This is a genomic window from Methylobacter marinus A45 (genome assembly GCF_000383855.1).
In the GTDB taxonomy this organism is placed as follows: domain Bacteria; phylum Pseudomonadota; class Gammaproteobacteria; order Methylococcales; family Methylomonadaceae; genus Methylobacter; species Methylobacter marinus.
In genome coordinates this window covers 2,383,966-2,429,478 of sequence record NZ_KB912877.1, presented here as the reverse complement: position 1 = coordinate 2,429,478, position 45,513 = coordinate 2,383,966, and the positions used below count along the sequence as shown (strand labels likewise).

42 protein-coding genes and 5 tRNA genes (1 of these 47 only partly in view) are annotated in these 45,513 nt (G+C 45.9%); 18 read left to right on the top strand and 29 right to left on the bottom strand.

Annotation, left to right across the window (positions count from 1 at the left end; translation table 11 throughout):
• Positions 1-13 precede the first annotated feature (13 nt).
• The 25 genes from rpsJ to METMA_RS0111190 form a co-directional block, all read right to left on the bottom strand.
• Entirely contained in the window at positions 14-325 is a 312-nt protein-coding gene (rpsJ, locus tag METMA_RS0111310) for a 30S ribosomal protein S10 (protein WP_020159205.1), read from the bottom strand.
• 6 nt (positions 326-331) lie between these two features.
• Positions 332-1,522, bottom strand: coding sequence for an elongation factor Tu (tuf, locus tag METMA_RS0111305; protein WP_020159204.1), 1,191 nt, complete (start codon positions 1,520-1,522; stop codon positions 332-334).
• A gap of 30 nt (positions 1,523-1,552) precedes the next feature.
• Entirely contained in the window at positions 1,553-3,649 is a 2,097-nt protein-coding gene (gene fusA / locus METMA_RS0111300; protein WP_027147247.1) for an elongation factor G, read from the bottom strand.
• Between the two features lie 30 nt (positions 3,650-3,679).
• Complete coding sequence (gene rpsG, locus METMA_RS0111295) at positions 3,680-4,150, bottom strand: 30S ribosomal protein S7 (RefSeq protein WP_020159202.1); 471 nt, start codon at positions 4,148-4,150, stop codon at positions 3,680-3,682.
• Positions 4,151-4,169: 19 nt separating this feature from the next.
• The gene (gene rpsL, locus METMA_RS0111290) at positions 4,170-4,544 is read right to left on the bottom strand and encodes a 30S ribosomal protein S12 (protein WP_020159201.1); all 375 of its coding nucleotides are present in this window, start codon (positions 4,542-4,544) and stop codon (positions 4,170-4,172) included.
• A 186-nt stretch (positions 4,545-4,730) separates the two neighbouring features.
• A complete protein-coding gene (gene rpoC / locus METMA_RS0111285; protein ID WP_020159200.1) occupies positions 4,731-8,924 on the bottom strand; it encodes a DNA-directed RNA polymerase subunit beta' in 4,194 nt (1,397 codons plus the stop codon).
• A gap of 89 nt (positions 8,925-9,013) precedes the next feature.
• Entirely contained in the window at positions 9,014-13,090 is a 4,077-nt protein-coding gene (gene rpoB / locus METMA_RS0111280; protein ID WP_027147246.1) for a DNA-directed RNA polymerase subunit beta, read from the bottom strand.
• Positions 13,091-13,221: 131 nt separating this feature from the next.
• A complete protein-coding gene (gene rplL, locus METMA_RS0111275) occupies positions 13,222-13,593 on the bottom strand; it encodes a 50S ribosomal protein L7/L12 (RefSeq protein WP_020159198.1) in 372 nt (123 codons plus the stop codon).
• Positions 13,594-13,638: 45 nt separating this feature from the next.
• Positions 13,639-14,133 (bottom strand): 50S ribosomal protein L10, encoded by a 495-nt coding sequence (rplJ, locus tag METMA_RS0111270; protein ID WP_020159197.1) that lies wholly within the window; start codon positions 14,131-14,133, stop codon positions 13,639-13,641.
• Positions 14,134-14,311: 178 nt separating this feature from the next.
• On the bottom strand, positions 14,312-15,007 hold the full coding sequence (gene rplA / locus METMA_RS0111265) for a 50S ribosomal protein L1 (protein WP_020159196.1): 696 nt from the start codon (positions 15,005-15,007) through the stop codon (positions 14,312-14,314).
• Positions 15,007-15,438, bottom strand: coding sequence for a 50S ribosomal protein L11 (gene rplK, locus METMA_RS0111260; protein WP_020159195.1), 432 nt, complete (start codon positions 15,436-15,438; stop codon positions 15,007-15,009). Before rplK ends, rplA begins: the two co-directional genes overlap by 1 nt.
• 104 nt (positions 15,439-15,542) lie before the next feature.
• Positions 15,543-16,076, bottom strand: a complete 534-nt coding sequence (gene nusG / locus METMA_RS0111255) for a transcription termination/antitermination protein NusG (protein ID WP_020159194.1) — start codon at positions 16,074-16,076, stop codon at positions 15,543-15,545.
• 1 nt (position 16,077) lies between these two features.
• On the bottom strand, positions 16,078-16,455 hold the full coding sequence (secE, locus tag METMA_RS0111250; protein ID WP_020159193.1) for a preprotein translocase subunit SecE: 378 nt from the start codon (positions 16,453-16,455) through the stop codon (positions 16,078-16,080).
• Positions 16,456-16,503: 48 nt separating this feature from the next.
• Positions 16,504-16,579 (bottom strand) — tRNA-Trp (locus tag METMA_RS0111245).
• A gap of 49 nt (positions 16,580-16,628) precedes the next feature.
• Entirely contained in the window at positions 16,629-17,819 is a 1,191-nt protein-coding gene (gene tuf, locus METMA_RS0111240; protein WP_020159192.1) for an elongation factor Tu, read from the bottom strand.
• Between the two features lie 31 nt (positions 17,820-17,850).
• A tRNA-Thr gene (locus METMA_RS0111235) sits at positions 17,851-17,926 on the bottom strand.
• A 15-nt stretch (positions 17,927-17,941) separates the two neighbouring features.
• Positions 17,942-18,015 (bottom strand) — tRNA-Gly (locus METMA_RS0111230).
• 18 nt (positions 18,016-18,033) lie between these two features.
• A tRNA-Tyr gene (locus tag METMA_RS0111225) sits at positions 18,034-18,118 on the bottom strand.
• Positions 18,119-18,187: 69 nt separating this feature from the next.
• Positions 18,188-18,754: an aminoacyl-tRNA hydrolase gene (gene pth / locus METMA_RS0111220; protein ID WP_020159191.1), complete on the bottom strand. Its 567-nt coding sequence runs from the start codon at positions 18,752-18,754 to the stop codon at positions 18,188-18,190.
• A 4-nt stretch (positions 18,755-18,758) separates the two neighbouring features.
• A complete protein-coding gene (locus tag METMA_RS0111215; protein ID WP_020159190.1) occupies positions 18,759-19,376 on the bottom strand; it encodes a 50S ribosomal protein L25/general stress protein Ctc in 618 nt (205 codons plus the stop codon).
• A gap of 44 nt (positions 19,377-19,420) precedes the next feature.
• Positions 19,421-20,374, bottom strand: a complete 954-nt coding sequence (locus METMA_RS0111210) for a ribose-phosphate diphosphokinase (protein WP_020159189.1) — start codon at positions 20,372-20,374, stop codon at positions 19,421-19,423.
• A 41-nt stretch (positions 20,375-20,415) separates the two neighbouring features.
• A tRNA-Gln gene (locus METMA_RS0111205) sits at positions 20,416-20,490 on the bottom strand.
• Positions 20,491-20,494: 4 nt separating this feature from the next.
• On the bottom strand, positions 20,495-21,376 hold the full coding sequence (gene ispE, locus METMA_RS0111200; protein WP_020159188.1) for a 4-(cytidine 5'-diphospho)-2-C-methyl-D-erythritol kinase: 882 nt from the start codon (positions 21,374-21,376) through the stop codon (positions 20,495-20,497).
• Positions 21,357-21,950 (bottom strand): lipoprotein insertase outer membrane protein LolB, encoded by a 594-nt coding sequence (gene lolB, locus METMA_RS0111195; RefSeq protein ID WP_020159187.1) that lies wholly within the window; start codon positions 21,948-21,950, stop codon positions 21,357-21,359. The genes ispE and lolB overlap by 20 nt, the downstream gene beginning before the upstream one ends.
• A 2-nt stretch (positions 21,951-21,952) precedes the next feature.
• Entirely contained in the window at positions 21,953-23,695 is a 1,743-nt protein-coding gene (locus METMA_RS0111190; protein ID WP_020159186.1) for a tetratricopeptide repeat protein, read from the bottom strand.
• A 298-nt stretch (positions 23,696-23,993) separates the two neighbouring features.
• On the opposite strand from METMA_RS0111190, the gene hemA reads away from it, so the two are divergent.
• From hemA to METMA_RS0111170, 4 genes are all read left to right on the top strand, one after another.
• Positions 23,994-25,253, top strand: coding sequence for a glutamyl-tRNA reductase (hemA, locus tag METMA_RS0111185; protein WP_027147245.1), 1,260 nt, complete (start codon positions 23,994-23,996; stop codon positions 25,251-25,253).
• Complete coding sequence (prfA, locus tag METMA_RS0111180; RefSeq protein ID WP_020159184.1) at positions 25,250-26,335, top strand: peptide chain release factor 1; 1,086 nt, start codon at positions 25,250-25,252, stop codon at positions 26,333-26,335. The genes hemA and prfA overlap by 4 nt, the downstream gene beginning before the upstream one ends.
• A gap of 163 nt (positions 26,336-26,498) precedes the next feature.
• Positions 26,499-27,341 carry a peptide chain release factor N(5)-glutamine methyltransferase gene (gene prmC, locus METMA_RS0111175; RefSeq protein ID WP_020159183.1) on the top strand — a complete coding sequence of 281 codons (843 nt, stop codon included), beginning with the start codon at positions 26,499-26,501 and terminating at the stop codon, positions 27,339-27,341.
• Positions 27,342-27,381: 40 nt separating this feature from the next.
• Positions 27,382-27,801 (top strand): Mov34/MPN/PAD-1 family protein, encoded by a 420-nt coding sequence (locus METMA_RS0111170; RefSeq protein WP_020159182.1) that lies wholly within the window; start codon positions 27,382-27,384, stop codon positions 27,799-27,801.
• A 60-nt stretch (positions 27,802-27,861) separates the two neighbouring features.
• On the opposite strand, the gene METMA_RS26980 is transcribed toward METMA_RS0111170, so the two are convergent.
• The 4 genes from METMA_RS26980 to gatC all read right to left on the bottom strand — a co-directional run bounded on the left by METMA_RS26980 (position 27,862) and on the right by gatC (position 31,711).
• On the bottom strand, positions 27,862-28,155 hold the full coding sequence (locus tag METMA_RS26980; protein ID WP_156830487.1) for a hypothetical protein: 294 nt from the start codon (positions 28,153-28,155) through the stop codon (positions 27,862-27,864).
• 360 nt (positions 28,156-28,515) lie between these two features.
• Entirely contained in the window at positions 28,516-29,946 is a 1,431-nt protein-coding gene (gatB, locus tag METMA_RS0111155; protein WP_020159179.1) for an Asp-tRNA(Asn)/Glu-tRNA(Gln) amidotransferase subunit GatB, read from the bottom strand.
• A gap of 11 nt (positions 29,947-29,957) precedes the next feature.
• The gene (gatA, locus tag METMA_RS0111150; RefSeq protein WP_027147244.1) at positions 29,958-31,409 is read right to left on the bottom strand and encodes an Asp-tRNA(Asn)/Glu-tRNA(Gln) amidotransferase subunit GatA; all 1,452 of its coding nucleotides are present in this window, start codon (positions 31,407-31,409) and stop codon (positions 29,958-29,960) included.
• 14 nt (positions 31,410-31,423) lie between these two features.
• Positions 31,424-31,711, bottom strand: coding sequence for an Asp-tRNA(Asn)/Glu-tRNA(Gln) amidotransferase subunit GatC (gatC, locus tag METMA_RS0111145; RefSeq protein WP_020159177.1), 288 nt, complete (start codon positions 31,709-31,711; stop codon positions 31,424-31,426).
• Between the two features lie 126 nt (positions 31,712-31,837).
• Here gatC and METMA_RS0111140 point away from each other — a divergent pair, with 126 nt between their 5' ends.
• From METMA_RS0111140 to METMA_RS24455, 14 genes are all read left to right on the top strand, one after another.
• Positions 31,838-32,884: a rod shape-determining protein gene (locus tag METMA_RS0111140; protein WP_020159176.1), complete on the top strand. Its 1,047-nt coding sequence runs from the start codon at positions 31,838-31,840 to the stop codon at positions 32,882-32,884.
• 91 nt (positions 32,885-32,975) lie between these two features.
• Complete coding sequence (mreC, locus tag METMA_RS0111135) at positions 32,976-33,911, top strand: rod shape-determining protein MreC (protein WP_020159175.1); 936 nt, start codon at positions 32,976-32,978, stop codon at positions 33,909-33,911.
• Positions 33,904-34,386: a rod shape-determining protein MreD gene (gene mreD, locus METMA_RS0111130; protein WP_020159174.1), complete on the top strand. Its 483-nt coding sequence runs from the start codon at positions 33,904-33,906 to the stop codon at positions 34,384-34,386. Before mreC ends, mreD begins: the two co-directional genes overlap by 8 nt.
• Before the next feature lie 16 nt (positions 34,387-34,402).
• The gene (gene mrdA / locus METMA_RS0111125) at positions 34,403-36,247 is read left to right on the top strand and encodes a penicillin-binding protein 2 (RefSeq protein ID WP_027147242.1); all 1,845 of its coding nucleotides are present in this window, start codon (positions 34,403-34,405) and stop codon (positions 36,245-36,247) included.
• Positions 36,237-37,367, top strand: coding sequence for a rod shape-determining protein RodA (gene rodA, locus METMA_RS0111120; RefSeq protein WP_020159172.1), 1,131 nt, complete (start codon positions 36,237-36,239; stop codon positions 37,365-37,367). Before mrdA ends, rodA begins: the two co-directional genes overlap by 11 nt.
• Positions 37,367-38,362 carry a lytic murein transglycosylase B gene (gene mltB, locus METMA_RS0111115; protein ID WP_020159171.1) on the top strand — a complete coding sequence of 332 codons (996 nt, stop codon included), beginning with the start codon at positions 37,367-37,369 and terminating at the stop codon, positions 38,360-38,362. The genes rodA and mltB overlap by 1 nt, the downstream gene beginning before the upstream one ends.
• Positions 38,355-39,149 (top strand): septal ring lytic transglycosylase RlpA family protein, encoded by a 795-nt coding sequence (locus METMA_RS0111110; protein ID WP_020159170.1) that lies wholly within the window; start codon positions 38,355-38,357, stop codon positions 39,147-39,149. Before mltB ends, METMA_RS0111110 begins: the two co-directional genes overlap by 8 nt.
• Before the next feature lie 58 nt (positions 39,150-39,207).
• On the top strand, positions 39,208-40,374 hold the full coding sequence (locus tag METMA_RS0111105) for a D-alanyl-D-alanine carboxypeptidase family protein (RefSeq protein ID WP_020159169.1): 1,167 nt from the start codon (positions 39,208-39,210) through the stop codon (positions 40,372-40,374).
• On the top strand, positions 40,374-41,216 hold the full coding sequence (locus METMA_RS0111100; protein WP_020159168.1) for a D-amino acid aminotransferase: 843 nt from the start codon (positions 40,374-40,376) through the stop codon (positions 41,214-41,216). The genes METMA_RS0111105 and METMA_RS0111100 overlap by 1 nt, the downstream gene beginning before the upstream one ends.
• Positions 41,213-41,479 carry a YbeD family protein gene (locus METMA_RS0111095; RefSeq protein ID WP_020159167.1) on the top strand — a complete coding sequence of 89 codons (267 nt, stop codon included), beginning with the start codon at positions 41,213-41,215 and terminating at the stop codon, positions 41,477-41,479. Before METMA_RS0111100 ends, METMA_RS0111095 begins: the two co-directional genes overlap by 4 nt.
• A 106-nt stretch (positions 41,480-41,585) precedes the next feature.
• Positions 41,586-42,194, top strand: coding sequence for a lipoyl(octanoyl) transferase LipB (lipB, locus tag METMA_RS0111090; protein WP_020159166.1), 609 nt, complete (start codon positions 41,586-41,588; stop codon positions 42,192-42,194).
• Complete coding sequence (lipA, locus tag METMA_RS0111085) at positions 42,191-43,162, top strand: lipoyl synthase (RefSeq protein WP_020159165.1); 972 nt, start codon at positions 42,191-42,193, stop codon at positions 43,160-43,162. The genes lipB and lipA overlap by 4 nt, the downstream gene beginning before the upstream one ends.
• Positions 43,163-43,267: 105 nt before the next feature.
• Positions 43,268-43,750, top strand: a complete 483-nt coding sequence (locus tag METMA_RS0111080; protein ID WP_027147240.1) for a DUF3015 domain-containing protein — start codon at positions 43,268-43,270, stop codon at positions 43,748-43,750.
• A 50-nt stretch (positions 43,751-43,800) separates the two neighbouring features.
• Positions 43,801-45,513 carry the 5' portion of an Lnb N-terminal periplasmic domain-containing protein gene (locus tag METMA_RS24455; protein ID WP_020159163.1) on the top strand. Its footprint extends 195 nt past the window's final position, so 1,713 of the gene's 1,908 nt are visible here — the first part of the coding sequence; its start codon is at positions 43,801-43,803; the stop codon falls past the right edge of the window.

The window sequence follows — 45,513 nt, the reverse complement described above, 5'->3', positions numbered from 1 at the left end:
AATTCCTCTACTTTTAATTCAACTTTATCTGAACATCAACGCCAGCTGCAAGATCCAATTTCATCAACGCATCTACGGTTTTTTCAGTTGGCTCAACGATATCAAGTAATCGTTTATATGTTCTTAATTCATACTGATCCCTTGCATCTTTATTTACATGCGGAGAGATCAAAATGGTAAAACGCTCTTTTTTAGTAGGCAAAGGAATAGGACCTTTAATCTGGGCTCCAGTTCTCTTTGCAGTTTCTACTATCTCGCCAGCCGATTGATCAATCAATTTATGATCAAATGATTTCAAACGGATTCTGATAGTTTGATTAGACATATATATTTACTCGATAATTGATGAAACGACGCCCGCACCTACGGTACGCCCGCCTTCACGAATAGCGAAACGCAAACCTTCCTCCATCGCAATTGGTGAAATCAGTTTCACTTCAACAGCGATGTTATCGCCAGGCATGACCATTTCCACACCTTCTGGCAACGTAACCGCCCCAGTCACATCCGTGGTTCTGAAATAGAACTGTGGACGGTATCCATTAAAAAATGGCGTATGGCGACCGCCCTCATCTTTGGACAGAACGTAAATTTCTGCATTGAAGTGCGAATGTGGCTTGATGGTGCCTTTATGCGCCAACACCTGCCCCCGCTCCACTTCATCTCTTTTTGTGCCTCTTAACAACACACCGACGTTATCACCCGCCTGCCCTTGATCCAGCAATTTACGGAACATCTCAACACCGGTACAGGTCGTGGTAACGGTCGGTCTGATACCGACAATTTCAACTTCCTGCCCTACTTTGATAATGCCACGCTCAACACGACCGGTTACTACCGTACCCCGACCTGAAATTGAGAATACATCTTCGATCGGCATCAGAAACGCACCATCTACCGCTCTTTCCGGCTCAGGAATATAGCTATCCAGCGCTTCCACCAATTTAATAACCGAGGGCACACCAATTTCACTGGCATCACCTTCCAAGGCTTTTAATGCAGAACCTACGATAATCGGTGTATCATCGCCAGGGAACTCATACATATCCAGCAATTCCCTGATTTCCATTTCAACCAGTTCAATCAACTCCGCATCATCAACCATGTCCGCCTTGTTCAGGAAGACCACGATGTAAGGCACGCCAACCTGTCTGGACAACAGAATGTGCTCTCTGGTTTGCGGCATGGGACCGTCTGCAGCCGAACAAACCAGAATAGCGCCATCCATTTGCGCTGCACCGGTAATCATATTCTTCACATAGTCAGCATGGCCCGGACAATCCACATGCGCATAGTGTCGCGTAGCTGATTCATATTCTACGTGCGAAGTGGCAATAGTAATACCACGCGCTCTTTCTTCAGGTGCATTATCAATCTGATCAAAGGCTTTGACTTCTCCACCTTGCAATTCAGCCATTACTTTAGTCAAGGCTGCTGTCAGTGTGGTTTTGCCATGATCAACGTGACCGATGGTGCCTACGTTTACATGTGGCTTGCTACGTGAAAATTTTTCTTTGGCCATGAGTTAATACCTTTAATGTTATATTCAATTTTATGAAGATTTTTTAATAATCGCTTCCGCAATATTTGCAGGCGCCTCATTGTATTTTTCAAACTGCATACTGTATGTAGCTCGCCCCTGTGTTGCCGAACGCAAATCAGTTGCATAACCAAACATTTCCGCTAACGGCACTTCGCAGCTAATTGTTTTACCTGATGGCGCATCATCCATACCCTGGATCAAACCACGACGCCTGTTAATATCACCGACGACGTCACCCATATACTCTTCTGGCGTAACCACCTCAACTTTCATTATTGGCTCAAGCAACACAGGGTTTGCTTTTCGCGCCCCTTCTCTAAAACACATGGAGCCGGCAATTTTGAAAGCCATTTCGTTCGAATCCACATCATGATACGAACCATCAAATAAAGACACCTTTACATCAACAACAGGGAACCCAGCAAGAATACCACTCTTCAACTGTTCTTGAACCCCTTTATCCACTGCAGGAATGTATTCCTTAGGAACAACTCCTCCAACTATTTCGTTAACGAATTCATAGCCCGAACCGGTTTCTTTTGGCTCAATCCGCAGCCAGACGTGCCCATATTGACCCCTGCCGCCTGATTGTCTGACAAACTTACCTTCCTGCTCTACAGAACCACGTATGGTTTCTCTATATGCAACTTGAGGAGCACCTACATTAGCATCGACACTGAATTCCCTTTTCATTCGATCAACAATAATTTCCAGATGAAGCTCTCCCATCCCCGAAATGATTGTTTGACCTGATTCCTCATCTGTATGCACCCGAAACGATGGATCCTCTTGTGCTAATTTAGCCAATGCGATCGCCATTTTTTCTTGATCGGCTTTTGTTTTTGGCTCTACAGCAACCGCGATTACAGGCTCCGGAAAATCCATTCGCTCAAGAATAATTTTTTCCTTAAGATCACACAGCGTATCACCAGTGGTAACATCTTTCAGGCCGATTGCCGCCGCTATATCACCCGCAAATATTTCTTTTACTTCTTCACGGCTATTGGCATGCATTTGCACAATGCGACCAATCCTTTCTTTTTTCTTTTTAACAGAGTTATATACACTATCACCGGAGTTTAATACACCAGAATAAACCCTAAAAAAAGTCAGCGCTCCCACAAACGGATCTGCCGCAATTTTAAATGCCAAAGCTGCAAAAGGCGCTTCATCGTTAGCCGGACGCTCGGCTTCCGTCACTTCATCTTCAAGCAATCCTTTGATCGCCTGTATATCTGTTGGTGCCGGCATATATTCAATAACCGCATCCAACATGGCTTGTACACCCTTATTTTTAAAAGCAGAGCCACAAAATGCCGGCACCACCTGATTAGCGATGGTCTGAGCACGTATACCTTGTTTAATTTCTTCGCTTGTTAGAATACCCTCTTCCAGGTATTTTTCCATCAATTCTTCGTTAGCTTCCGCCGCCGCCTCAACCAAATGCTCCCGCCACTCCTCGCAGACTTTCCGCATGCCAGCAGGAATATCCTTTTCCTGAAAAGTCATACCCATATTGGAGTCATCCCAATATATCGCCTTCATTTTGACGAGATCGACAACCCCTTCAAAAGCATCCTCTGCTCCAATCGGCAACTGCATAGGCACGGGATTACTCCCTAGACGCCTTCTGATCTGCTCAATCACCCTCAAAAAATCAGCACCTGATCGATCCATTTTGTTAACAAAAACCAACCGGGGTACATTATATTTGTCAGCCTGACGCCAAACTGTTTCAGACTGCGGCTCAACACCACCCACAGCACAAAAAACAGCACAGGCCCCATCTAAAACACGCAAAGATCGCTCTACTTCTATAGTAAAGTCAACATGCCCAGGCGTATCAATAATATTAATTCGATGTTGTGAAAACTGGCCTTCCATTCCACTCCAGAAGCAGGTTGTGGCAGCAGAGGTAATAGTTATTCCTCGCTCCTGCTCCTGCTCCATCCAGTCCATAGTCGCCGCACCATCATGCACCTCACCTATCTTGTGAGACACCCCCGTATAGTAAAGCACGCGCTCAGTCGTCGTCGTCTTACCGGCGTCTATGTGCGCCATAATACCGATGTTACGATAACGATCTATAGGTGTTTTGCGTGCCACAACCTTGCAACCTTTAGTACAATTAGTCGGCTACCAACGGTAATGCGAGAACGCCTTATTAGCCTCAGCCATTCTATGCGTATCTTCTCGTTTTTTAGCTGCCGAACCTCTACTTTCAAAAGCGTCCAACAACTCACCCGCCAATTTAGAAGCCATGCTTCTTTCATTTCTCTTACGAGAAGCATCGATCAACCAGCGCATTGCCAAAGCCATACGCCTTGAAGGACGAACCTCAACCGGAACCTGGTACGTGGCCCCGCCAACACGACGAGATTTAACCTCAACTCTTGGCTGCACATTTTCCAAGGCCTTTGACAATACTTCCAACGGCTCAGAATGCCCTTTACTTTCGATTACATCCAAAGCGCCATAGACAATTCCTTCCGCAATCGATTTCTTGCCACTTTCCATGATCATATTCATAAATTTTGTCAGCATTACACTGCCAAATCTTGGATCAGGAATAATCTCTCTTTTCGTAGCGACTCTTCTTCTAGACATTTATCTCACCAACCAATATTTACTTTTTAGGCCGTTTAGTGCCATATTTTGAGCGACCACATTTTCTGTTGGTCACACCAGAAGTATCTAAACTACCACGCACAACATGATATCTGACACCTGGCAAGTCTTTTACACGACCACCCCTTATCAAAACCACAGAGTGCTCCTGAAGATTATGACCCTCACCACCAATGTAGCTACTAACTTCAGCGCCGTTAGTTAATCTAACCCTGGCCACCTTGCGCAAGGCCGAATTTGGTTTTTTAGGGGTTGTCGTATAAACACGCGTACACACCCCTCTACGTTGAGGACATGCTTCCAATGCTGGCACATTGCTTTTTTCTACTTTTTTAGCGCGCGGCTTACGAACCAATTGGTTGATCGTGGCCATATCTTTGTTTACTCCGATATACAATTAACTGTCAGACAATAAAAATAACCGCCGAACATAAAAAATGTCGACGGTTAATTAGCATTTCAACCTGACTCAAGCACTTAGCTCATGTGAGCAGAATATAATACTTGCTAATACAGACCAGGTCAAGCTCATTTTTATTTACGAAATATTTACTACACTTTAAATATTCAAAGCTTGTTTAAGAGCTTCTTCCACATCTCCAGCATCTACCACTGAAGGTGCTTCGCTTTCGACTATCTCATGTTGAGCAAATCTATTTTTCCTGCTCTCATGATAGGCAAGCCCTGTTCCGGCTGGAATCAATCTTCCAACAATAACATTTTCCTTTAATCCCTGGAGATTATCGCTCAATCCTCGAACAGCAGCATCAGTCAAAACTCGAGTCGTTTCCTGGAAAGAGGCAGCCGAGATAAAGGACTCTGTAGCCAAAGATGCTTTGGTAATGCCTAAAAGTACGGACTCATAGCTAGCTGGAATCTTCCCTTCCACTTCCATTCTATCATTTACTTCTCTTAGTACTGAGCGCTCAACTTGATCTCCTTTCAAGAATTCGGTATCACCCGATGCCGTTATCTCAACCTTTCTGAGCATTTGTCTAATAATAGCCTCTATATGCTTGTCGTTTATCTTCACGCCTTGCAAACGATAAACATCTTGAATTTCCTTTACTAGGTAATTAGCTAATTCTTCAATACCTCTTAATCTTAAAATATCATGAGGTGTTAATTCGCCTTCTGCAATTGTTTCGCCTTTTTCAACATATTCCCCTTCGAAAACAGTGATATGCCGCCATTTCGGTATCAAGGTTTCATACTGCTCTCCAGCAGCATCTGTAATAACAACGCGCTGTTTTCCTTTTGTTTCCTTTCCAAACGAGATAGTTCCACTCGTCTCAGCAAGTATTGCCGGATCTTTCGTTTTACGCGCCTCAAACAAGTCGGCAACACGTGGCAAACCACCAGTGATATCTCTGGTTTTACTTGATTCCTGCGGTATTCTAGCTAATACGTCACCTACCTTAACTTCACCACCATCTTTGATGCCGACAATCGCGCCTGCAGGCAAGAAATATTGTGCTGGAATTTCAGTCCCCGGCAAAAATATCGCATTTCCATTTTCATCCAGCAGCTTAACCATTGGGCGTAATTCTTTACCAGCCCCACCTCTTTGTTTTGGATCGGTTACCACAAGCGAACTTAAACCGGTTACTTCATCAGATTGTTTTTGCACTGTCACGCCATCAACAAAATCGATCAAGCCGACAACACCATCAACTTCAGTGATAACTGGATGCGTGTGAGGATCCCAAGTAACAATTATATCACCCGCATTAATTTTTCCGCCTTCCTGTATTGAAAGCACCGCACCATAAGGGATCTTATAGCGCTCTCTCTCACGACCGTAATCATCAACAACGCCTACCTCACCCGATCTCGATACGGCAACTAGATTACCTTCACGATTTACCACGGATTTCAAGTTACTAAGCCGAACCGTTCCTGCAGATTTGACCTGAACATTGCTGATAGCGGCGGATCTTGATGCCGCACCTCCAATATGGAAAGTACGCATGGTCAACTGAGTTCCCGGCTCACCAATCGATTGTGCAGCAATCACACCTACCGCTTCTCCAATATTGACTAAATGACCACGGCCTAAGTCACGTCCATAACAGGCAGCACAAACACCGTACCTGTTTTCACAAGTAATAATTGATCTGACCAAAACCTGATCAATACTGTGCTCTTCCAAAACGGAAACCCAATGTTCATCTAATAACGTACCTTTAGGTGCCACGACTTTTTCGCCGCTGGCATCCATAACGTCATTGACTACTACTCGACCCAATACACGCTCTGACAATGGCTCGACCACATCTCCTCCCTCAATAATTGGAGTCATAATCAATCCATCGGAAGTGCCGCAATCATCACTGGTGATTACCAAATCTTGAGCCACATCCACCAGTCTGCGTGTTAAATACCCGGAGTTTGCAGTTTTTAGCGCCGTATCAGCCAAGCCTTTACGAGCACCGTGAGTAGAAATGAAGTACTGCAATACGTCCAAACCCTCTCTAAAGTTAGCCGTAATAGGGGTTTCGATAATAGAACCGTCAGGCTTAGCCATCAACCCACGCATTCCCGCTAACTGCCTGATCTGGGCCGCGGAACCTCGAGCACCAGATTCTGCCATCATAAAGATAGAGTTAAATGATTTTTGCTTTACCGTCTTACCTTCAGCATCAATAACAGACTCTTCACCCAATCCATCCATCATAACTTTAGCAACTTGATCATTGGCGCGCGACCAAATATCAACAACTTTGTTGTAGCGTTCACCATCGGTTACTAAACCCGAAGAATATTGGCTTTGAATTTCATTTACTTCAGCATCTGCAATTTTAATAATATCGACTTTTTTTGCTGGTATCGCCATATCTTCAATACCAAAAGATACGCCAGAGATCGTTGCGTACCTAAAACCCAGATACATGAGCTGGTCAGCGAGCACAACCGTATCTTTATTTCCTAAAAAGCGATAACTGTAATTGATTAACCGTGATATGTTCTTTTTTGTCATATCGCAATTAACCAATTCATATGGCATGCGATCCGGGACTATCTCCCAAATTAACGCACGACCCACAGTTGTTTCAACCCGATGCGTTTTATCTTCGAGCTCGCCTTTCTCATTTGCAACTTTCTCTGTGACACGCAATTGAATTTTAGATTGCAATTCAACTGTTTTAGCGAGCAGGGCTTTATGAATTTCACTAACACTACCAAATATGCTACCGTCACCTTTCGCATTAATTTTTTCACGACTGATATAGTACAGCCCTAATACCACGTCTTGGGATGGATTGATGACAGGTTCACCGTTAGCGGGCGACAATATATTATTAGTTGCCATCATTAATGTTCGAGCTTCCAGTTGCGCTTCTACCGACAAAGGAATATGCACAGCCATTTGGTCGCCATCAAAGTCAGCATTAAACGCGCTACAGACTAGTGGATGTAACTGAATTGCCTTACCTTCAATCAAAGTAGGCTCAAATGCCTGTATTCCAAGCCTATGCAACGTAGGAGCACGGTTCAGCAAAATTGGATGTTCCCGAATAACTTCCTCGAGAATATCCCAAACTTCCGTACCCTCGCGCTCAACCATCTTCTTGGCCGCTTTAATAGTTGTAGCAAGACCTCTGAACTGTAATTTACTGAAAATAAACGGCTTAAATAATTCCAGTGCCATTTTTTTCGGCAGCCCACATTGATGCAGCCTTAGTGTTGGCCCCACGACTATGACTGAACGACCCGAATAATCGACACGCTTACCCAGCAGGTTTTGCCTGAAACGCCCCTGCTTGCCTTTAATCATATCAGCCAATGATTTGAGAGGCCTTCTGTTTGTACCTGTAATGGCCCGACCGCGCCGACCGTTATCCAACAACGCATCAACAGATTCTTGTAGCATCCGTTTTTCATTACGGACGATAATATCTGGCGCATTTAAATCCAACAATCGATTTAAACGATTGTTTCTATTAATTACGCGTCGATATAAATCATTTAAATCCGAAGTAGCGAAGCGGCCGCCGTCTAGTGGCACCAATGGACGCAATTCCGGTGGCAATACTGGCAACACCTGCATAATCATCCATTCCGGGCGATTACTTGAACTCAATAAAGCATCTATCACTTTCAAGCGCTTAGAGTACTTTTTAATTTTCGTCTCTGAATTTGTCGAATTAATCTCTTCGCGAAGAATATTAACTTCTTCTTTTAAATCAATCGCTTTTAATAAATCATAAATCGCTTCAGCACCCATTTTTGCGACAAAATCATCCCCATGCAATTCAACCGCATCCAGATACTCATCATCGGTAAGCAACTGCCCTTTATCTAAAGGCGTCATACCAGGGTCTAAAACAACAAATGACTCAAAATATAACACACGCTCTATCTCACGTAGCGTCATATCCAATAGCAACGCTATTCTGGAAGGCAATGATTTTAAAAACCAGATATGCGCGACAGGACTGGCCAAATCGATGTGCCCCATTCTTTCACGGCGTACTTTTGACAGCGTTACCTCAACGCCACATTTTTCACAAATAACACCGCGATGCTTCAGTCTTTTATATTTGCCACATAAACACTCATAGTCACTGACGGGACCAAAAATTTTTGCACAAAATAAACCATCGCGCTCAGGCTTAAACGTGCGATAGTTAATTGTTTCCGGCTTTTTTACTTCGCCATAAGACCAGGAACGAATCATGTCCGGTGACGCTAGACCAATTCGGATTGCATCAAAATCATCGGCGCGGCCTTGACGCTTTAAGAAATTCATTAAATCTTTCAAGAGTATGTCCTCTTTAAATACTTTCTGGTTTACCCCAGAACAGGCTATCAGATATTTTCAATTAAGAGTCGGGGCTATTAATCTCGCTCTAATTCTATATTGACAGCCAATGAGCGGATTTCTTTAATTAAAACATTAAATGATTCCGGCATACCGGCTTCCATTTTATGATCACCGTCGACAATATTTTTATACATTCGAGTCCGACCTGTTACATCGTCAGATTTAACCGTGAGCATTTCTTGCAATGTATAAGCTGCACCATAAGCTTCCAGTGCCCAGACCTCCATCTCACCGAAACGTTGACCACCAAATTGTGCCTTTCCTCCTAATGGTTGCTGGGTAACGAGACTATAAGGCCCTGTTGATCGGGCATGCATTTTGTCATCAACCAAATGATTCAGTTTTAACATATACATATAGCCAACCGTTACTTTCCGCTCAAACGGTTCGCCAGTCAGGCCATCATAAAGCACGGTCTGTCCGTCTTCCGGCAAGTCCGCGAGTCTCAACATCGTACGAATCTCTTCCTCAGTCGCACCATCGAATACAGGAGTCGCCATAGGCACGCCGTCAACCAGATTAGCCGCCATTTCCAGGATTTCTCGATCGGTAAACGAATCCAGATCCTCTCTACGACCACTACTATTATAAATTTTATCCAAATATCCTCTGATTTCAGCAACTTTTGCCTTTGCTTCGAGCATTTTACCTATTTTGATGCCTAAGCCTTTCGCAGCCCAACCTAAATGCGTTTCAAGCACCTGCCCGACATTCATCCGCGATGGCACACCCAACGGGTTCAACACGATGTCGACCGGATTGCCATCAGCTGTATAAGGCATATCTTCAATTGGTCTGATCATGGAAATAACCCCTTTATTTCCATGTCGTCCTGCCATTTTGTCCCCAGGCTGAATACGTCTTTTAACCGCCAAGTAGACCTTAACCATTTTTAGAACGCCAGGCGCCAAATCATCACCCATTGTGATTTTTTTACGCTTGATTTCAAATTTTTCATCAAAGGCTTTCCTTTGCTGCTCAATTTGCTCGGCCACGGCTTCTAGTTGAAGATTGATATCTTCATCTTTCATTCGGATTTTTAACCAATCTGAATGTTTTAGACCATTCAAATAAGACTGGGTTATTTCTGTACCTGCTTTCAATTGAGCTGGTCCAGATTGAGCAGTCTTACCGATCAATAACTTAGCCACACGAGCAAAAATATCCCCTTCTAGAATCTTGAGCTGATCGTCAAGATCTTTTCTGTAACGCTTGATTTCTGCGTCTTCAATATCGAGAGCTCGCTTGTCTTTTTTCACTCCATCACGCGTAAACACCTGTACATCAATTACCGTCCCTTCAATACTGCCCGGAACACGCAATGATGTATCCTTTACATCCGCCGCTTTCTCACCGAAAATTGCGCGCAATAGTTTTTCTTCCGGTGTCAATTGGGTTTCTCCTTTTGGAGTTACCTTTCCCACCAGAATATCACCACCCTTTACTTCAGCTCCTACGTAAACAATGCCGGACTCATCAAGTTTTGACAGAGCCTCTTCGCTGACATTTGGAATATCTGCAGTGATCTCTTCCGGACTATGCTTGGTATCACGCGCGACGCAGGTTTTCTCTTCGATATGAATTGTGGTAAAGCGATCTTCTCTCACCACTCGTTCAGAAACCAGAATCGAATCTTCGAAGTTGTACCCATTCCATGGCATAAAGGCAACTAACATATTCTGTCCTAAAGCCAGCTCCCCGATATCGGTAGATGGCCCATCCGCCAGAATATCTCCAGCATTAACAACATCACCTGGTTTTACTAATGGTTTTTGATTAATACAGGTATTCTGATTTGACCGGGTGTATTTAGTCAGATTATAAATATCCACACCTGAGGCGCCCGTTTCTGTTTCCGTATCATTTACACGTACCACGATTCGAGCGGCATCAACCGCTTCAATACTACCTCCACGTGCGGCAACAACAGTTACACCAGAATCCTTTGCAACTGTTCTCTCCATGCCCGTTCCCACTAATGGTTTCTCCGCTCTTAGTGTAGGAACAGCTTGACGTTGCATATTAGATCCCATTAACGCACGGTTAGCATCATCATGCTCAAGGAAAGGAATAATGGAAGCTGCAACCGATACGATCTGTTTTGACGAGACATCCATATATTGCACAGTATCAGACATTGCCAAAGTAAATTCGTCTTTATATCGGCATGACACCAAACCTTCTACCAGTTTGCCTGTTTCATCGACAGCAACACTGGCCTGAGCAATAACGAACTCACCTTCCTCAATTGCTGATAGATAATCGACTTGATCGGTCACTCTGCCGTCGATTACTTTTCTATATGGCGTCTCCAGAAAACCATAATCGTTAGTTCGAGCATAGACGGATAATGAGTTGATCAAACCAATATTTGGACCTTCCGGAGTCTCAATAGGACAAACACGACCATAATGAGTAGTGTGTACGTCACGAACCTCAAATCCGGCACGCTCTCTTGCTAAACCACCTGGCCCTAATGCAGACACCCGGCGTTTATGAGTCACTTGTGATAATGGATTGTTCTGATCCATGAACTGTGACAACTGGCTGGATCCAAAGAATTCTTTTACTGCCGCCGAAACAGGTTTGGCATTAATAATTTCCTGCGGCATCAATCCTTCAGAGTCGGCCAAGGTCAAGCGTTCTTTTACCGCTCTTTCAACTCTGACTAAACCGACACGGAACTGGTTTTCGATCATTTCGCCAACAGAGCGGACACGTCTGTTACCTAAGTGATCAATATCGTCGACGTTACCGTTACCATTACGAATATCAATTAATTCTTTGAGAACATCAATAATATCTTCTTTCGTTAAAGTGCCCGGTCCTGTAGTTTCTTCCCGTCCTAAACGTCGATTAAACTTCATGCGGCCGACAGTAGATAAATCATATCTTTCATCGGTAAAAAACAGGTTTTGGAACAGGTTTTCTGCGGCTTCTTTTGTCGGCGGCTCACCAGGTCGCATCATCCGGTATATTTCAACCAGTGCTTCCAGTGTATTGGTAGTCACATCCAGTCTCATGGCATTAGAGATGTACGGACCTTTATCCAAATCATTAACAAACAGAGTATTAATTTCAGTGATACTACTGTCAATGATTCGTTCTATTAAATCTATTGTAAGCTCGTCATTAACGTTAGCTATTAACTCACCAGTCGCTTGATCAATCAGATTATTAGCAAGTATCTTACCTACCAGATAATCCTTAGGCACTTCAACTTCCGACAAGCCGACTTTATTCATTTCGCGAATATGTTTTGCTGTGATGCGGCGGCCTTCTTCTACTAATACCTGCCCATTGTGCTTAATATCAAACGAAGCGATTTCACCACGCATCCTTTCAGGTATAATGTGGAATAAGCATTTTCCGCTACCAAAGGTAAATTTATTGGTTTCATAGAAGATGTTGATCATTTCTTCATTATTGAAACCTAATCCTCTAAGCAAAATAGTGGCGGGGATTTTTCTGCGTCTGTCAATCCGTACATAAACGCAGTCTTTATGATCAAACTCGAAATCCAACCAAGAGCCGCGATAAGGGATAACGCGAGCATTAAATAATAATTTTCCAGACGAATGCGTCTTTCCTTTGTCATGATCAAAGAAAACACCCGGCGAACGATGTAATTGGGAAACAATAACCCGTTCCGTTCCATTAATTACAAATGTTCCATTATCTGTCATCAAAGGCAATTCGCCCATGTAGACTTCCTGCTCTCTGATATCTTTCACAACCTTAGCATTAGCAGGAGCATCTTTATCGTAAATAACTAGACGCACTAATACTCTTAAAGGAGCGGCATAAGTCGCTCCCCGTTGTTGACACTCTCTTACATCAAAAGTGGGCTCTCCCAATCTATATCTTACATATTCCAGCACCGCATATCCGGAATGGCTTTCAATAGGAAACACGCTGGAAAATGCCGCATGCAACCCAATATTGGCACGCTTTTCAGGTGCTACACCCGATTGCAAAAAGCCTGCATAGGAATTGATTTGAGTTGCCAAAAGATAGGGAACTTCAAGTACCTCAGTACCTTTCCCAAAGTTATTTCGAATACGCTTTTTTTCGGTAAAAGAGTAGGACATATCGCTTCCAAACCTTTTCGTCATGAATAATTTTCTACTGTGCATTTATTGCAAACAGTAAAAGGCCGGCGACAAAATTGTCACCAGCCATACTTAAAAGGCATGAGCCTTGTATTTTTTGAGTCAAAATCTTATTTGATTTCGACAGTAGCGCCCGCTTCTTCAAGCTGTTTTTTGAAATCATCAGCTTCGGCTTTAGAAACGCCTTCTTTCAGAGTGGTTGGAGCGCCTTCCACAGCGTCCTTAGCTTCTTTTAGTCCTAAACCGGTGATGCCTCGTACTGCTTTAATAACAGCAACTTTGTTATCACCGAAACCGGTCATGATCACATCAAATTCAGTTTGCTCTTCAGCTACAGCTCCGCCAGCAGCAGCTGGCGCTGCAGCAACTGCAACTGCTGCTGTTACGCCGAATTTGTCTTCCATCGCTGAAATTAAATCAACGATTTCCATAATAGTCATGTTGGAAACTGCGTCCAAGATGTCTTCGTGTGAAACTGCCATTTAGTATTCCTCTAATACAATAATTTTTAACTGGTTTAAATAAGCTTATGCTGCTTCTTTCTGGTCTCTGACCGCAGCCAAAGTACGAACAAGTTTTCCGACCGGTGCTTTCATTACAGACATAAGCATTGCAATAGCCTGATCTCGTGTCGGCATACTTGCCAACCGTGCCAACTCGGATGCACCATAAGACTGGCCATTAATAGCCACAACCTTAGTGATCAACTTATCGTGAGTTTTGGCAAAATCACTGATCAGACGCGCAGCACAACCTGGATCTTCCATTGAAAATGCAAGCAATAAAGGACCTACCATGCCATCTTGCATACATTCAAAATCAGTTCCGGCTACGGCTCGTTTTGCCAGTGTATTTTTTACCACACGCAGATAAACACCTGTTTCTCTCGCAGTTTTACGCAGTTCGGTCAACTCCGTAACTGTTAAACCACGATATTCTGTTGCTACTGCGGAATGCGCTTTAGCAGCGATCTCAGCAACTTCTTCTACGACAGCTTTTTTGCTATCTAAATTTAGTGCCACAGCTTACCTCCGGTAAGTTCTGGAATAATTCCAGAAATAATAAAACACATCCAGGCGGATGCCCCTTACGGTCCCTTTCCCCAGTTTTAGGTTCCAGCTTCCGTCTACGCAGGAAAATTAAGTTTTACAACACCTGCGGTCTTTGACGGTCACCGATAAAACGGCAACCCAAAGTCTTTTACATATTAATGCTGCTTTGGTCCAGCCACAAACCAGGCCCCATGGTTGAAGATAAAGTTATTTTCTTAATGTAAACACCTTTAGCCGCTGTTGGTTTAGCTTTTTTCAAATCAGAGATTAGCGCTTCCAAGTTACCTTGAATCGCATCAGCATTGAAAGACACTTTCCCCAAAGTACAGTGAATAATACCGGATTTATCAGTACGGTAACGCACTTGACCTGATTTTGCATTTTTTACCGCAGTCGCAACATCAGGAGTAACAGTTCCAACCTTAGGATTAGGCATTAAGCCTCTTGGGCCTAGAATTTGACCTAATTGACCAACCACACGCATCGCATCAGGAGATGCAATAACTACGTCAAAATTCATTTCGCCTTTTTTAACCAAGTCACCTAGATCATCCATACCGACGATATCAGCACCTGCTTCTCTTGCCGCATCAGCATTAGGACCTTGAGTAAATACCGCAACTCTTACGGTTTTTCCCGTACCATTAGGCAAAACAGTTGCTCCACGAACATTTTGGTCTGACTTGCGTGGATCCACACCTAAATTAACACTCACATCAACAGCTTCATTAAATTTGGCTGTACCTAATTCTTTCAGCAACTGAACAGCTTCAACGATGGAATACTGTTTTGTCCTATCAACTTTTGATTTAATCAGTTTCGCTTTTTTCGACAACTTAGCCATTACAGTCCCTCCACTGTCAGACCCATGCTACGCGCGCTGCCAGCAATTATTTTTACTGCTGCTTCCAGGTTTGCAGCATTCAAGTCTTCCATTTTCGTTTTAGCAATTTCTTCCAATTGCGCACGAGTTACTGTTCCAACCTTTTTGGTGTTTGGATTGCTACTTCCACTTTTTATACCCGTTAATTTTTTCAACAGAATTGATGCTGGAGGAGTTTTTGTGATGAATGTAAAACTGCGATCGCTATAAACCGTGATAACAACAGGCAAAGGCAAACCTTTCTCTGTATCCTGAGTCTTAGCATTAAACGCTTTACAAAACTCCATAATATTGACACCACGTTGACCTAAAGCAGGACCTACTGGTGGACTCGGATTTGCTTCACCTGCTTTTACCTGTAACTTAATATAAGCCGTAATCTTTTTTGCCATTTTTTACTCCAATATGGGTTCAGACGCTTTCCAGCTCCCCTAGACACAAAAATCCCTGCCTTATTCAGACAGGGATTTTGTAGATACTAACCGCCGACTAGCAATTAGGTTTTTTCAACTTGCCCAAAATCAAGTTCAACAGACGTTGAGCGACCAAAAATGAGCACCGATATCTTTAATTTGCTTTTTTCGTAATTAACTTCTTCAACCACACCATTAAAATCCTTAAATGGCCCGTCGATTACCCTAATCACTTCACCAACCTCAAACAGAATCTTAGGTCGTGGTTTATTTACGCCTTCTTCAACTCTGTTGAGTATAGACATAGCTTCTCTCTCTGAGATAGGAGCCGGTCGATCTGAGGTCCCCCCAATAAATCCCAGCACTCTCGGAACGTCTCTCACCAAATGCCAAGTTTCATCAGTCAACTCCATCTGAACAAGAACGTATCCAGGGAAAAATTTTCTTTCACTTTTACGCTGCTGACCCATCCGCATTTCCACCACCTCTTCGGTGGGCACTAGAATCTTTCCAAAATACTGCTCCAAGCCTTCCCTTTTTATTCGCTCTTCTAATGCTTGCTTAACTTTATTTTCAAAGTTTGAGTATGCATGCACAACATACCAGCGAAGTGCCATCCTATCCCCCTTGACCAGTTAAAAGACGCACACCCCAAAACAGGAACATGTCCAGCAACCACAAAATCAAGCCCACAATAAATACCATCGCAAATACCAACAAGGTAGTGCGCATTGTTTCTTCGCGAGTAGGCCACACAACCTTTCTGACTTCTTGCTTGGATTCCAGCACGAATGCCCAAACGTTTCGCCCAGCATCAGTAGTAAGCATGATGCCCAACACTATTACCACTACGGCTAGCAGACCCAACACTCTATACAAGAGCTGAATCTCCGAGAAATAATAGAATGCAGCCACCCCAGCAGCCACAAAGACGACGGATAAGACCTGCTTAACAACATCAAGGACTGACGTCGTTGCTTCTGCCTGAGTATTCATGTATTACTTAATTATGGAAATGAATATATTGATATGTTTTAACCTGAATGGCAGGCCAGGAGGGTCTCGAACCCCCAACCCGCGGTTTTGGAGACCGCTACTCTACCAATTGAGCTACTGACCTAATTCAGAGAAAATTTACACAAGCCGCAATATTATACTAATTTGAAATATTATTCAACTATTGATGAAACGACGCCCGCACCTACGGTACGCCCGCCTTCACGAATAGCGAAACGCAAACCTTCCTCCATCGCAATTGGTGAAATCAGTTTCACTTCAACAGCGATGTTATCGCCAGGCATGACCATTTCCACACCTTCTGGCAACGTAACCGCCCCAGTCACATCCGTGGTTCTGAAATAGAACTGTGGACGGTATCCATTAAAAAATGGCGTATGGCGACCGCCCTCATCTTTGGACAGAACGTAAATTTCTGCATTGAAGTGCGAATGTGGCTTGATGGTGCCTTTATGCGCCAACACCTGCCCCCGCTCCACTTCATCTCTTTTTGTGCCTCTTAACAACACACCGACGTTATCACCCGCCTGCCCTTGATCCAGCAATTTACGGAACATCTCAACACCGGTACAGGTCGTGGTAACGGTCGGTCTGATACCGACAATTTCAACTTCCTGCCCTACTTTGATAATGCCACGCTCAACACGACCGGTTACTACCGTACCCCGACCTGAAATTGAGAATACATCTTCGATCGGCATCAGAAACGCACCATCTACCGCTCTTTCCGGCTCAGGAATATAGCTATCCAGCGCTTCCACCAATTTAATAACCGAGGGCACACCAATTTCACTGGCATCACCTTCCAAGGCTTTTAATGCAGAACCTACGATAATCGGTGTATCATCGCCAGGGAACTCATACATATCCAGCAATTCCCTGATTTCCATTTCAACCAGTTCAATCAACTCCGCATCATCAACCATGTCCGCCTTGTTCAGGAAGACCACGATGTAAGGCACGCCAACCTGTCTGGACAACAGAATGTGCTCTCTGGTTTGCGGCATGGGACCGTCTGCAGCCGAACAAACCAGAATAGCGCCATCCATTTGCGCTGCACCGGTAATCATATTCTTCACATAGTCAGCATGGCCCGGACAATCCACATGCGCATAGTGTCGCGTAGCTGATTCATATTCTACGTGCGAAGTGGCAATAGTAATACCACGCGCTCTTTCTTCAGGTGCATTATCAATCTGATCAAAGGCTTTGACTTCTCCACCTTGCAATTCAGCCATTACTTTAGTCAAGGCTGCTGTCAGTGTGGTTTTGCCATGATCAACGTGACCGATGGTGCCTACGTTTACATGTGGCTTGCTACGTGAAAATTTTTCTTTAGCCATTAAATACACCTTTAACAATCAACACTACAACTGGAGCCCATAACCGGATTTGAACCGGTGACCTCTTCCTTACCAAGAAAGTGCTCTACCTACTGAGCTATATGGGCCTGTCACAGAAAATTTGGAGCGGGTGATGGGAATCGAACCCACGTGATCAGCTTGGAAGGCTGGAGTTCTACCATTGAACTACACCCGCAGATTTCTTATAAATAGATGGTGGAGGGGGGAGGATTCGAACCTCCGAAGGTAGAACCGGCAGATTTACAGTCTGATCCCTTTGGCCGCTCGGGAACCCCTCCGATATCGGATAAGCTGACTATTATCTTGCAAGAAAGATAATCTGTCAACTATTTATTTAAGTTTATTACTTATGAATGCAAACCATTCATTACTGTCGCCATATCACCAACGACCAGTTTATCTACATAATTAATGCTTAAATCAATTGCAGATTTAATTAATCCCCATTCATTTTTTGAGGGGACTGACAACACATAGTCAACAACAGCGCATCCAACTACAGGACGACCAATGCCTATTCTCAATCGATAAAAATCTTTCGAGCCCAGATGAGCCATAATATCTTTTAACCCATTATGACCACCATGACCACCACCAGCCTTAAGCCTTACAATACCAGCGTTCAAGTCTAACTCATCATGAACAACCAGAATCTCTTCTGCAGCCAACTTATAATACCGCGCAACCTTACCTACAGATTGTCCGCTAAGATTCATAAAGACACCCGGCTTTAAAAGCATTACCTTTTCAGCAGCAATAAGAGCCTCTGAAAACATCCCCTGAAACCTAGGTTCATTTAACCAAACACACCCCAACTCAGAAGCCAGAACATCTAAAAACAAAAACCCAGCATTATGCCGGGTTTTTTCGTATTGCCGCCCCGGATTTCCCAGGCCAACTATAAGCTTAATCACTTTCTTATTCTGAAGCCTCTTCAGAAACTTCTTCTTCCTTACTGGTTTTTGAAGCCATCATCGATACAACAGGAAGATCGTGCTCCGGACCTTGCGCCAACGCAATAATTTCCACACCTGCCGGCAAAACCAGATCAGAAAGATGAACCGACTCGCCAATATCTAAATTTGCCAGATTCACCTCAATATACTCTGGCAGAGCCGCAGGTAAGCATGACACTTCCACGTCAACCATTGAATGAGTAGCAACCCCGCCCTTCTTTCCACCAACGGAAGTATCTTCGTTGATAAAATGCAAAGGAACATGCACCTTTAGAGATTCCGACATGCTGACACGCATAAAATCCAAGTGCAAAACCTGAACTTTAGCAGGATGACGCTGAACACCTTTTAAAATAGCCTTCTCTTTCTTTCCATCGATTGTAACATCAAGAACATGTGAATAAACCGCCTCATGAGCAAGATGCTTGACAACCTCATTATGACTCAACACCAACATTTGAGGCTCACCATGCCCACCGTATATTACCGCAGGCACATTACCTTGACGACGCACGCTTCTAGCTGCGTTTTTACCTGACTGCTTACGACTTTCGGCAACAAACTCAAATACGTTAGACATTTTTCCTCTCAACTCCGCGCCTTCTCAAGCACAAAAAAATTATATCAATCTACATAAAGCGAACTGACTGACTCACCCACCGCTATGCGCCTAATAGTTTCAGCCAACATCTCAGCAACACTCAACTGCCTTATCTTTCCCAGGCTAATAGCCTCTTCACTCAATGGTATAGTATCAGTAACCACCAACTCATCAAGCTCTGAACCATAGAGATTTTTCATAGCCTTCCCAGAAAGAACCGCATGCGTACAGTAAGCAACCACTTTTATTGCCCCATGCTTTTTCAGTGCATCCGCCGCATGACACAGAGTCCCTGCAGTATCAACCAAATCATCAATCAAGACACAAGTGCGCCCATTAACATCACCGATAATATGCATAACCTCCGCAACATTAGCTTTTGGTCTGCGTTTATCAATAATTGCTAAATCCGCATCATCCAGTCGCTTAGCCAGCGCACGCGCCCTAACCACGCCACCCACATCCGGCGAGACCACAATCAAGTCCTTATACTTCTGCCGCCAAACATCACCAAGGAGAATAGGCGATGAATATACGTTATCAACTGGTATATCAAAAAAACCCTGAATCTGGTCAGCGTGCAAATCAACAGTCAATACCCTACTTGCACCCGCCTGCTCAATCATTTTAGCAACCAGCTTAGCACTAATAGGCACTCGCGCTGACCGAGACCTCCTATCCTGCCGTGCATAGCCATAATAAGGCATGACAGCGGTAATCCGTGATGCGGACGCTCTCTTGAGCGCATCAATCATCACTAGCAATTCCATTAAGTTTTCATTGGTAGGAGAACAGGTGGGCTGAATGACGAAAACATCTTTACCACGGACATTTTCCTCTATCTCTACCGCAACCTCACCGTCGCTAAATCTACCGACGGTAGCCATGCCGAGGCGCATATTGAGCTTTCTAACTATCCCTTCAGACAAAGCCAGGTTAGCATTTCCAGAAAACACCATCATAGAGGTGTCACTCATTCAAGCACTCCCAAACTGAAATTTAACTTAGCGGAGGTAAATGGCTGGGCCGCAAGGATTCGAACCTTGGTATGCGGAGATCAAAACCCCGTGCCTTACCGCTTGGCGACGGCCCAATAATCAAGATATATACTTACCAAACTTCAGCTTTGAAAACAAAGGCGACTCATTGACCCCTTTAGCCAGATAGACCTGCCACTTATCTCGAAGAGAATCACAGGCACTGATCGCAGCAATTTCCGAATCAAACAGTGCAAAAACACAAGCCCCCGTCCCGGTTAGCCTTGCCTCAGAATATCTAGACAAATCAACCAAAGCATCTTTAACAGACTGGTAACGCTTACGGACAGCATCAAGACAATCATTTTGGTGCTGACCTGCTATAAAGTCGTTTATTGTGATCGATTTGCTATTCCGTGTCAAATCTTTTGCCAAAAATATTTCTTTTGTATTCACATGACAATCAGGTTTAATAATAACAACCCATTGTTCTGGGATATTTATTTTTTCAAGCCTTTCACCAACCCCTTCCGCCCATGAAGAATATCCATACAAAAACGCTGGCACGTCCGCACCCAAGGACAACCCTAATTTCATTAATTTGTCAGCTGGTAACCTTAGCCCCCACAACTCATTCAGTACAATTAAAGTAGTAGCCGCATCAGAACTGCCACCACCCAACCCCCCTCCCATAGGCAAATTTTTTTCTACTTGAATGCATACTCCACGAGCATACCCGGTTTCTGCTTTTAGCAGATTGGCCGCTCTAATCGTTAAATCATCTTCTTCTGGAACACCGGGGATCGCTTTATACAAACTCACTCGTTCGTTATCAACTGAATGAAATGTTATCCAATCGCATAAATCCACAAACTGAAACACGGTCTGCAATAAATGATATCCATCATCTCTTTGACCAATAATTCTCAACATTAAATTGATTTTTGCCGGCGCAGGCCATCTCTCCGCCCATGCGGACTGACTACTTTGCTTTTGCGTCATTTAAATTCCATTGATCTACGATTAACTTTAACTTGACCTGATTATTCGTTATTGTAATTTTGCGCGGCATAATTTCATCGCTGGCACGCTGCATTTCTTTATATTCACTTTGCCAACCTGCCTGCTTAAAACCATTACCGGTCTCCTCAAATTTTCTGGAAGGCTCGGGCAAACCAACCACCCAATAACGCAATGAATGCACAGGCACAAACATGCCCAACTGTTGATTAATAAACTCTTCCGAATGCGCCGAAGATTCCACCTTACCATCACCACGATCTAAAATAACGAAGTCATCTAGTAACCGAATATACATGGCGCCCTGCCCTAAAGGCCCAGATAACCTTATCTTATCCTCGCCCGGAGCGTGCACCCAACTTATATTTGCCGACCAAGAATCATTCACCCCGGATACCGCCAACCGCCCATCAAATGCCCATTGCTTTAGCTCATAAAGATGTGCTTTTGCAGCTCTTGAATAATATGCACCAGGCTCGACAGGCACAACCGTACAAGACGGCATCAGAAAAACCAGGCAACTGAAAACAAGCAGTTTTCCCTTAAAATATGACACGATTATTCCGCAGCATTTAATATTCTTTTTTGAAAATCCAATAGACTTTCATCTTTGGGTGCATCTTTAATTGCTTTAGTAAATATTTTCCTGGCCTCAACCTTTCTGTTCATAAACCATAAAACTTCAGCAAGATGCGCAGCTATCTCGCCCTCCTGCCGCTTGTCGTATGCCTGCTGAAGATAAAGCAAAGCTTGCTTGACATCTCCCTGCTTGAACTTCAACCACCCATAGCTATCCATGATCACTGCCTCATCAGGCTTCAGCCTGAGCGCTTGCTCCAGATATTTCTCCGCTTCTGCATAACGATCAGTTTTCTCCACCAGGGTATATCCCAAAGCATTTAGCGCTTCTGCATTATCAGGATCTTCGCTTAATATTTTCTTTAGATCGGCCTCTAATATTTCTAATTGATTGAGCCGCTCAGCCATCAATGCCCGGCTATATAACAATTCTTTCTGATCAGGCATAATCGCCAACGCATCAGTTAACAAATCAAATGCTTGCTCATAACGCTTTTGCTGACTGTACAGCTCTGCCTGTATAAGAATGAGGCGTAGCTTTTGCTTTGGAAATTGACTCTGCAACACATCTAATCGAGAGCTCGCTTCATTAAATTGATTATCTTTTGCTAGCAATGAAATTGCAGAAATTGCCGCCTCAAAGACAAACGGCCCATCCTTTACTTTATCAAACCAAGCCAGCGCCTTTTCGGTATTCCCGCGCTTTTCTTCCATTTTTCCCAAATAGAAACTAGCTTGAGAGTGCCACTCAGGCTGGTCCACTAGTTTTTTGAAAATCTCCTCAGCCTTACTCTCTCTGTCCAATTGCAAATTTATCAATGCCAAGGCAAACTGGCTTTCAGCATCTTTTGGATTTGCCGCGATCACAGCTTGATAAACATCTCCCGCCTCTTCGTATTTTGCCTCTTTAATCAGAACCTGAGCCAACAGCTTTTTAATTTTGTTGTTTTCCGGATATTTAGCGGAAGCCTTCTCCAAAAGCGCAACCGCTTTATTTAATTCACCTGAAAACACGGCTATCTGGGCCTGAAATATCTGTGCCTTATCCCAGTCTGGCTGTACATCTAAGGCCTGCTGTATCTTCATTTCAGCCAGATCACTATTTTTCATTTGCATAGCTAATAATGATTGTACAAAATAAATTACAGCTTGGTCCTGATGCCGCAAAACCAATGAATCCAACACATCGTACTGAAAGGCAACCTTATTCTCTTTTTCCAGCACAGACCCCAATTCCAGCATGGAACTCTCAAAACCGGCAGGGTCAATAATCAGCAATTTATCCAAATGCTCAATAGCAGCTTGTTTATCACCTGACCTTAAAGCTGATAATGCAGCAATTTTTCTGGCAGTCATATTGTCAGGATCCTGAGCCAGCCATAAGGAAATGGCCTCCTTCGTTTTATCACTATCTTTCATGTACATAGCAATCTTTGCAGCTCTTTCAGCAAACCGCGGATCCTGGACCCGCTTGGCGGCCTCCATATAGCCTTCCAGCGCAATCTCGTACTGCCCTCTTTGCCCCGCAAGCTCTGCCGTCAACAACATATACAGCACGTCAGGATCGATATCCGTTTTTGTATCGCTAGACTGACCCTCTCCCTTTACCTGGGATATTCTGACCGGCTTAACGAATTCTTCCTGCGCATTTTGTTTAGCGGGTGCGGCGCAACCATTAAGCAAGACCAGAGTTAGCACTGAAAACAATCTAAAAATTACCACGCAATCGTCCTATTTATCACTCAATACATATAAGCTATAGATTATCAGAAAAACCAGTTGATTCGGACAGCTGATTTATTCCATTTGGATAAAGCTATTATATTTCTTAGAATACATCCACATAATATACTTTGAATTTTCCTAAACGCCATCGGCTCTCAGTAAACTTGTAAAGCTGTGGACGCGCTGGCTAAAGCAAAGTTCCTGTCCGCCCAAGTCAGCGTCAGGATAAAAAGATCACTGTATAAAAATATTATTATAATGTTATAAAATATACTAACTCTTAACCATCAACACCATGACACTTCTTGCAGTAGGGATTAATTACAATACCGCGCCGGTTTCCATCCGGGAGCGCCTGGCATTCCCTGCCGAAATCCTGGGATCATCACTATTGGAGCTATGGAAGCTGAAAGACATCAGTGAAGCCGCGATTCTTTCAACCTGTAACCGAACCGAGTTTTACTGCAAATCAACCACGGCAAACAAACAGACCCTGATTGATTGGGTTGCCAAAAGCAGAAACATTAATCCTGCTGAATTTACACCCTACCTTTACTGCCATACTGATAGTCAGTTAATTCGACACATGTTTCGGGTAGCATGCGGCCTGGATTCAATGATACTAGGCGAACCACAAATTCTCGGTCAAATGAAAACGGCCTACCAGACCGCTTATGAAGCTGGAACTTTAGGTAAACAGTTAGGCAAATTATTTCAGCACACGTTTTCAGCCGCCAAAAAAGTCCGCACCGATACCGCCATCGGTTCCAGCCCGGTCTCGGTCGCTTTTGCAGCAGTCCAATTGGCACAGCAAATTTTTGACAAGCTCAGCGAGCAGACCGCCTTGCTGATCGGAGCTGGAGAAACCATCGAATTGGCGGCTCGCCACCTGTCACAACAGGGCATAGGCCGCATTATTGTTGCCAATCGCACATATGATAAAGCTCACACCTTAGCTTCGCAGTTTAACGGTTATGCCATTGCCTTATCCGAATTGCCCACACACTTGGCCGAAGCGGACATTGTTATCTCATCGACAGCCAGTCAATTGCCCATTCTTGGCAAGGGTCGCGTTGAAAGCGCGATTAAAAAACGCAAGCACAAGCCTATATTCATGGTGGATCTGGCTGTTCCGCGCGACATTGAAGCTGAAGTCGAACAACTCAGTGATGTGTATCTTTACACGATTGACGACCTGCAAAATACCATCGACCAGAACATGAACTCGCGCCGCCAGGCGGCCGAACAGGCAGAAGAAATCATCGACACGCAGGTTGGCTACTTTTTAGCCTGGTTACGGTCACAAGGCGCTCAGTCGACAATCCGAGACTATCGCAGCCAAGCGGAACGAACACGTGATGAAGCCCTGCAAAAAGCGTTAGCGCTACTGAAAAATGGCATTCCACCCGAAGAAGTACTGAATCGGCTTGCTCACAGCTTGACCAATAAGCTGATTCACACACCCAGCATACAAATCAGAGAAGCCGGCGAGAACGAAAGACACGACTTGGTTGCCGCAGCGCGTGAAATTTTTAAATTGAAAAAAACTCAATGAAATCATCCATACAACATAAACTCGAAAACTTGTGCGAACGCTACGACGAGATTGCAGCATTGCTTTCCGAACCTGAAGTTCAAAACAATCAAAATAAATTTCGCTCGCTAAGCCAGGAGTACGCCCAGATCAACCCGCTCGTGGATTGTTACAAACGTTATCAGAATGCGCAGGAAATGCGAGCATCCGCCAAAGAAATGGCCAATGATAGCGATCCGGAACTCCGAGAAATGGCCAAGGAAGAAGTTATCGACGCTGAAAACCTGATAGAAACTCTGGAACATGAACTGCAAATTCTATTGCTGCCCAAAGATCCCAACGATAACCGCAATATTTTCCTGGAAATCCGAGCGGGAACCGGCGGCGATGAAGCTGCCATATTCTCAGGCGACTTGGCTCGCATGTATCAACGTTACGCCGAAAGACAAGGCTGGAAAACCGAAATTATCAGCGAAAGCCCCGGCGATCACGGTGGCTACAAAGAAATCATCCTCCGTGTTTCCGGACAGGACGTGTACTCTCAGCTAAAATTCGAATCCGGAGCGCACCGCGTGCAACGCGTGCCTGAAACCGAATCGCAAGGGAGAATCCACACCTCCGCCTGCACGATTGCCGTCATGCCCGAAGCCGAGGAAATCGATGCCATCGATATCAACCCGGCCGACCTGCGCATCGACACCTTCCGCTCCTCCGGCGCTGGCGGACAGCACATTAATAAGACCGAATCAGCTATACGCATTACACATATTCCGTCCGGGGTCGTGGTCGAATGCCAGGACGAACGCTCTCAACACAAAAACCGCGCCAGAGCGATGTCCTTGCTGCAATCACGTCTATTGTCCGCCGAACAGGAAAAACACCATGCCGAACAGGCAGCGACGCGAAAACTGCAAGTCGGCAGCGGCGATCGCTCCGAGCGTATTCGCACTTATAACTATCCGCAAGGCAGGATAACCGATCACAGAATCAATTTGACTCTTTATAAACTTGACGACATTATGCAGGGTGGCCTGGAACAGGTCATTCAGCCACTGATCAGCGAGCACCAGTCCGAACTGTTGACTCAACTGGGCGAAGACTAAAGAGACTGTGGAAGAATGAGTGAAAACGTCATAAAAAGCCTCATTCACCACTAAGATCACGAAGAGCACTAAGAAGAAAATTAAATTAATCAATACCGTAAGACTTCGTGCTCTTCTTGATTAAATCCTTATAAATTAAATATTTTCACACTCTCTAAACTGAATGCACAGCATTAAATCCGCGCTGGCAGAATCCGCCAGTACATTAGCCTCCATCTCCGAATCCGCTTTACTGGATGCCGAAATATTACTATGCCAAGTGCTTCAAAAAGACCGCTCCCATCTGCGCGCCTGGCCCGACAAACAATTGGAAGCGACACAACTGAAACAGTTTAAGGCACTGATTGAAGAGCGACGAAAGGGCATGCCTGTTGCTTACCTCACTGGTCACCGGGAGTTCTGGTCACGCGACTTTCAGGTCACGCCTGATGTCCTGATTCCGCGTCCGGATACCGAATTGCTAATTGAACTCAGCCTGCAACTGATACCACCCAACCAACCCGCCAAACTCATGGACCTGGGCACCGGCTCCGGCATTATCGCTATCACACTGGCCGCCGAACGCCCTCATGCTCAGGTCATAGCGACCGACTTCAGTCCGGCCGCACTGGAAATAGCGAAGCGTAATGCCAAACTCCATCACATCACCAACATCCGATTTCAGCAGAGCGACTGGCTTGACAATGTGCCCGATGCACAGTTCGACCTGATAGTCAGTAATCCGCCCTATATTGCTGAAGATGACAGCCATCTGCAGGAAGGCGATGTCCGATTTGAACCACAAACAGCCCTGATCGCCGCCCAGCATGGCCTTCAAGCCATCCAGACCATAGTCAACAGCGCTTGCAGCCGTTTGAAAACACACGGGCATCTACTCATAGAGCACGGCTATAATCAGCAACGGCTAGTGCAAACTATTTTTCAAGACCTGCATTATGATAAGGTACACACCTATCAGGACTTATCCGGACAGCCGCGTGTGACATACGGTCAATGGAATTCGTAGGATTCAGCCGACTTTAACTTTTACCTTATGACCATCAATTATGCTTCAAGAAGAAATCCACATCCCGCGCAAAATTACCAATCAATTATTGCATCTTGCACAACAATCTCCCGATCAGGAAGTCTGCGGGCTTATCAGCAGTAAAAATGGCCTGCCAGCTCGTTGCTATCCAATAAACAATGTCGCAGAACAGCCTGGGCAGCGCTTTCAACTCGATGCATCGCAGCAAATTGCCGCCATGGCCAGCATGCGCAATCAGGGCGAAGAGCTTTTCGCCATTTATCATTCGCACCCGACCGCACCGGCTCAGCCTTCTTCCGCCGACCTGGAACTAGCCGCTTATCCAGATGCGGTGTATTTGATCATTTCATTGAACACAAAAGGTATTTTAGAACTGCGCGGCTTTAGGATAGAACATAAAATCGCGCGGGAAGTTGCGATGGCATTGAGCGAAGACTAAAATTTGCTCAACGCCCGTGCGCATTCTGATTTTACTGCTGCTATTGGCGACATTAGCTTTTTATGCCAAAACTAAAAAGCTGAAATCCAGATTTTGATCCGCGCGTTGGACAGCGCATTTGCGCCGATAGATCAGTTTATTGAGAAACAAAGTCAAAAATGCAACCTGATTACAGCCATCCGACACAACCATACCTCGGCCGGTGATTTCGGTCAGTCGCCTGAATCGCCCTCGCCCGCCCCAAACTATGCAGCGACCATCTGGTGGGAACTTAAATTTCGCTATTGGGTTTACAAAAACATGCTGGATTCGGAATCCAATCTGCACCGTATCCGGGTCTTTATTCATTACCATGAAACTACACCGAAGGCGGGCATTTACAACACCTCCTGGGATTGGATAAAGACCTTCTGTCTATCGAGCATGCTTTCGCGCCTCGATCAACCAGTTTTTCCGATCGGCTGCCCGACCCGACGCAGTCACCTTTATATTCGCGGAGAAAGGCTGAAATTATGGCTGCCCGCATTCCGCTGTCGGCCACCACATCACAGATGGCCGACAGCCTAGATCAATGCATCATAGGCGAACAAACAGCGCGGGGAAATTAACTGGCTTCCGACCAATTGAGCCACTAGCTAACAAGCGATCATAACCCGGCTATTACCGATTTAATATCTTGCTGCCGAAATATTGCCACATCGCATCCTGCAACGCTTATTTCAGCTTGTCCTTAAGCATTTTATTCACCTCGCCAGGATTGGCCTTGCCCTGCATCGCTTTCATTACCTGCCCGACAAAAAAGCCGAACACTTTGTCTTTGCCGCTACGGTATTGCTCAACCTGCCCCGGATTATCGGCAATGATTTTATCGATTATGGCTTCTATTGCACCGGTATCGGTAATCTGTTTTAAACCTTTGGCCTCGATAATCTCATCGGCCGAAGCCGTGCCCCGCCACATTTCCTCAAACACCTGCTTGGCGATTTTTCCGGAAATCGTGTTATCGCTGATGCGCGCCAACAATCCGGCCAGTCGTTCGTGGCTGACGGGAGAGTCGCTAATTTCTAATCCAGCCCGATTGAGTGCTGCCAAGAGATCGCCCGTTACCCAGTTGGCGCAAATTTTTGCTTCGCAAGCCGATTCTTTCACAACAATCTCGAAATAATCAGCCAACTGACGCGAAGAAGTCAGGATCGTGGTACTTTCCTCATCCAACCCGTATTGGTCCTTGAAGCGCTGTTTTTTCGCATCTGGCAACTCGGGCATGGTGGTTTTTACCTGCGCCTTAAATGCCTCATCGACAACCACGGGCAACAGATCGGGATCGGGAAAATACCGGTAATCATTAGCCTCTTCCTTGCTGCGCATGGAACGGGTTTGATCCTTGACTGAATCATAAAGCCGAGTTTCCTGAATCACGGCACCACCGCTCTCGATCAGGTCTATCTGGCGCTCAATTTCATAATTGATGGCCTTCTCAACGAATTTGAACGAATTGATATTTTTTATTTCGGCACGTGTACCAAAAGCCTGCTGGCCTTTTGGCCGAACCGACACATTGGCATCACAGCGAAACGAGCCTTCCTGCATATTGCCATCGCAAATCCCCAGGTAGCGCACCAGTTCGTGCAACTTTCTCATATATGCGACCGCTTCCTTCGCCGAACGCATATCCGGTTCGGACACGATTTCCAGCAGCGGCGTGCCGGCACGGTTTAAATCGATGCCGGTCAAGCCATGAAAATCCTCATGTAATGATTTGCCGGCATCTTCTTCAAGATGCGCACGCGTTATGCCGATGCGTTTTTTGACGCCGTCCGCATCAATATCCAGATGTCCAAGTCCCACAATAGGCAATTCAAACTGACTGATTTGATAGCCTTTGGGCAAGTCAGGATAAAAATAGTTTTTTCTGGCAAAAACAGAATACGGCGCAATTTCCGCTTCAATAGCCAATCCGAACAGCACAGCCATACGCACAGCCTCCTGATTAAGGACCGGCAGAACACCCGGCAATCCCAAGTCAACCGCACAAGCCTGTGTATTCGGTTCCGCCCCATAAGCGGTCGAAGCACCGGAAAAAATTTTTGATTTTGTGGCGAGTTGTGTGTGAATTTCCAACCCGATCACTGCTTCCCATTCCATTATTTGCTCCTTTACTCAAAACCTTTGGGACGTTGTTGATGCCAGTCGGTAACCTGCTGATATTGATGGGCAATATTCAGCAACCGGTCTTCGGCAAAATAATTACCAATAATCTGCAGGCCTACCGGCTTACCGTCGACAATGCCGGCCGGCACGGACATGGCCGGCACGCCTGCGAGATTAATGGCAATGGTATAAATATCGGATAAGTACATTTCGATAGGATTGCCTATTTTCTCGCCTATGCCGAATGCAGTTGATGGCGTTACCGGTCCCATGATCACATCGACTTCCGATAAGGCATTTTTAAATTCCTCACTGATCAAACGTCGAACTTTTTGCGCTTTAATATAGTAGGCATCATAATAACCGGCCGACAAGGCATAAGTTCCCATCAGAATCCGGCGCTTGACTTCCTTGCCGAACCCTTCACCGCGTGAGCGCGTATATAAATCAGCAAGATCCGTCGGATGTGAGCAACGGTAACCAAAACGCACACCATCGAAGCGTGACAGGTTTGCTGAACATTCGGCAGGAGCGATGACGTAATAAGCCGGTATAGCCAGTTTCAGATTAGGCATTGAGATTTCCTTGATTTGCGCACCTAATTTCCGATACTCATTGACGGCCGCATCAATAACGGCGGCCACATCGCCGCTCAACCCATCACCGAAAAACTCTTTAGGCAACCCGATTTTGAGACCTTCAATAGGATTATTCAGCCCAGCCCGATAATCAGGCACCGGTAAATCCACGCTGGTCGAATCTTTCTCATCGAATCCTGCCATCGTCTGCAGCAAGATGGCGGCATCCTCGGCGCTACGCGCCATAGGCCCGCCCTGATCCAGGCTGGAGGCATAAGCGATCATGCCATAGCGCGATACGCGCCCGTAAGTCGGTTTCAAACCGGTAATGCCGCAGTGGGCGGCAGGCTGACGAATTGAACCGCCGGTATCCGTGCCGGTCGCGCAGGCAGCCAGTCCAGCAGCCACGGCCGCGGCCGAACCGCCTGACGAGCCGCCCGGTATGGCATTGCGATCCCAAGGATTTCTAACTGCACCGTAATAGCTGGTCTCATTGGAGGAACCCATGGCGAATTCATCCATATTGAGTTTGCCCAGCATGACCGCCCCAGCCTGATTGAGTTTTTCTATGACGGTGGCATTATAAGGCGCGATGAAGTTATCGAGCATTTTAGAACCGCAGGTGGTTTTCACGCCTTGCGTGCAAAAAATGTCTTTTTGTGCGATCGGTATGCCGGTCAGCAGCATCGCATCGCCCTTGGCGATCCTGGCGTCGGCTGCCTTGGCTTCCTGTAAAGCCAGCTCTTCGGTGACCGTGATATAACAATTAAGCGAGCCGTGTCGCTTGATCCTGTCCAAAAACATCTGAGTCAGTTCCAGGCTTGAAAATTCGCCTGACCGCAGGCCCTTGGCTAAATCCGCAATTGACTTATTGTTCATCATGGCATATTCCCTTACTCAATGACTTTCGGCACTAGATAAAGTCCCGCTTCGACTTGTGGCGCAATAGACTGGAACTGCTCGCGGTTATCCTGTTCCGTAACAATATCGGGCCTTAATCTTTGCACCTGATCCATCGGATGAGCCATCGGTATGACGTTGTCGGTATTTAACTCACTCATCTGTGCCATTAAATCCAGCATGCCGGACAAATCCCGAGCATAGGACTCAATGTCTGACTCATCAATTCCCAAGCGCGCTAAATGCGCAATTTTTTTCACATCGTCGGTCGTTAAAGACACTATCAACTCCTCAAAATTTCAGAGATTCTATATTATTATAAATATGATACTTTATATCTTGCTCAAATACCCGCTTGATTGATAAAGTAATACAATTTTATTCCCCATAAAGGACACAGGTAAAAAATGTTCTTCAAAAGAATTCGCGGCCTTTTTTCGAATGATCTCTCGATTGATTTAGGAACCGCTAATACACTGATATATATTCCCGGCCAGGGCATCGTGCTTAATGAGCCATCCGTTGTTGCCATCAAAGAAGATAAAATTCGCGGCTCTAAAACCATCGCAGCGGTCGGTGTAGATGCAAAACGCATGCTAGGCCGAACGCCGGGCAATATCACGGCCATCCGTCCTTTAAAAGATGGGGTAATCGCCGACTTTGCCGTCACGGAAAGAATGCTTAGATTTTTCATTGAAAAAGTCCATCAAAGCAAACTGCTGCGACCTAGCCCGCGCATTTTAATCTGTGTGCCTTGCGGGTCAACCCAGGTTGAACGTCGTGCCATCCGCGAGTCTGCCGCCATGGCGGGTGCACGCGAGGTTTATCTGATAGAAGAACCCATGTCTGCCGCTATCGGCGCAGGCCTGCCCGTTGATGAAGCGTCGGGCTCGATGGTCCTGGATATCGGTGGCGGCACCTCCGAAGTAGCGGTCATATCCATAAACGGTATCGTATACTCCAACTCCGTCCGCATTGGCGGCGATCGTTTTGACGATGCCATTATCAACTATGTCCGCAGAAATTACGGTACGCTAATCGGTGAATCCACAGCCGAAAGAATAAAATTTGAAATCGGCACGGCTTATCCCGGCAGCGAAGTCAGGGAAATAGAGGTGAAAGGCCGCAACCTGGCGGAAGGCGTCCCGCGCAGTTTTGCCTTAAACAGCAATGAAATCCTGGAAGCGTTACAGGAGCCGCTATCAGGCATTGTCGGCGCGGTCAAAGTGGCATTGGAACAAACACCGCCTGAACTGGGAGCCGATGTTGCCAACCGCGGCATTTATTTAACTGGCGGCGGCGCCTTATTGAAAGACATTGATCGCTTGATCGCGGAAGAAACTGGCTTGCCGGTGTTTATTGCCGATGACCCGTTAACCTGTGTTGCCAGAGGCGGCGGCATGGTTCTGGAAATGCTGGATAAAAAAGGAGTCTCAACCTTTTCATTAGAGTAATGACGCACAGCCTTTAAACTGTTTATTCTGGCAGAAACCGGGCCGGCCAAAACCCGGTTGCTTCATTTTAACTAATAAGATGACTGCATGGATGCAGGAGATAGAGCAACGCAAGGAGCAATTGCCGAGGAAACCCGCCATCAAACTTTTATTTGCCACCGGTCCATCGATCAATACCCGCCTGCTAGTGGCAGTAATTGCCTCCATCGCCTTACTGGCGACGGAACAGACCACTCTCCGGCTGGCCCCGCTTCGCGCTACGTTATCTCTTTTAATCGACCCTATAAAATACTTGGTCGATTTACCTACTGTTCTGGTCGAACAGGCTTCCAATTCCATTAGTTCATACTCGACCCTGAAAAAAGAAAATGAGCGATTGCGTGAGCAGCAACTCGTCCATCAAACCCGACTGCTTAAGCTGGCCGCACTCGAAAAAGAAAATATCCGTCTGCGCGCGTTACTGGAAAATTCATTTAAACTCGGCGAACAGGTGTTGATCGCGGAATTGCTGTCGATCAATACGGGCCCTTATGAACACATAGTACAGGTCAATAAAGGCACACGTTTTGGCGTACATCCCCAGCAGCCCGTACTTGATGCCAACGGTGTGGTTGGACAAGTGATTCGGAGCTTGCCTTTCAGCTCTGAAATTATGTTAATCACCGATCCTAATCATGCCATTCCAGTACAGGTTAATCGAAACGGCCTGCTGACCATTGCGGTAGGCAGCGGGCAAATGAACCGACTTAACCTGCCTTTTTTACCGAACAACGCTGATATCCGGACTGGCGATTTACTGATTACTTCGGGTTTAGGAGGCACTTTTCCACAAGGCTATCCTGTTGCCGTTGTGGATCAATTCACCCCAGAACCCAGCAAACCTTTTGCCAGCATTACCGCAACCCCTAAAGCCATGCTGGACCGGAACAGAGAGTTATTGATCGTCTGGAGCAATACAAACCCTATTCCTCTCACCTCAGAAGCAACAGCGAACGACAAAAAGACCGAGACACCTACCCATGAATAACTACTATGGCTTTGGCCGAATTATTTTGACCATAGTATTAGCGATGAGCTTAAGAATTGCGCCCATGCCGGGCATCATGGCTATGATCAACCCCGACTGGGTGCTTCTGTCTCTGATTTATTGGTCACTGGCCGTACCGGAACGGGTCGGTATATTTCATGCTTGGGCCTTCGGCCTGCTTACTGATGTCCTAATGGGCAAGTTATTCGGCCAATATGCATTAGCTTATTCATTGGTCATTTATCTATGTCTTAAACTTCATAAACGGCTACGCCAATTTCCCTTGATTCAACAAGGGCTGTTTATTTTTTTCTGTCTGCTTTTGTCCCAACTGCTACTGTTCTGGATAAAAAATCTTCAGCATCCTTCTCAACTTCACCCATCTTTCTGGCTTCCTGTAATTACAGGAACACTATGCTGGCCATTGGTTTATACGACATTACGTTTTGTTCGCCTTGCACGGCGGCCTAAATAAGATACTCACTGCTGTTATGTCTCGTACATATACGATTAAAAATAACCTAGTAGAAAACCGCCTGTTTTTCAGCCGCATTCTTGTCGCGTTCATTATTATACTGCTGCTAACGTCTGCCCTGATTGTTCGCCTAGTCTATTTACAAATAGTCGGCCATGAACACTACTCAAGCATGGCAAAAGATAACAGCATCAAAATCAAACCATTACCACCAACCCGAGGCATGATTTATGACCGTAACGGAAAGATTCTGGCGGAAAACATGCCTTCTTATAGCCTTGAGCTAATCCCTGAGCAGATCAACGACCTGGATGACACGTTGCTTCGTCTGCAAAAGCTGCTCAATATCTCCGATGAGAAAATCCAGCAATATCAAAAACAGCGTAAACGGGAAAAACGCTTCACGAGTACGCCTCTGTTAATGAACATGACAGAAGAGGAACTCGCGAAGTTTGCCGTTGCCCGGCCTTTTTTCCCGGGCGTCGATATTCAAGTGCACCTGGTTCGGCATTATCCCTACGCCGAACTGACATCTCATGTCGTCGGCTATATGGGCCGGATCAACGAAGCCGAGCTCAAGTCGCTGCCTGTAGCCGAATACCGAGGCTCAAGTCATGTTGGCAAGATAGGCATAGAAAACAGCTATGAAGCACAATTGCATGGCAAAACAGGCTATGCGGAAATCGAAACCAATGCCCAGGCACGGGCTATCCGTACGGTAAACTCAGTGGAGCCGACATCCGGCGCCAACCTCTATCTGACGTTGGATATTGATCTGCAAAAAACCGCCTATGACGCACTGGATATCTATAATGGTGCCGTCGTTGCGATTGAGATCAAAACAGGCGGCGTGCTGGTATTCGTCAGCCGCCCCGGGTTCGATCCCAACCCGTTCGTTGTCGGCATCAGTAATGATGCCTATCAGGCACTGCAATCATCCGATAAGCAACCGCTTTACAATCGGGCATTGCGCGGCCTGTATCCGCCAGGCTCGACGCTTAAGCCATTTATAGGCCTGGCAGGACTTGAATATAACGCCATAAGCAGCCAACACAGAATTTTCTGTCCAGGATTTTATCAGCTACCTGGCGTCAAGCATCGTTATCGGGACTGGAAAAAATGGGGCCATGGCTCGGTTAATTTGAACGACGCGATCATGCAATCCTGTGACGTCTATTTTTATAGTCTCGCCTCCTCTTTAGGCATAGATAATATGCATGATTTTTTACAGCAATTTGGTTTTGGCGAAAAAACCGGTATTGATCTGGTCGGAGAAAAGGCGGGATTACTGCCTTCCCGAGACTGGAAGCGTAATCATAGAAAACAGTCCTGGTATCCTGGCGAAACGCTGATTACGGGCATCGGTCAGGGGTTTACCCAAGTGACACCGTTGCAGCTCGCCAGAGCCACCGCAACCCTGGCTAACAAAGGCCAGATTGTCACGCCGTTTTTAGTGGACAAAATCGTTGATTCCGATGCCACAACCCATGGCCCGGAAATTCATAAAGGCACTATTCCGCTTAAACCGAACAATATCAATAACATCATTAATGCCATGGTCAGCGTAGTGCATGGCGAACGCGGGACAGCGAAAGGCATCGGCAAGGATATCAATTATCTAATCGGAGGGAAAACGGGAACCGCACAGGTTTTTAATATTAAGCAGGACGCCAGATATAACGAAAGTGAAATTGAATTCAAACTGCGCGATCATGCCTTGTTTATCGCTTTCGCGCCAGCCGACGATCCCAAAATTGCAGTAGCCGTCATCGCTGAAAACGGTAGCCATGGCAGTTCAGTCGCCGCGCCCATCGCCGGGAAAGTCATTAAGCAATTTTTAGAGAGCGAGAATGAAAACTGAAACCCGTAGAGAACAATTCCAGCCCCCTTCAGCTTTAGGCAATATCCTCAGAAAACTGCATATCGATATTCCTTTGTTTCTCACGCTGGTCCTGGCTTCAATGGTCAGCTTCGTGGTTCTTTACAGTGCCGGCAGTCAGGATACGGGCATACTGATACGCCAGGCGGCCCGTATCGGACTGGCTTTCACATTGATGACGGTATTGGCCCATATCAATCCCTATCAATTTAAGCGCTATTCCGCCTTGCTGTTTGGCCTGGGGATCATGTTGCTCATTGCCGTACTGATCATGGGACAGATAGGTAAAGGTGCGCAACGATGGCTGGATCTGGGTTTTTTTCGTTTCCAGCCGTCGGAAATGATCAAAATCACCACACCCATGATGATTGCCTGGTATCTGGCCGAGCATTCGCTACCGCCGAAATGGAAACAACTTAGCATAGCCGGCGTACTGATTATTATCCCAACCTTATTAATAGCCAAACAGCCGGATCTGGGTACGTCTTTACTGGTAGCCAGTTCCGGGGCTGGTGTGCTGTTTTTTGCCGGCCTTTCCTGGCGCTTCATTTTGGCCATCATCGCTTCACTGGCTGCATTGACTCCTGTCGTTTGGCATTTGATGCATGATTACCAGCGCGGCCGGGTGTTGACCTTTTTAAATCCCGAAGCTGATCCGATGGGCAGAGGCTATCATATTATCCAATCCAAAATAGCCATTGGTTCCGGCGGCATCTACGGCAAAGGTTGGCTGGGCAGCACGCAGTCGGAACTGGACTTCCTGCCGGAAAGCTCGACTGATTTTATTTTCGCCGTTTTTGCCGAGGAATTCGGACTTTTCGGCTGCCTGGGACTGCTGATCCTGTACCTGCTGATTATCGGCCGCTGCCTGTATATAGCTTCCCAAGCCCAAGATACCTATAGCCGGTTATTAGCCGGCAGCTTGGCCTTTACCTTTTTCGTATACGTATTCGTTAACATCGGTATGGTCATAGGGATTTTGCCTGTCGTAGGTGTCCCATTGCCATTAATCAGTTACGGAGGCACATCAATAGTGACGTTACTGGCCGGATTCGGTATCCTTATGTCCATTCATACTCATAGAAAGCTCTTGCCGAACTAATGAAACTGAAAAACACTTTAGCGCGCATCCTGTTTAGCAGCCTCTGTTTAACCACGACGGCCTGTACAGCCAATATCCACGAAACAGACGGCATGGATGCATTTATCAAGCAAATGACTCAAACACATAACTTCGACAAAACTGAACTTAATGAGTTATTTCAATCGGTTGAGATACAGGAAAACATACTGAAAACCATCTCGAAGCCGGCTGAAGGATTGCCCTGGTATAAATACCGCAATATCTTCCTGACCGAATCCCGCATTAACGGCGGCGTGGAGTTTTGGCGGGAAAATGCGCGGGCCCTGCGCTCTGCCGAACTGCAATACGGCGTTCCAGCGGAAATCATCGTCGCCATCATAGGCGTCGAAACGCTGTATGGACAGAATACCGGCAATCATCGCGTCATTGATGCACTGTCTACGCTGGCCTTTGCCTATCCTCCTCGCAGCAAATTCTTTCTCGGCGAACTGGAAAACTTTTTATTGCTGTGTCGCGATGAACATATAAATCCTCTCGATCCGACCGGTTCTTATGCTGGCGCAATGGGCATTCCGCAGTTCATGCCTAGCAGTTTCAGAACCTATGCGATCGATTTCGACAACGATAACCGCCGCGATATCTGGCACAACAAGGCAGATGTCATCGCCAGCATTGCCAATTATTTTGCCCGGCATCAATGGCAAACGGGACAAGCTATCGCTTTTCCCGTTAAAGCGGAAGGAGAAAAGTATAAAACCGTACTCAATAACGACCTTAAGCCAGACTTAACAATTGCAGAGCTAGAATATCTCAATATCGACACATCCGGTCTTACTCCTTTAGACAGCAAAATAAAGCTTCTAGCCTTTGAACAGGAACAAGGCGAAGAACTATGGGTTGCGTTAGACAATTTTTATGTGATCACCCGTTACAATCACAGCCCTTTATACGCCATGGCCGTTTACCAGTTAAGCCAAGCCATTTCAGACAGGAAGGCCTCAATACATGAATAAAATCATAGTGTCCCTATCCTTTTTTATTCTCAGCAGCTGCGCTACGGAACAGATAGAAACTATAGAATCCACTAAACAGGCGCCGGATTCTGAAAGCACCAGCACCCCATGGCTTTATCAATCCCCGCCAGAAGTCGAACAAAATACCGCAGCATCATATAAAGAGCCATCACGGCAAGAAAGCCTGCTGCCCCGCATTGCCCAATACTTGAAACGCGGCATCGCTTCATGGTACGGACCGAGGTTTCATGGCAAAAAAACCGCCAACGGTGAAATTTTTGACATGTATGCCATGACCGCCGCATCCAAAACGTTGCCTATCTCATCCTACGCCCGTGTTACCAATCTGAAAAACAAGCGCAGCGTTATCGTCCGCATCAATGACAGAGGCCCCTATCATGGCAACAGAGTATTGGACCTATCCTATACCGCTGCAAAAAAACTGGGGATTTATAAAACAGGGACGGGCATGGTCGAAATCAAAGCGTTAACCCCGGAACAAGCATTGCCCCAACTACAGGCAGCCGCGGCCAAACAGAGAAAACAGGTCTATCTGCAACTAGGCACATTCGGCAACCAAAAAAAAGCGGTCAAGTTGCAAAATAAAATCGTCGCCCATCATCTGCCTCAACCTGAAATTCTGTCCTCGACCTATAAAAACTCCACGCTTTATAAAGTTCAAATGGGGCCAATAAAGTCCGTGGATAGTGCTCATAAGCTGAATGAACAACTGTCAGAAATAGGCATAACACAGACTCAATTTGTCACAGAAACCAGACAAAATTAAAAACTCGCATGGTACAATAAGGCACGATTTATCGAGCCACCCTCTACCCCTAATAACCATGATGTTTCTAAAAAGTTATACCCGCTTCCACTTTTTTATCTTTTTCGGCTTGCTTCTTAACGCTTGCCAGGCAATATCAGCAGATGATGGGATTCTGACCCCGATAGCGCCAACCGTTAATGCAGGTGCTTATATTTTGGAAGACTTTGCTACCGGCAAGGTATTGGCGGAAAATAACGCCGATGTCAAACTTGCCCCGGCCAGTCTCACTAAAATCATGACGGTCTATGTAGTCTTCAGGGAACTCGGCAGTGGCCATTTGCATCTTGACGATAAAGTCACCATTAGCCAAAAAGCCTGGCAAACACCGGGATCACGCATGTTTGTCGAGGTCAATAAACAGGTTTCAATCGAAGACTTGCTACATGGCGTAATCATTCAATCAGGGAATGATGCCAGCGTCGCTTTAGCCGAGCATGTGGGCGGCAATGAAACGACATTCGCCGACATGATGAATCAGCATGCGGCGCGCTTGGGCATGGTCAACAGTCATTTTACCAACAGCGATGGCTTGCCCAGCCCTGATCATTACACGACAGCACGGGATCTGGCTATTCTGGCCCGAGCATTAATCAAGGAATTTCCTGATTACTACCGCTGGTTCTCGCAAAAAGACTTCACTTATAACAATATCAAACAACAAAATCGTAATAAATTGCTTTGGCGAGACGAAACGGTTGACGGTATTAAAACCGGCTTTACCGATGACGCGGGCTATTGTCTTGCAGCGTCCGCATTAAGAAATGATATGCGTTTGATTTCTATTGTCATGGGCACAAAAAGCGCCACGATTAGAGCCAATGAAAATCAAAATCTGCTTAATTATGGGTTCCGTTTTTTCGAATCGCACCGACTCTACCAGGGACAAACGCCTTTAACCGAAGCAAGAATATGGAAAGGCGATAGCAAAGAACTGCCATTAGGCTTGGCAGAAGATCTTTTTGCCACTATTCCACGCCGTCAGTATCAAGATCTGAAAGCCGTAATCAATGTTGATAAAAATATTACCGCCCCTGTCAAGGAAGGCCAAAAACTCGGCACCGTGACGGTCACGCTGAAAGATGAATTAATCGCTACTAAAGAACTGATAGCGCTTAAAAGCGTGGAGAAAGGCAACGTTCTGCAAAGACTTTATGATCAAGCTCTGCTATTGATGGAAAAATAATGGAAAACAAAACAGTTTATTTAAACGGACAATACCTGCCTCTTAATGAAGCCAAAATATCGGTCATGGATCGCGGCTTTTTGTTCGGCGACGGCATTTATGAAGTCATTCCGGCGTATCGCGGCAAGTTATTCCGTTTTCAGGAACACATGGAGCGACTGGAAAACAGCCTGAACAATATTCGCCTGGTCAACCCCTACAGCCGCGAGCAATGGCTGGAAATTCTGACGGCGCTATTGAGTTCAAGCAGGGATCAATATATTTACCTGCAGGTTACGCGTGGCGTTGCACCTAAAAGAGACCACGCGTTCCCGGAAAAGACCGAGCCCACTGTTTTTGCCATGTGTTCAAACATTGTGCCGTTTGAAGGACGGGACTCCGGCGTTAAGGCGATGAGCCTGGATGACAGCCGCTGGGAGTTGTGCCATGTCAAGGCAACGACACTGCTGGCCAACATTCTGCTTCGGCAACAGGCCGTGGAACAGGGCTGTGCCGAAGCCGTTTTAGTTAAAGAGGGCTATGTAACCGAAGGCGCGGCAAGCAATATTTTCGCTGTTATCGATGGCGTCTTGATTACTCCGCCTAAAAGCAGTGAAATATTGCCGGGCATAACCCGTGACGTCATACTGGAAATCGCCAAGGAAAACCATATCCCTTACAGTGAAGAGGTTATTTCATTAGAGGCCTTAAAAACAGCCAGCGAAATCTGGTTAACCAGCTCCACACGTGAAATCATACCGGTTGTGGAATTCGACGACCAAAAAGTGTCTGGCGGCAAACCCGGCCCGGTATGGCAGAACATGAACCGACTTTTCCAAGCTTACAAGCAGTCCCAATCATGAGCGAAGAACAATCACTTTTAGAATTTCCCTGTCAATTTCCTATTAAAGTCATGGGCAGAACCAGCCCGGACCTTGATGTATCGGTTGTGGAAATTGTTCGTCGTCACAGCCCCGATATCAAAGAAGGCGCCATAACGTCCCGTCCCAGCAAGGGCGGCAATTACACGGCTATAACTGTGATCATAGATGCATCCAGCAGGCAGCAACTGGATGCCATCTATCAGGACTTGACAGACAGCCCGCATATTCTGATGGCGCTATAATCCATGCCTTAAATGCCGGAACTTGCATCGCCTGCCCTCGCTCTTTATGCCGATACTGACATGTTTCCACCGGAAAGTATCGGAGCGACATTAAAAAACTCATCTTATGCGAATAACGATACGTAATCTGGGCTTGCAGCATTACCAAACGACTTGGCAGGCCATGCAGCAATTCACTCAGGATCGTACCGAAGAGACTGCCGATGAAATATGGATCGTGGAACATTTTCCCGTTTATACATTGGGCTTAAACGGCAAACCCGAGCACCTGCTCAATGCCGGCGACATTCCGGTCATTTATTCCGACCGGGGCGGCCAGATCACCTATCATGGCCCCGGACAACTGGTCGTTTATACTTTATTGGATCTTAAACGGTTGAAAATAGGCGTCAGGCAACTGGTAACGATTCTGGAACAATCCATGATCGGCACTTTGGCCGGCTATGGCATTATCGCACGCGCCCGGATTGACGCGCCCGGCGTATATGTCAATGACAAAAAAATCGGCTCCATCGGCATGCGGATAAAAAAGAACTGCAGCTACCATGGATTAAGCTTCAACAATCAAATGGATCTGAGTCCTTTTGACTCTATCAACACTTGCGGCTATGCTGGACTGGAAGTGACTCAATTGAACGATCTGGGTGTTGCTGTCAATAATTCCGAGCTCGCCATCCCTGTTATTCAGGCTATAACCACGGCTATATACAAATGACTTATCAAGCGCCTTCCCGTTCCACGCCCGAATCGCATCAACGCAATGCCGAAAAACTGGCAAGAATTCCGATTAAAGTCGAACCTGCCCCGAACACTTTGCGCAAGCCCGAATGGATACGCATAAAAATATCCGCCAGCGAGGAAGTCAATCGAATAAAACAATTATTGCGCCAAAACCGGTTGCATACGGTCTGTGAAGAAGCCGCCTGTCCTAATCTCGCCGAATGCTTTCAACACGGTACGGCAACCTTCATGATCATGGGTGATTTATGCACGCGCCGCTGCCCTTTCTGCGATGTCGCCCATGGCAAACCCCTGGCGCTCGACAAAGGCGAGCCCCAGCATCTGGCTCAAGCCATTCAGTCGCTGGCTTTAAAATACGTTGTCATCACCTCGGTCAACCGTGATGATTTAAAAGACGGGGGAGCCGGACACTTTGCCGATTGTATCGAAGCGATTCGGCAATTGATGCCCGATACCAGGATTGAGGTTCTGGTACCGGACTTCCGTGGACGCATGGACAAGGCCGTTGAAATATTGGCAAAACACCCCTGCGATGTCTTCAACCATAACCTGGAAACAATTCCCAGATTATATCAACAGGCACGTCCAGGCGCTGATTATTCCGGCTCCTTGCAACTGCTGCAAAAATACAGTGAGGCCCGCCCCCAAACGCCGATCAAATCAGGACTGATGCTCGGCTTGGGAGAAGAACCGCACGAAGTCCATCAGGTCATGAAAGACTTACTGGCTCACGGCTGTTCCATGCTGACGCTGGGCCAGTACCTGCAACCCAGCAAAGCTCATTTACCGGTTAAAAGCTATATTACTCCGGAACAATTTGAAGAATATGGCGTCATAGCAAGGACGCTAGGGTTTAAACAAGTTGCCAGCGCCCCGTTGGTCAGATCCTCTTACCATGCCGATGCTCAGGCTAAAGCCATTATAAGCGGATCACCTGATTAACCAGCCGGCAAAAACGTAATAGAGAGGCACGAAGAGGGCACGATATATTTCATCCTAAGACGTGAAATTTAAAACCCGATTAATCAATAGTTGCAGGAGAAATTTATGAAAAAATTGGCTCTAGGCATGTTGTTATTAATCTCTTCATCATCTGCATTCGCGGTAGCGCCGGGTGGCCCTAACTGCGGCTGGGGAAATATGCTTTTTGCGGGCAAAACAGGGACTGGCTACCACTTGCTCGGCACGCTTTTTAACAACTCCACCGGCAATAACACCTTTGGCATGTCCAGTGGCACCAATGGTTGCGATACCAGCGGCAGGCTGACATACGGCGGTGAAAATTGGCTTGCTTTTGCCGGCTTACTGACTGAATTTACTGAAGACGTTGCCAAAGGCGAAGGCGAAGCATTAAATGCGGTTGCTGTCATGTTCGGTATAAACGAACAAGACCAGGCCACTTTCGCAGAAATAACCCATGCCAATTTCAACGCGCTTTTTCCGTCTGAAAATGTAACGGCTGAAGAAGTCATGCAAACTCTTGTAAAAATCATGAAAGCTGATAAGCGTTTGGTCAAATATGTGGTTTAGCCAATGGCCTCCCTTTTCCATCATTACGCCGGGAAAGGGGGGCAACATTGATGTTACAAAAAATCATGCGCTCTATGCCGACAGCGTTCCTGATCTTTATCGCATGGATTCATTCTTTAACTGTTAATGCACAAGGCCTCGGTCATTACGAAGCACTTCTTAATGAAACTGAACTGCGAAAGCTGGCATTTCATAAAGAATGGCTAAATTTATTACATTACCGGAAAGATAATTTTCTTAAAAACCGCTACATCAGTTATGTTGATGATCATGATTTTTTTTATGCGAAAAATGGCAAACATGATCCGCTGGCTGAATTAAAAGCCACCCTACAGGCTTTTTATCAAACGACACCTCAAAGTGACCGGCATGCTCTATGCCGCTTTCCCGCCCGTTTTCATTGGTTAAAAAAAAATCTGCGGCTGCCGGAACGCGAGTTCCCGCACATAGTTTGCATCAAGTATCGACAATGGCTTAAAGAAATCGATGCGCACAGCGTCAGCTTGATTTTCGCATCGGCTTATCTTAACAGCCCCTCCTCAATGTTCGGTCATACCTTGTTGCGGCTGGACCGCAAGGAAAACACTGCAAAATCCGACTGGTTATCCTATGCGCTGAACTTCGGCGCGGTGATACAGGAACAGGACAATTCCCTGCTCTATGCATTTAAAGGTTTGGCCGGCGGCTATTCCGGATTATTTCAACTGATGCCGTTCTTTAAAAAGATTCAGGAATACAGCTTTATGGAAAACCGCGATCTGTGGGAATACAAGCTCAGCCTTACATCAGAAGAAACCGAACGCTTGCTGCGCCATTTATGGGAATTGCAGGATATTAACTTTGATTATTATTACATCGGCGAAAATTGTTCTTTTCGCCTATTGGAACTGCTGGAAGTGGCCCGTCCTGGCAACCGATTAACCGATAAATTTCCGTTAACAGCAATCCCTTCGGATATTGTACAGGCTGCCGTAGAACAGGGCTTTGTCGCCTCCGTGCATTATCGTCCATCCCAATTTGTTGAACTGCAACAACAAATCGAGCGCATTCCTGAACCCTATCAGCCTTTGATTTTATCACTGGCCGAAGATATCAGTACGGCCAAATCGGCCGAGTTTCAAGCAATCGATGCGTCCGCACAAAAGCAAATCACAGCCGCAGCCTATCAGCTGGTGCGTTATAAAACGCTAGATCAGGAAAGATCGGCAGAAAATGCCAAGCAACGTTTCAAACTATTACATCTATTAAATACCTACCCCATCGACAAACAGGCAACCCCTCTCAAATATAGCGCCCCCGCATCACCCGATCAAGGCCACCGCTCTCGGTTAGCCGCATTATCCGCCGGTTATTTCGACAGTAAATTTTTTACCGAGTTAACTTATCGACAAAACTATCACGACCTGCTCGATAGACCCGACGGGTATTTCAGCGGCGCTGAAATCAATTTTTTCAATCTGAACTTTCGAATCTATGAAGACAATCGCTTCAGACTTCAGCAGTTGGAATTGCTCAATATCACATCGCTTAGCCCGCGCAATCGCTTTTTCAAGCCGGTTTCCTGGCGCGTGGCAACCGGCGTTAAATATCAAAATTACGAGTTCGATAAATTGTCCGCCTATATCAATGCCGGAGCGGGCGTAACTTATGCCTTATTTAACGACAGCCTGAGCTATGGCTTTATCAACGCCCATTTAGAACACAACGACAATTTTCGCGATATTATTGAACCAGGCGTTGGGGTTGTGCTCGGCCAGCTGTTT

What these genes read in the sequence shown, in the direction of transcription:
- mrdA (WP_027147242.1), top strand. Translation starts at nt 34,403, where the DNA reads ATGTCTCGTACATATACGATTAAAAATAACCTAGTAGAAAACCGCCTG.
- METMA_RS0111080 (WP_027147240.1), top strand. Translation starts at nt 43,268, where the DNA reads ATGAAAAAATTGGCTCTAGGCATGTTGTTATTAATCTCTTCATCATCT.
- gatA (WP_027147244.1), bottom strand. Translation starts at nt 31,409, where the DNA reads ATGAACAATAAGTCAATTGCGGATTTAGCCAAGGGCCTGCGGTCAGGC.
- lipA (WP_020159165.1), top strand. Translation starts at nt 42,191, where the DNA reads ATGACTTATCAAGCGCCTTCCCGTTCCACGCCCGAATCGCATCAACGC.
- rpoB (WP_027147246.1), bottom strand. Translation starts at nt 13,090, where the DNA reads ATGTCCTACTCTTTTACCGAAAAAAAGCGTATTCGAAATAACTTTGGG.
- rpoC (WP_020159200.1), bottom strand. Translation starts at nt 8,924, where the DNA reads ATGAATTTCTTAAAGCGTCAAGGCCGCGCCGATGATTTTGATGCAATC.
- mreD (WP_020159174.1), top strand. Translation starts at nt 33,904, where the DNA reads ATGAATAACTACTATGGCTTTGGCCGAATTATTTTGACCATAGTATTA.
- METMA_RS0111210 (WP_020159189.1), bottom strand. Translation starts at nt 20,374, where the DNA reads ATGAGTGACACCTCTATGATGGTGTTTTCTGGAAATGCTAACCTGGCT.
- lipB (WP_020159166.1), top strand. Translation starts at nt 41,586, where the DNA reads ATGCGAATAACGATACGTAATCTGGGCTTGCAGCATTACCAAACGACT.
- ispE (WP_020159188.1), bottom strand. Translation starts at nt 21,376, where the DNA reads ATGACGCAAAAGCAAAGTAGTCAGTCCGCATGGGCGGAGAGATGGCCT.
- METMA_RS0111110 (WP_020159170.1), top strand. Translation starts at nt 38,355, where the DNA reads ATGAATAAAATCATAGTGTCCCTATCCTTTTTTATTCTCAGCAGCTGC.
- prmC (WP_020159183.1), top strand. Translation starts at nt 26,499, where the DNA reads ATGCACAGCATTAAATCCGCGCTGGCAGAATCCGCCAGTACATTAGCC.
- nusG (WP_020159194.1), bottom strand. Translation starts at nt 16,076, where the DNA reads ATGGCACTTCGCTGGTATGTTGTGCATGCATACTCAAACTTTGAAAAT.
- prfA (WP_020159184.1), top strand. Translation starts at nt 25,250, where the DNA reads ATGAAATCATCCATACAACATAAACTCGAAAACTTGTGCGAACGCTAC.
- secE (WP_020159193.1), bottom strand. Translation starts at nt 16,455, where the DNA reads ATGAATACTCAGGCAGAAGCAACGACGTCAGTCCTTGATGTTGTTAAG.
- rpsL (WP_020159201.1), bottom strand. Translation starts at nt 4,544, where the DNA reads ATGGCCACGATCAACCAATTGGTTCGTAAGCCGCGCGCTAAAAAAGTA.
- rpsG (WP_020159202.1), bottom strand. Translation starts at nt 4,150, where the DNA reads ATGTCTAGAAGAAGAGTCGCTACGAAAAGAGAGATTATTCCTGATCCA.
- METMA_RS0111170 (WP_020159182.1), top strand. Translation starts at nt 27,382, where the DNA reads ATGCTTCAAGAAGAAATCCACATCCCGCGCAAAATTACCAATCAATTA.
- tuf (WP_020159192.1), bottom strand. Translation starts at nt 17,819, where the DNA reads ATGGCTAAAGAAAAATTTTCACGTAGCAAGCCACATGTAAACGTAGGC.
- tuf (WP_020159204.1), bottom strand. Translation starts at nt 1,522, where the DNA reads ATGGCCAAAGAAAAATTTTCACGTAGCAAGCCACATGTAAACGTAGGC.
- METMA_RS0111095 (WP_020159167.1), top strand. Translation starts at nt 41,213, where the DNA reads ATGAGCGAAGAACAATCACTTTTAGAATTTCCCTGTCAATTTCCTATT.
- METMA_RS26980 (WP_156830487.1), bottom strand. Translation starts at nt 28,155, where the DNA reads ATGGTAATGAATAAAGACCCGGATACGGTGCAGATTGGATTCCGAATC.
- rplA (WP_020159196.1), bottom strand. Translation starts at nt 15,007, where the DNA reads ATGGCTAAGTTGTCGAAAAAAGCGAAACTGATTAAATCAAAAGTTGAT.
- hemA (WP_027147245.1), top strand. Translation starts at nt 23,994, where the DNA reads ATGACACTTCTTGCAGTAGGGATTAATTACAATACCGCGCCGGTTTCC.
- gatB (WP_020159179.1), bottom strand. Translation starts at nt 29,946, where the DNA reads ATGGAATGGGAAGCAGTGATCGGGTTGGAAATTCACACACAACTCGCC.
- METMA_RS0111215 (WP_020159190.1), bottom strand. Translation starts at nt 19,376, where the DNA reads ATGTCTAACGTATTTGAGTTTGTTGCCGAAAGTCGTAAGCAGTCAGGT.
- mltB (WP_020159171.1), top strand. Translation starts at nt 37,367, where the DNA reads ATGAAACTGAAAAACACTTTAGCGCGCATCCTGTTTAGCAGCCTCTGT.
- METMA_RS0111105 (WP_020159169.1), top strand. Translation starts at nt 39,208, where the DNA reads ATGATGTTTCTAAAAAGTTATACCCGCTTCCACTTTTTTATCTTTTTC.
- mreC (WP_020159175.1), top strand. Translation starts at nt 32,976, where the DNA reads ATGCAGGAGATAGAGCAACGCAAGGAGCAATTGCCGAGGAAACCCGCC.
- rplK (WP_020159195.1), bottom strand. Translation starts at nt 15,438, where the DNA reads ATGGCAAAAAAGATTACGGCTTATATTAAGTTACAGGTAAAAGCAGGT.
- rodA (WP_020159172.1), top strand. Translation starts at nt 36,237, where the DNA reads ATGAAAACTGAAACCCGTAGAGAACAATTCCAGCCCCCTTCAGCTTTA.
- rplL (WP_020159198.1), bottom strand. Translation starts at nt 13,593, where the DNA reads ATGGCAGTTTCACACGAAGACATCTTGGACGCAGTTTCCAACATGACT.
- METMA_RS0111100 (WP_020159168.1), top strand. Translation starts at nt 40,374, where the DNA reads ATGGAAAACAAAACAGTTTATTTAAACGGACAATACCTGCCTCTTAAT.
- rpsJ (WP_020159205.1), bottom strand. Translation starts at nt 325, where the DNA reads ATGTCTAATCAAACTATCAGAATCCGTTTGAAATCATTTGATCATAAA.
- METMA_RS0111140 (WP_020159176.1), top strand. Translation starts at nt 31,838, where the DNA reads ATGTTCTTCAAAAGAATTCGCGGCCTTTTTTCGAATGATCTCTCGATT.